Source organism: Pseudarthrobacter oxydans, assembly GCF_030812335.1.
Taxonomy (GTDB): Bacteria; Actinomycetota; Actinomycetes; order Actinomycetales; family Micrococcaceae; genus Arthrobacter; species Arthrobacter oxydans_B.
On record NZ_JAUSSN010000018.1, the window covers coordinates 1 to 53,315 of the forward strand.

50 protein-coding genes and 2 pseudogenes are annotated in these 53,315 nt (G+C 64.2%); 26 read left to right on the forward strand and 26 right to left on the reverse strand.

The features are described from left to right. Positions 1 to 1,470 precede the first annotated feature (1,470 nt). The 8 genes and pseudogenes from J2W14_RS20480 to J2W14_RS20515 form a co-directional block, all read right to left on the reverse strand. A pseudogene (locus J2W14_RS20480) lies at positions 1,471 to 1,659 on the reverse strand (IS3 family transposase); the annotation flags it as partial. Between the two features lie 1,019 nt (positions 1,660 to 2,678). Beyond that, entirely contained in the window at positions 2,679 to 4,235 is a 1,557-nt protein-coding gene (locus J2W14_RS20485; protein ID WP_307465977.1) for a glycoside hydrolase family 32 protein, read from the reverse strand. Further along, positions 4,232 to 5,329 (reverse strand): ATP-binding cassette domain-containing protein, encoded by a 1,098-nt coding sequence (locus tag J2W14_RS20490; protein ID WP_307465979.1) that lies wholly within the window; start codon positions 5,327 to 5,329, stop codon positions 4,232 to 4,234. The genes J2W14_RS20485 and J2W14_RS20490 overlap by 4 nt, the downstream gene beginning before the upstream one ends. After that, positions 5,326 to 6,288, reverse strand: coding sequence for an ABC transporter ATP-binding protein (locus J2W14_RS20495; protein WP_307465980.1), 963 nt, complete (start codon positions 6,286 to 6,288; stop codon positions 5,326 to 5,328). Before J2W14_RS20495 ends, J2W14_RS20490 begins: the two co-directional genes overlap by 4 nt. Beyond that, complete coding sequence (locus J2W14_RS20500; RefSeq protein WP_307465982.1) at positions 6,285 to 7,211, reverse strand: ABC transporter permease; 927 nt, start codon at positions 7,209 to 7,211, stop codon at positions 6,285 to 6,287. The genes J2W14_RS20495 and J2W14_RS20500 overlap by 4 nt, the downstream gene beginning before the upstream one ends. A gap of 10 nt (positions 7,212 to 7,221) precedes the next feature. Further along, positions 7,222 to 8,199: an ABC transporter permease gene (locus J2W14_RS20505; RefSeq protein ID WP_307465984.1), complete on the reverse strand. Its 978-nt coding sequence runs from the start codon at positions 8,197 to 8,199 to the stop codon at positions 7,222 to 7,224. Between the two features lie 95 nt (positions 8,200 to 8,294). After that, positions 8,295 to 9,971: an ABC transporter substrate-binding protein gene (locus J2W14_RS20510; RefSeq protein WP_307465986.1), complete on the reverse strand. Its 1,677-nt coding sequence runs from the start codon at positions 9,969 to 9,971 to the stop codon at positions 8,295 to 8,297. A 78-nt stretch (positions 9,972 to 10,049) separates the two neighbouring features. Continuing rightward, positions 10,050 to 11,120 (reverse strand): LacI family DNA-binding transcriptional regulator, encoded by a 1,071-nt coding sequence (locus J2W14_RS20515; RefSeq protein ID WP_307465988.1) that lies wholly within the window; start codon positions 11,118 to 11,120, stop codon positions 10,050 to 10,052. A gap of 203 nt (positions 11,121 to 11,323) precedes the next feature. Between J2W14_RS20515 and J2W14_RS20520 the strand changes: the two genes are divergently transcribed. The 6 genes and pseudogenes from J2W14_RS20520 to J2W14_RS20545 all read left to right on the forward strand — a co-directional run bounded on the left by J2W14_RS20520 (position 11,324) and on the right by J2W14_RS20545 (position 17,320). Further along, positions 11,324 to 12,211: a class I SAM-dependent methyltransferase gene (locus J2W14_RS20520; RefSeq protein ID WP_307465991.1), complete on the forward strand. Its 888-nt coding sequence runs from the start codon at positions 11,324 to 11,326 to the stop codon at positions 12,209 to 12,211. Positions 12,212 to 12,778: 567 nt separating this feature from the next. Further along, positions 12,779 to 13,087 carry a hypothetical protein gene (locus J2W14_RS20525; protein WP_307465993.1) on the forward strand — a complete coding sequence of 103 codons (309 nt, stop codon included), beginning with the start codon at positions 12,779 to 12,781 and terminating at the stop codon, positions 13,085 to 13,087. Positions 13,088 to 13,381: 294 nt separating this feature from the next. After that, positions 13,382 to 13,849, forward strand: a pseudogene (locus tag J2W14_RS20530) (hydantoinase/oxoprolinase N-terminal domain-containing protein); the annotation flags it as partial. A gap of 30 nt (positions 13,850 to 13,879) precedes the next feature. Further along, positions 13,880 to 14,701 (forward strand): hypothetical protein, encoded by an 822-nt coding sequence (locus J2W14_RS20535; protein WP_307466064.1) that lies wholly within the window; start codon positions 13,880 to 13,882, stop codon positions 14,699 to 14,701. Continuing rightward, positions 14,698 to 15,780 carry a DUF917 domain-containing protein gene (locus J2W14_RS20540; protein WP_307465995.1) on the forward strand — a complete coding sequence of 361 codons (1,083 nt, stop codon included), beginning with the start codon at positions 14,698 to 14,700 and terminating at the stop codon, positions 15,778 to 15,780. Before J2W14_RS20535 ends, J2W14_RS20540 begins: the two co-directional genes overlap by 4 nt. Beyond that, positions 15,773 to 17,320 (forward strand): PucR family transcriptional regulator, encoded by a 1,548-nt coding sequence (locus tag J2W14_RS20545; RefSeq protein ID WP_307465997.1) that lies wholly within the window; start codon positions 15,773 to 15,775, stop codon positions 17,318 to 17,320. Before J2W14_RS20540 ends, J2W14_RS20545 begins: the two co-directional genes overlap by 8 nt. Before the next feature lie 118 nt (positions 17,321 to 17,438). Here the strand turns inward: J2W14_RS20545 and J2W14_RS20550 are convergent, their stop codons facing one another. The 3 genes from J2W14_RS20550 to J2W14_RS20560 all read right to left on the reverse strand — a co-directional run bounded on the left by J2W14_RS20550 (position 17,439) and on the right by J2W14_RS20560 (position 20,978). Further along, complete coding sequence (locus tag J2W14_RS20550; protein WP_307465998.1) at positions 17,439 to 18,437, reverse strand: zinc-dependent alcohol dehydrogenase family protein; 999 nt, start codon at positions 18,435 to 18,437, stop codon at positions 17,439 to 17,441. 367 nt (positions 18,438 to 18,804) lie between these two features. After that, positions 18,805 to 19,629 (reverse strand): aspartate/glutamate racemase family protein, encoded by an 825-nt coding sequence (locus tag J2W14_RS20555; RefSeq protein WP_307466000.1) that lies wholly within the window; start codon positions 19,627 to 19,629, stop codon positions 18,805 to 18,807. Next, a complete protein-coding gene (locus J2W14_RS20560; protein ID WP_307466002.1) occupies positions 19,626 to 20,978 on the reverse strand; it encodes an MFS transporter in 1,353 nt (450 codons plus the stop codon). The genes J2W14_RS20555 and J2W14_RS20560 overlap by 4 nt, the downstream gene beginning before the upstream one ends. Before the next feature lie 692 nt (positions 20,979 to 21,670). Here J2W14_RS20560 and J2W14_RS20565 point away from each other — a divergent pair. The 9 genes from J2W14_RS20565 (at position 21,671) to J2W14_RS20605 (ending at position 31,973) form a co-directional block, all read left to right on the forward strand. Continuing rightward, on the forward strand, positions 21,671 to 23,722 hold the full coding sequence (locus J2W14_RS20565; RefSeq protein WP_307466004.1) for a hydantoinase/oxoprolinase family protein: 2,052 nt from the start codon (positions 21,671 to 21,673) through the stop codon (positions 23,720 to 23,722). Positions 23,723 to 23,732: 10 nt separating this feature from the next. Further along, on the forward strand, positions 23,733 to 25,406 hold the full coding sequence (locus J2W14_RS20570; RefSeq protein ID WP_307466006.1) for a hydantoinase B/oxoprolinase family protein: 1,674 nt from the start codon (positions 23,733 to 23,735) through the stop codon (positions 25,404 to 25,406). 44 nt (positions 25,407 to 25,450) lie between these two features. After that, complete coding sequence (locus tag J2W14_RS20575) at positions 25,451 to 25,906, forward strand: GAF domain-containing protein (RefSeq protein WP_307466008.1); 456 nt, start codon at positions 25,451 to 25,453, stop codon at positions 25,904 to 25,906. Between the two features lie 63 nt (positions 25,907 to 25,969). Continuing rightward, positions 25,970 to 27,223 carry a metal-dependent hydrolase family protein gene (locus J2W14_RS20580; protein ID WP_307466010.1) on the forward strand — a complete coding sequence of 418 codons (1,254 nt, stop codon included), beginning with the start codon at positions 25,970 to 25,972 and terminating at the stop codon, positions 27,221 to 27,223. Positions 27,224 to 27,429: 206 nt separating this feature from the next. Further along, positions 27,430 to 28,194 carry a lytic transglycosylase domain-containing protein gene (locus J2W14_RS20585; RefSeq protein WP_307466012.1) on the forward strand — a complete coding sequence of 255 codons (765 nt, stop codon included), beginning with the start codon at positions 27,430 to 27,432 and terminating at the stop codon, positions 28,192 to 28,194. A gap of 75 nt (positions 28,195 to 28,269) precedes the next feature. Continuing rightward, positions 28,270 to 28,527 carry a hypothetical protein gene (locus tag J2W14_RS20590; RefSeq protein ID WP_307466014.1) on the forward strand — a complete coding sequence of 86 codons (258 nt, stop codon included), beginning with the start codon at positions 28,270 to 28,272 and terminating at the stop codon, positions 28,525 to 28,527. Positions 28,528 to 28,721: 194 nt separating this feature from the next. Then, positions 28,722 to 29,501, forward strand: a complete 780-nt coding sequence (locus tag J2W14_RS20595; RefSeq protein WP_307466016.1) for a potassium channel family protein — start codon at positions 28,722 to 28,724, stop codon at positions 29,499 to 29,501. 301 nt (positions 29,502 to 29,802) lie between these two features. Beyond that, positions 29,803 to 31,314 (forward strand): CYTH and CHAD domain-containing protein, encoded by a 1,512-nt coding sequence (locus J2W14_RS20600; RefSeq protein WP_307466018.1) that lies wholly within the window; start codon positions 29,803 to 29,805, stop codon positions 31,312 to 31,314. Positions 31,315 to 31,775: 461 nt separating this feature from the next. After that, positions 31,776 to 31,973 carry a hypothetical protein gene (locus tag J2W14_RS20605; RefSeq protein WP_307466019.1) on the forward strand — a complete coding sequence of 66 codons (198 nt, stop codon included), beginning with the start codon at positions 31,776 to 31,778 and terminating at the stop codon, positions 31,971 to 31,973. Between the two features lie 346 nt (positions 31,974 to 32,319). Here the strand turns inward: J2W14_RS20605 and J2W14_RS20610 are convergent, their stop codons facing one another. After that, positions 32,320 to 32,454, reverse strand: a complete 135-nt coding sequence (locus J2W14_RS20610; RefSeq protein WP_307466020.1) for a hypothetical protein — start codon at positions 32,452 to 32,454, stop codon at positions 32,320 to 32,322. Between the two features lie 239 nt (positions 32,455 to 32,693). Between J2W14_RS20610 and J2W14_RS20615 the strand changes: the two genes are divergently transcribed. From J2W14_RS20615 to J2W14_RS20625, 3 genes are all read left to right on the forward strand, one after another. Beyond that, positions 32,694 to 33,104, forward strand: coding sequence for a hypothetical protein (locus J2W14_RS20615; RefSeq protein ID WP_307466021.1), 411 nt, complete (start codon positions 32,694 to 32,696; stop codon positions 33,102 to 33,104). A gap of 20 nt (positions 33,105 to 33,124) precedes the next feature. After that, a complete protein-coding gene (locus J2W14_RS20620) occupies positions 33,125 to 33,976 on the forward strand; it encodes a YhjD/YihY/BrkB family envelope integrity protein (RefSeq protein WP_307466022.1) in 852 nt (283 codons plus the stop codon). 186 nt (positions 33,977 to 34,162) lie between these two features. Beyond that, on the forward strand, positions 34,163 to 34,459 hold the full coding sequence (locus tag J2W14_RS20625; protein WP_307466024.1) for a DUF5956 family protein: 297 nt from the start codon (positions 34,163 to 34,165) through the stop codon (positions 34,457 to 34,459). Between the two features lie 749 nt (positions 34,460 to 35,208). On the opposite strand, the gene J2W14_RS20630 is transcribed toward J2W14_RS20625, so the two are convergent. The 4 genes from J2W14_RS20630 to J2W14_RS20645 form a co-directional block, all read right to left on the reverse strand. Then, positions 35,209 to 35,682: a MarR family winged helix-turn-helix transcriptional regulator gene (locus J2W14_RS20630; RefSeq protein WP_307466026.1), complete on the reverse strand. Its 474-nt coding sequence runs from the start codon at positions 35,680 to 35,682 to the stop codon at positions 35,209 to 35,211. 13 nt (positions 35,683 to 35,695) lie between these two features. After that, the gene (locus J2W14_RS20635) at positions 35,696 to 36,763 is read right to left on the reverse strand and encodes an alkene reductase (RefSeq protein ID WP_307466028.1); all 1,068 of its coding nucleotides are present in this window, start codon (positions 36,761 to 36,763) and stop codon (positions 35,696 to 35,698) included. Beyond that, positions 36,760 to 37,701, reverse strand: coding sequence for an NADP-dependent oxidoreductase (locus J2W14_RS20640; protein ID WP_307466029.1), 942 nt, complete (start codon positions 37,699 to 37,701; stop codon positions 36,760 to 36,762). The genes J2W14_RS20635 and J2W14_RS20640 overlap by 4 nt, the downstream gene beginning before the upstream one ends. 625 nt (positions 37,702 to 38,326) lie before the next feature. Next, positions 38,327 to 38,449, reverse strand: coding sequence for a hypothetical protein (locus J2W14_RS20645; protein WP_307466031.1), 123 nt, complete (start codon positions 38,447 to 38,449; stop codon positions 38,327 to 38,329). A 63-nt stretch (positions 38,450 to 38,512) separates the two neighbouring features. On the opposite strand from J2W14_RS20645, the gene J2W14_RS20650 reads away from it, so the two are divergent. After that, a complete protein-coding gene (locus J2W14_RS20650; RefSeq protein ID WP_307466032.1) occupies positions 38,513 to 38,776 on the forward strand; it encodes a hypothetical protein in 264 nt (87 codons plus the stop codon). A gap of 167 nt (positions 38,777 to 38,943) precedes the next feature. On the opposite strand, the gene J2W14_RS20655 is transcribed toward J2W14_RS20650, so the two are convergent. Further along, positions 38,944 to 39,078, reverse strand: coding sequence for a hypothetical protein (locus tag J2W14_RS20655; RefSeq protein WP_307466035.1), 135 nt, complete (start codon positions 39,076 to 39,078; stop codon positions 38,944 to 38,946). A gap of 393 nt (positions 39,079 to 39,471) precedes the next feature. On the opposite strand from J2W14_RS20655, the gene J2W14_RS21280 reads away from it, so the two are divergent. After that, positions 39,472 to 39,705 (forward strand): universal stress protein, encoded by a 234-nt coding sequence (locus J2W14_RS21280; RefSeq protein ID WP_370871365.1) that lies wholly within the window; start codon positions 39,472 to 39,474, stop codon positions 39,703 to 39,705. Here the strand turns inward: J2W14_RS21280 and J2W14_RS20660 are convergent. From J2W14_RS20660 to J2W14_RS20695, 8 genes are all read right to left on the reverse strand, one after another. Continuing rightward, positions 39,677 to 40,096: an SRPBCC family protein gene (locus J2W14_RS20660; protein ID WP_307466037.1), complete on the reverse strand. Its 420-nt coding sequence runs from the start codon at positions 40,094 to 40,096 to the stop codon at positions 39,677 to 39,679. The genes J2W14_RS21280 and J2W14_RS20660 overlap by 29 nt on opposite strands. After that, on the reverse strand, positions 40,069 to 40,272 hold the full coding sequence (locus J2W14_RS20665; RefSeq protein WP_307466039.1) for a hypothetical protein: 204 nt from the start codon (positions 40,270 to 40,272) through the stop codon (positions 40,069 to 40,071). Before J2W14_RS20665 ends, J2W14_RS20660 begins: the two co-directional genes overlap by 28 nt. 770 nt (positions 40,273 to 41,042) lie before the next feature. Beyond that, positions 41,043 to 41,582, reverse strand: a complete 540-nt coding sequence (locus tag J2W14_RS20670) for a hypothetical protein (RefSeq protein WP_307466040.1) — start codon at positions 41,580 to 41,582, stop codon at positions 41,043 to 41,045. After that, on the reverse strand, positions 41,579 to 43,126 hold the full coding sequence (mhpA, locus tag J2W14_RS20675) for a bifunctional 3-(3-hydroxy-phenyl)propionate/3-hydroxycinnamic acid hydroxylase MhpA (protein WP_307466042.1): 1,548 nt from the start codon (positions 43,124 to 43,126) through the stop codon (positions 41,579 to 41,581). Before mhpA ends, J2W14_RS20670 begins: the two co-directional genes overlap by 4 nt. Then, positions 43,123 to 43,470 (reverse strand): DoxX family protein, encoded by a 348-nt coding sequence (locus J2W14_RS20680; RefSeq protein WP_307466044.1) that lies wholly within the window; start codon positions 43,468 to 43,470, stop codon positions 43,123 to 43,125. Before J2W14_RS20680 ends, mhpA begins: the two co-directional genes overlap by 4 nt. Beyond that, complete coding sequence (locus J2W14_RS20685; RefSeq protein ID WP_307466046.1) at positions 43,467 to 45,365, reverse strand: acyl-CoA synthetase; 1,899 nt, start codon at positions 45,363 to 45,365, stop codon at positions 43,467 to 43,469. The genes J2W14_RS20680 and J2W14_RS20685 overlap by 4 nt, the downstream gene beginning before the upstream one ends. Then, positions 45,362 to 46,300 carry a fumarylacetoacetate hydrolase family protein gene (locus J2W14_RS20690; protein WP_307466048.1) on the reverse strand — a complete coding sequence of 313 codons (939 nt, stop codon included), beginning with the start codon at positions 46,298 to 46,300 and terminating at the stop codon, positions 45,362 to 45,364. Before J2W14_RS20690 ends, J2W14_RS20685 begins: the two co-directional genes overlap by 4 nt. Next, a complete protein-coding gene (locus J2W14_RS20695; RefSeq protein WP_307466050.1) occupies positions 46,297 to 47,439 on the reverse strand; it encodes a VOC family protein in 1,143 nt (380 codons plus the stop codon). The genes J2W14_RS20690 and J2W14_RS20695 overlap by 4 nt, the downstream gene beginning before the upstream one ends. A 129-nt stretch (positions 47,440 to 47,568) precedes the next feature. Between J2W14_RS20695 and J2W14_RS20700 the strand changes: the two genes are divergently transcribed. The 4 genes from J2W14_RS20700 (at position 47,569) to J2W14_RS20715 (ending at position 50,765) form a co-directional block, all read left to right on the forward strand. Further along, positions 47,569 to 48,285 carry a TetR/AcrR family transcriptional regulator gene (locus J2W14_RS20700; RefSeq protein ID WP_307466051.1) on the forward strand — a complete coding sequence of 239 codons (717 nt, stop codon included), beginning with the start codon at positions 47,569 to 47,571 and terminating at the stop codon, positions 48,283 to 48,285. A gap of 431 nt (positions 48,286 to 48,716) precedes the next feature. After that, positions 48,717 to 49,118 (forward strand): DUF1003 domain-containing protein, encoded by a 402-nt coding sequence (locus J2W14_RS20705; RefSeq protein WP_307466052.1) that lies wholly within the window; start codon positions 48,717 to 48,719, stop codon positions 49,116 to 49,118. Further along, positions 49,115 to 50,353, forward strand: coding sequence for a diacylglycerol/lipid kinase family protein (locus J2W14_RS20710; protein WP_307466054.1), 1,239 nt, complete (start codon positions 49,115 to 49,117; stop codon positions 50,351 to 50,353). The genes J2W14_RS20705 and J2W14_RS20710 overlap by 4 nt, the downstream gene beginning before the upstream one ends. Next, on the forward strand, positions 50,337 to 50,765 hold the full coding sequence (locus J2W14_RS20715; protein WP_307466056.1) for a hypothetical protein: 429 nt from the start codon (positions 50,337 to 50,339) through the stop codon (positions 50,763 to 50,765). Before J2W14_RS20710 ends, J2W14_RS20715 begins: the two co-directional genes overlap by 17 nt. A 111-nt stretch (positions 50,766 to 50,876) precedes the next feature. Here the strand turns inward: J2W14_RS20715 and J2W14_RS20720 are convergent, their stop codons facing one another. Then, a complete protein-coding gene (locus J2W14_RS20720; protein ID WP_307466058.1) occupies positions 50,877 to 51,083 on the reverse strand; it encodes a hypothetical protein in 207 nt (68 codons plus the stop codon). Between the two features lie 158 nt (positions 51,084 to 51,241). Between J2W14_RS20720 and J2W14_RS20725 the strand changes: the two genes are divergently transcribed. Together J2W14_RS20725 and J2W14_RS20730 are read left to right on the forward strand one after the other, a co-directional pair. After that, positions 51,242 to 51,901, forward strand: coding sequence for an SDR family oxidoreductase (locus J2W14_RS20725; protein WP_307466059.1), 660 nt, complete (start codon positions 51,242 to 51,244; stop codon positions 51,899 to 51,901). Positions 51,902 to 52,390: 489 nt separating this feature from the next. Next, a complete protein-coding gene (locus J2W14_RS20730) occupies positions 52,391 to 53,224 on the forward strand; it encodes an aldo/keto reductase (protein WP_307466062.1) in 834 nt (277 codons plus the stop codon). The last annotated feature ends 91 nt before the right edge of the window (positions 53,225 to 53,315 follow it).

A 53,315-nucleotide genomic window follows, 5' to 3' on the forward strand; every position in this document is an offset into this window, starting at 1 on the left:
CTCGTCGCGGCATTGAAACGGAAGATGTGAAAATCCGAGCTGGCAGTGTCCCACAGGTTCCCCCACCAAACCCCGTCATTGAACCACAACGCACTAATTGCCCGCTTCGTACCTGTCGGCGTCCCCGTCCCCGAATGCGACGGACCCTGAACCCCAACATCGCCCGCAGCAGCCGACGCTGCAACCGGCACCACAACAGCACTCAGCGCGAGCAGCAGCGCTGTCAGCAGTGCTGCCGGGAGTGCAGCGAGCCGCGGGTTCCGCGACGCGCGTGAACGCAGGCCAGCCGAGCGGCCACCTCCGCGGTGTAGGCCAAGCCAGGACCGTCCCACCGCATACGCATTATGGTTGCTCATGTTTCATCCTTCTGACATTCAATCTGTGAAATTTTGACGGTGCCGATCCACCGCCCCGCGGCCTGTCCAGCAAGTGACGGCTTTCCGTAGCCGGGACCAGCTCAGGTCCTGCGCGAGCCGCGGCCCGCGCAAGTCGCTGGCGGACGCGAAAGCCGAGATCGGATCCTGCACGGCCCAGCCCGAGGGGTTGCTCTTGCTGCTCTAGTCGCGCCCCCCGGTGGTCGGGTACGCGGCGCCAGAGCCGCTGGCTCCTGCATGCCGTGACCCGGGGCACCTATCTTGGAACTAATGCGGAATTCGGGCTCCTCGCAGCCCACAGATTTTAAGTATTTGGGGCCGAGCAATTGATTAAAGCCGCACCCGGCGGAGGACTTCACGCCGAAAGCACATGTTAGCGCCGATTACTTTCCTGGCTTCGGACGCCGCCTTGGGCAGACCGCTGCGGCTGCAGCCCACGATCCGGCCGAGCTCCCCACCGAATTGGGCCGGGCGGACATATTCCCGCGCCGGTTGAACGCGCCCGCCCACGGCCGTCACATCGTGGTCGTGAAGAAATCCCACCGGCCGTTCGAGCCATTCTGGTGCAGCTTCGGCGCCGTTCGGAACTTGTGTCGCCCGCCCCGGTGTTACGGGCTGCGGAAAGTCCTTTGGGGCCCCCAATCTTTCCCAGTGTCACGTTATCCACCGAGGGACGACGCGCATGCGGGACCTCACTATGGTCGTCACAACAATGACCTCTTGGGGGACCGGCCTTTGGGCTTGAACTGAGTGAATCTTACTGACGCTCTCGGCGACGAGAAGCGCCAGTTCGGAGAAGCAAATTGAAAGCTGGGTGAGATTAGACAAATGCATCACCACTTCATGACAATTACGGAATTTCAGACACTGCCCCGCTTACGGAAGCGAGTACTAGGGGTTGTGGGGCCATAGTCGGGTTTATGGCCCCTGCTCTCTAAGCCATCCCCGTGCCGTTGAGACTATGGTCGGCTCGAATTGGTGTCACGAGTAGGCCATACTTGCTTTTCCCACTAGGTCCACTCGGTAAGTACTGGGCTGCTGCGGTGATTTCGGACAGCGGAATTAGTGGATTCTTCTACGCTGCCAGGGCTGGCTGTTAATAACCATAGTGGACTTCGTTGGGCCGCCGGTAACCGAGCGCGGAGTGACGGCGCCGGTTGTTGTAAAACCCCTCGATGTAGCGAATGACGTCGCTCCGGGCTTGTGATTTGGTCGCGCAAACGGTCCGATACACACGTTCGTTTTTCAGGGCGGAGAAGAACGATTCGGCCATGCTGTTGTCCCAAGATTATCCGGCTAATGTGCCCGGATGTCGGCGATTAGCCGGTTAGGGATTTAGCCTTCTCGGGAGGCCAGCTTCCGGAGTTGCTCTTCGTTGATTCCTGGAAGCCAAGTTATCGAAGTGCGCGGCTATCGCTGATCAGATGGACTGCCCTAGGCATCTGCAAGAGCTGGAGAGCCGCGTTCTGAAGAACCTTAAGGCAGCTGGGACGGGTTTGCCCGTGGTGCCCAATACCGAAGGAGCAGAAAGCGTGAGATTCGTTCTATGCCTGGCCGATAAAAGCGAGTGGGAGGTCGAAGACTTCAATGCTCTTGGACAACTTGAAGTAAATCGCCGGCGGTCCCATCTCGTATGCATCGCCTGCGGAGGCAAAGCTTTCTTTCGCAAGTCCGGACGCAACGCACTTCCCAGCTTCGGAGCCCGCCACGTAGCAGGCTGTAAAGTCGTCATCCCGAAGTGGAGCGCTTTCAGGTACCTCCAATAACCAAACCAAAAGCCGAAGATCACGCCAAGGACCTGTGAAACGCCGGATCTGTCATGGGACGGGAGTTTTCGCAGCTACTTCTACTCCCGTAATTAAGTCACCGATAACGGATCTTCCGTCGTAATGGACACCCGATGTGTTAGGCCGTGCTCCCGCGCAGAGGGTTATGGTCATGCGAGGTTCTATTCTTTCCGCCATGAGACGTACGAGGGAGGTGCAACACCATGGGGCTCGTTGATTCCCAGTCTTAGCAGTCGCCGTTGTCGTCGCTGAACTTCGGGATCGCGGCGCCGTGGTCAGTGAACGCGACGTGATCCTTTTGAAATTGAGCTGCTTGATGCTGGATCTGGTGTCCTGGCCGGAGCGGCTGCGGCGGATTCGGCGAACGCCGCTGAAAGTGCGAGCGATCCGCAACCGCCCCGCTTCCGGTAAGGAGTGATCGACGAGAGACCGCGGGTGAATCTTGCATGAGGTCCTCCTTCTTTCTGGGCAGCTTCGATGCTGCTGTAAGAGTGGGAGATGGCGTACTGCCCCCGGTTCAGGGAAAGAGGCTCCGGGTACCGTCAGAGATTTCGGCCATGGTCCATGCGTCGAAGGAGAGTACCTGTGCCGTGCCCTCGGCGGCAAGACTGACCTGTTCCCCGCCCAGGGTGGGGTATACGCGGGCGGTGAGCGCTATCCCGTTGGCAAAAATTTCGACGGCGGATCGGTCCAGGATGACACGCAGGTGCACCCGTCCTTCGGGCATGGGGACGGGTCCTGACTTGTCTTCCGCATCAACGGTTGTATCAAGGCTGCTTCGAGTGCGGTCCAAGCGGAGCGTGCCATTATTGCCGCCGTCGCCCGCCCTGTACAGCTCGATGACCGTTTCCTCGGCGGGGCTGCCGGAGGTGCCCCCGCCAGTGGAGCCCAGGACACCGAGTCGCAGCAGTGCGCCCGGTGCCAGTTGGAGGTCCAGTTCGAGGTCGAGTTGCTTGCCGGACAGGCCGATTTCCAGGGGCACCAGGGCGCCGGTCAGCACCTGTCCGGGCAGGCCGGCGTGGTCACGGCGCAGCTTTTTGATTTCTGGTACGGGTGCGAATCGGAGGGTCCCGTCGTCCGCCGCCGTGACGATTCGCGGCAGGCTCATGACCCCTGACCAGCCGGCCTCCACCATCGCGGCATCACTTCGGCCTTCCTGCATCCAGCCGAACATGACACGCCGGCCGGACTCATCCTGGAACGATTGCGGTGCGTAGAAGAAGCGGCCGCCGTGGTCGAGCCGGTGCAGGGCTGCGGGCTCGAACCTGTCCCCGGCGTACCGGCCGGTCCAGTACAGCGGGTGGCGGGTGTCGCCGTCGTTCCAGGCGGAGAAGACCAGCACATCCGGCGAGCCGTCAGAAGGTGCAGATCCCAGCGAACCCTGTCCCGCCCGGAATAGGTCCACGCATTCCCACATGGTCCCCGTCCAATCGGTGTCCGCTGGATCGCCATGCGAGGCATCGCCGATGAACAACGGCCCGATGTATTCCCACGACCGTAGATCCGGCGATTCGTACAAGAACGCCGTACCGCCGCGCTGGCGAATGCCTGAACCCACCAACTGCCGCCATTTGGTTCCTTCACGCCAGACGCAGTGATCGCGGTACGCAGTGGTGTCTACACCATCTGGCGGTGCTGCGATTACGGGATTTCCGGGGTCCTTGGTCCAGTTCAGGAGGTCCGGGGATCCTACGGCGACGCAGGGCAGCTCTTTGCCCTCGAACCTCCCCGAGTACACCAAGGTGGGCGTGCCGCGGTCGTTCACCAAGACCCCCGACCAGCAGCCCTCGGCGTCCGGTCCTGCGGACGGTTCCAATGCAATGGGCTGGTCCGTCCATGTGACGAGGTCCGTGCTGGTGGCGTGACCCCACTGGATGCGGTGGTGGAACGCACCCTCCGGGTTGTACTGGTAGAAGAGGTGGTAAGTGCCGTCCCATTGGCTGACGCCGTTGGGATCGTTGAGCCAACCGGCCGGTGACACGAAATGGAAGCGTGGCCGGAGGGGGTCGGCTTCGGCCCGGGCAACCAACTCGTCCTGTGGAACGGTTGCGAGCGGGTGGGTCAGTTCAGTCATGCGGAAGCCTCTTCTTGAGCGTTCGACGCCGGGCGGTTGGGTTGGGTTGGTTCTCCCGCCAGGGCATGGCCGGCGGCGCCAGCCCACGGCTGGTAGAGGTGGCAGCGCACCCAATGCCGGTTTTCGGGGTCTCCAACCAGATGGCGCACGGGTTCTTCGGCCGAACAAGCCTGGCTCGGGTCGCCCTCGAATGCGCACTTCATCGAAGCCATGACCGCCTGCCGCAGTTCGGCCCGACGGACGGGATCGTACGAGCCTGCCCGTGCGGGGTCCGGGACGGCCGAGACCAGCAGCTGCGTGTACGGGTGGGCCGGGTTGGCCAGGAGATCCAAGGACTCGCCCTCTTCAACGAGCTCTCCCGCGAACATGACCGCCGTCCGGTCCGCCAGGTATCGGGCCGAGGCGAGGTCGTGTGTGATGTAGAGCATGGAGATTCCCTGCTCATCGCGGAGCTTTCGCATCAGGTTCAGCACGCCGATTCGGACCGAAACATCCAGCATGGAGGTCGGTTCGTCGGCGAGGATGACCCGTGGTTCCACGGCCAGGGCCCGGGCAATCGCGATTCGCTGGCGCTGCCCGCCGGAGAGCTCGTGCGGGTAGGAGTTCAGCATGTCGGCCTGCAGGCCCACGGTGGTCATGAGCTCCTCAAGTCGCTGTTGCGTCTCTGTCTCGGAGCTGCCTCCCTTCCGGTGGATCGCTAGCGACCTCCGCAGGAAGTGCTCCACTCTATGGGCAGGATTCAGCGAGCCGAAGGGATCTTGGAAGACCATCTGCAGATGGGAGCGGAAGGCTCGCGATGCTTGGAAGCGGTCGCGCTTGAGGACGTCGACGCCGTCGATCAGGATCTCGCCGGAGCTCGGCTTTTCCAGCCGGGCAACGCAGCGGGCCAGGGTGCTTTTACCCGACCCAGACTCTCCCACGAGGGCCACGATTTCGCCGCGGCCAATGGTCAGGTCCACGCCCTGCAGGGCCCGGACAGAGTCCCGGGAGAACAAACCACCTATAGGGAAAGACTTTCCTAGTCCTCGGACCTCGAGGGCTGGAGCTTCGGTGTCAGTGGAGAGGCGCTGGGATGACTGTACAGCGTGGCTCATCGTGCGGCTCCTGCCAGGATTGCGGTGTCAGCCGCTGAAGCGTCGGCACCAACTGGTGCAACGTGGTGGCCGGGTGCCGCCTCGGTGAGGTCCGGGATGTTCCGGAACTTCACGCCGTCGGGAAGTCCGGTCAGCGGAACGCGCGGGCCGCTGAGCGGCGGGAACGCCCCCATCAGTGCCTGCGTGTAGGGGTGGCGGGGGTTGGCGTAGACGTCCTGTGCCTTGGCGGTTTCCACGATTCGGCCACCGTACATCACGGCCATGCGGTGCGAGAGCTCCACCATGAGGGACATGTCGTGGGTGATGAACAGGACAGAGAACCCGAGTTCGCGTTGGAGTTCCTTGATTTGGGCCATGATTTCCTGCTGCACCACCACGTCCAGCGCGGTGGTGGGCTCATCGAGGATCAACAGGGACGGCTTGAGCGCCACGGCCATGGCGATCACGGCCCGCTGCCGCATGCCGCCCGAGAGCTGGTGTGGGTAGGACTTCAGGCGCGAGGGGTCAATCCTCACGAGCTCCAGCAGTTCACCAGCGCGCCGCAGGGATTCCTTGCGGGAGTAACCCGCGTGGGTAGTGAAGACGTCCACGATCTGCTCGCCGATGGTCAACACCGGGTTGAGCGAGTTCATGGCTGACTGGAACACCATGGCCACGTCCTGCCACCGGAAGCGCCGCAGCTCCTCCGGGCTCATGGCCAGGACGTCCTTGCCGCCAAAGGAAATGCTGCCGCCGGCGATCTTCGCGGGATCCTTCAGGAGCCGCATGATCGAGTTGGCGATGGTGGACTTCCCACAGCCGGACTCGCCCGCCAGTCCGAACACCTCGCCGGTGCCGATGCTGAAGGAAACACGGTCGACGGCGGTGGTGGAGCGGGTGTCGCCGACATACTTGACGGTGAGGTTCTGGACGTCCAGGACGGGCTCGTGGGAGCCGAAGGAAACTTGGGAGACTGTCACTTGGCGGCGCTCCTTTCGATGGTTTTGGGGGTCTTGATCTTCCGCAGGCGGGGATTGGTGACCTCGTCCACGGCGTAGTTGATGAGGGCCAGGGCAAAGGCCACCAGGGCGATGCACACGCCCGACGGGACGAAGACCCACCAACTGCCGGTGAGCAGTGCGCCCTCGTTGCCGGCCCAGAAGAGGTTGTTGCCCCAGGAGACGGTGCTGACGTCACCCAGTCCAAGGAACTCCAGGCCTGCCTGGGCGCCGATGCCGTAGATCACGCAGGCCAGCAGGGTACCCATGACGATCGAGGCCATGTTCGGCAGGATCTCGCGGAACATGATCCGGCCCGCCCGTTCGCCGGACACCACCGCCGCGGCCACAAAGTCCTTTGAGCGGATGGACAGCGCCTGAGAGCGCAATACACGTGCCGACCCAGCCCAGCCTGTGACCACGAGGACCAGGATCACGGTTCCCAAACCCGGCGGCAGGAACGCGGCCAGGATGACAAGGAGCGGCAGCCCGGGAAGGAGCAGGAAGACGTTGGTCACCAGGGACAGTGCTTCGTCAATGAACTTGCCAAAGTACGCCGAGGCCAGGCCCACCAAAATGCCGATGAACGTAGATGCGAAGCCCACAGTCAACCCGACGAACAGGGAACTGCGGGAGCCGTGGACAGTCAGGGCAAGCACGTCCTGACCTTTGGCCGTGGTGCCGAGCCAGTGCTCGGGAGACGGTTCCAGCGAGGCCATCGCGGTGATCCGCGACGGGTCTCCGGGGAACAGCACGGGGGCCAGCAACGCAAGCGCGATGAACACGAGCATCACGATCATGCCCACCAGGGCTTTCTTGTTGGTGATAAGTCCGTGGACGAAACTGCGGTTGGGCTTGCGGGCAGCTATGGGCTGAGTAGGCTGCTTCAGAATTGCGGTTGTCATGATGGGTCCCTCAGTTGCTGCGCACGCGCGGGTCGAGGCGGACGTAGAGGATGTCCACCAGAAAGTTCGCCAGCAGCACGGCGGCGGTGATGGTCAGGAACAGGCCTTGCATGAGCGGGTAGTCGAGGCCTTGGACGGCGTTGAGGAGTTGGTAGCCGACGCCGGGATACGCGAACACCACCTCAGTGAGGAGAGCCCCGCCCACCACGAAGCCCAGCCCCATGCCGAAGCTCGTGACCGACGGGAGCATGGCGTTCCGGGCGGCGTAGCGGAGCATGATGCGGCCCGGCCGGAGACCCTTGGCCTCGGCCATGGTGATGTAATCCTCCGAGTTCGTGGCGATCATGGTGTTCCGCATGCTCAACATCCAACCGCCAATGGATACCAGCACGATCGTCAACGCCGGCAGGACGAGGTGCGCCCCGACGTCGCCGATGAACTCCCACGTGAAGGCGGGCTCCAAACCGGCCGTGAACGCGTGGCGGATGGGGAACCAGCCCAGCACCACGCCGAACAGGTACAGCGCGCCCATCGCGAGCCAGAAGTACGGGAACGAGCCGATGAATACGAGCAGCGGCGGAAGCGCGGAGTCGATCGCGCCGCCGCGCCGCCAGGCGGCCAGGATGCCCAGCAGGTTACCCGCGACGGCGGCAATCACCAGTGCGGTTCCACCGAGCAGGAGGGTCCAGCCGATCTGGGACGCAATGACCTCGGTGACCGGAGTGGGGAAACGTGAGATGGAGACGCCCATTTGCCCGGTGAAGATGTTGTGGAGATAGCCGATGTATTGCTCCCAGAGAGGCCGGTCGTCAACGCCGAGCAGCTTGCGCAGGGCCTCGATCTGTTCAGGCTGCATTCTGTCCTGGGAGCGGGCGAACATGCGGGAGACGGGGTCCCCGGGCATGAAGCGCGGGAGCAGGAAATTTAGGGTGATGGATGCCCAGAAGGCGATCAGGTAGAAACCCAGGCGGCGCAGGATGAAGCGCACGGTTTCCCTCCATTTCGGGAATTGCAGAAAAGTTTGGGGACACGCCCGGCGGGGTTGGTTGCCCGCCGGGCGTGCAGTGTGGGTGACCCGCTACGCTACTTGCGCGGTTCCAGCGTGGTCAGCACCAGCACCGTCGTAGGTGCACGGACCGAAAGGGTGGCATAAGGGTTGCCCTCGGTGGGCCAGCCGGTGAAGCGGGTGTCGTTGAAGGCGCCCCATTCCGGGCCGGAGAACAGAGGCACCAGCGGTGCGACGTCGTCGTATTGTTCCTGCAGCTTGTTGGCGATGTCCTTCTGCTTGGACTCCTCGGCCTCTGCAGCGAATTCCGCCAGCAGTGCGTCGGCTTTGGTGTCGCCGAAGCGGTGGTAGTTGTCGAACGTCTTGGTGCCTACGGGCTTGACGGTGGCCGTGCCCATGGAGGTATTGAAGTACTTGTGCGGGCTGGGGTCGTTGGCGCTCCAGACGATGCCGGAGTCGAAGTCGCCCGTCTCGTAGCCGGCAACCACGGCAGCCCAGTCCGGGGACTCCACCTTTGCTGTGACGCCGACTTCTGCCAGGTTCTGCGCGATCACGTTGGCCACGGACAGCCAGTCAGAAGAAGACGCGCCCACGGAGATCTTGAATTCGAAAGGCTTGCCATCCTTGAGCGTGCGTTTGCCGTCAGCACCTTTCGGGTAGCCCGCCTTGTCCAGCAGCTCACTGGCCTTCTGGACATCCAGCTTGGTCCAGGTGCAGTTTTCCTTGACCTCGTTGTTCTTCCAGGTCTCGTAGTTACCGGAGAGTCCGGTGCAGTCCGCAGGCTCGGCGTAGCCGCTCATGCCGATCTTGGTGACCTGCCCCCGGTCAACGGCCATGCTCAGGGCCTTGCGGACATCAACATCGTTGAAGGGGGCCTTGGTGGTGTTGAGCTGCCAGTTGATCATGGCGCCCGTGGCCGGGAACCAGTAGTGGCGGTGTTCCTTGTCCTTGGAAACGAACGTCTTTTCGATGTTCGGGATGTACTGCGGAGCCCAGTCCACGTCGCCGTTCGCGGCGGCGAGGTTGGCGCCGTCGTTTCCTGCAAAGGCGAGCATCTTGATACCGGCGATCTTCTGCTTTTCCGGTTGCCAGTAGTTGGGGTTCCTCTTCAGCACAAACGACTGGGCCTGGAAACTGTCAACCTCGGTGTAAGGGCCTGTGCCGACGGGCTTGGCATTGGCGTCCTTCTCCGGATCGGCGAGGGCGGACCAGATGTGCTTGGGCAAGATGGTGAGTTGTCCGACGTCGTGGAGGGCCGGGGACCAGGGCTTGTTGAAGTTGAAGGTAACTTTGTTGGTGCCTTCCGCGGCAACGGTGTCCAGATAGTCGTAACCACCCTTGATCTTCTTCTGGAGCTCGAATGTGTAAGCGACGTCCTCGGCCACGAACGGTTGGCCGTCGGACCACTTAACGCCATCGCGCAGGGTGAAGGTGATGGACTTGCCGTCGTCGGCGGCCTCCCATTCAGTGGCCAGCCACGGCACGGTGTCACCCTTGGCCGGGTTGAAGATCAGCAGCGACTCGTAGATGGACTGCTGGACCATCGGGTTGACGGTGGGTGCGAACGGGTTGAAGTTCTGCACAAACGTGCCCATGTCCTCACGCGGAATGGTGAGAAAGGCGCTGGCGTTCGCTGCGACGTCGGTGCCGGCAGGCTTGTTCACGGTGGCCGCGCAGCCGGTCAGCAGCAGTGCGCCCACCGCCAGCCCGGCCGCCGTTGTGCGGGCAGCCCTCAGGAATCGGGGTTGTGTCATGATGGATATCTCTTTCCTATCTTCATCAGCAAGGTGAAGGGGTGGGGGAGGGGTTGCTCTTCGCTATTGATTTCGCGGTCAGACCGAAGAGCGTTCTAGCAGCGGACAGCCGACTAATTGCTGGTCGGCAATTATCGGCTGTCCTGCTGTAAGAGCTGCGAGCGTCTGGACTCCCAGGGCGCCCATTTTTTCAAACGGCAACGCAACCGTGGTCAGCTTGGGCCTAAGGTAGGCCGCAATCAGTTCCTGGTTGTCGAATCCGATCACGGCGATGTCTCCGGGGATGGCCAGGCCCCGTTCTTTGATGGCGTCGTAAGCGCCCATCGCCATGCGGTCATTGAGGCAGAACAGCGCCGTTGGCCTGTCCTTTTCCGTGTAGCGGTCCAGGATTTCACAGGCGGCCTCGTACCCGCCGTCAGCCGTCGCATGTCCGGGAACCACGAGCTGCGGGTCCAGCTCGAGGCCGGCGTCGACAAGTGCTTCGCGGGCACCTGCCAAACGTCCGACTGCTGCCGGAATATCCGGGTCCAGGTTGATCACTCCGATCCGCCGGTGGCCGGCTTGGAGCAAACGTTCGACGGCGACGCGGCCGCCCGCTCGCTCGTCGGGGACAATCGAGGGCAGCCTTCCGTCTGCATCGAAGCAGTTGATCAGGACGGTGGGTACCTCGTTGGCGCTTTCGGGAACGTGAACGCCCCGGTGGTAAGTGGCTGCATAGAGAAGGCCTTCCACGCGTTGTTCTAGCAGCTTTTCAATTGCGGCATCTTCCATGCCCTGGTTGGGTCCTACGGCATCGGCCTGGTCGGAGGGCGCGATGAGCAGGAACCGACGGTCAAGCCAGGCCTGGTCCTGTGCACCTTTGATGATGTCGACGGCGAACGGTGCCGTCACGATCTCGGTGACAATCCCGTACCAATCACTGCGCTGGGATGCCAGCGCACGTGCCCCGGCATTCGGGCGGTAGCCCAAGACCTGAACAGCTTCGTTGATCCGGGCGCGGGTCTCCTCGGAGATGCTGGCATTTTCGCGGTTGCTCAGCACGAACGAGACCGCGGTCCGGGAAACGCCGGCGTGCTTGGCAACATCATTCATGGTGACACCCCGCTGCCGCGCAGCCCCGGCATGGTTCGAGGTGGTGGTCTTCGCCATTGAATGCTCCGGTGGGGGTCGGTAATGCTGCCAGGTAGGTAACGCGCGTTACTAGCGCATGTGATAGAGGTTACGCGCGTTACTGGATCTGTGTCAAGGGTCACTTTTGGCATGGCCACGGCGGACCCTCCGTCACGGTGGAAGCGATGGAGTCGTGAGCTGAAACCTTACGGTGGCATGGATCGGCGTTGTAATGTGACGGCGTGATCGTCCCCAATATCTCCCCGAACGCCGTGTCGGTCGCGGATCACTACGACGAGCTCGATCCGATTTATCGTCGGGTGTGGGGCGAGCATGTCCATCACGGGCTATGGGCGACGGGTCGCGAGACACCCGCCGAGGCCGTCGAGGCGCTAGTCAACACGGTCGGCGACCGTCTGCGCCTGATGCCCGGTGAGGCGTGCGTCGACATCGGCTGCGGCTATGGCTCCACCGCAAGGCAGCTCGGTGTGGCACGCGGGGTCCGCGTTACCGGCTTCACGCTTTCCGCTGAGCAGGCCCACTACGCCGCCGCGCATCCCGTTCCCGACGTGGACATCCATCTCCGCGACTGGCTCGTCAACGGTCTGACCGATGCCTCGGCCAATGCCGCATGGGCGATCGAGTCGAGCGAGCACATGGTCGACAAGCCCAGGTTCTTCGCCGAGGCGCATCGCGTGCTGTCGCCCGGCGGCCGCTTCGTCGTCTGCGCGTGGCTCGCCGAGACTGATGCTAGCCGTTGGAAGGTTCGCCACCTGCTCGAGCCGATCTGCCGCGAAGGGCGCCTGCCCTCGATGGGCACGCGCGAGGAGTATGAGGCGATGGCAATGGCGGCGGGCTTTGCGATCACTGGCTATGAGGATGTCAGCCGCCGCGTCGCGCCCACATGGCCGATCTGCGCCCGCCGACTTGTGAAGGCCTTGCTCGTCGATCGCGAGACCCGTCGCCTCGCCCTTGGCGCACGCAATCGCATCTTCGTTCTGAGCTTCCCCCGCCTGATCCTGGCCTACCGCACCGGTGCGATGCACTATGGGATATTCACGCTGGCGAAGGCGAGGGAGAACGGGGCGCCACGCGAACCCGGCAAATCAACGCAGCAGGAGCCAGCCTGATCGCCAGCACCACCAAAGTCCGCCCTAATCACCCTGCGGAACGACGGTTTGTTTAGGATCGACTCGCTGCGGGCGTTGATCAGCCTTGCGCCGATTTGATGTCCCTGGCCCAGGACGGAACCAGACCCCAGCGGGCCATCAATTCCGGCGATCCACGGTGTCCTCCTACAGGCGCTCACCCGGGTGCGGCAAGATGCGCTGCGCTGCGGTTGGACGATCCGCGGATCAGCTATTACAGACTTGCGGTATCGAATGCAGGCAGACAGACACGACGTCCGGGCAGGGGGGTGCACATCACCGCTGACCACCACCACCACCACCACCACCACCCCACTGTTTCATCCGCGAAAGCCCCTCCGCTGAGGGGCTTTCCTATGTGCCGCGAGTCCCGCGGCGGGGCGGCGTCTACACCGCCTGATCATGGGTCCCGGCTCCCACCGGCGGCCCCGGAGCCCCTCATCGAGCCGCCTGCCGTCAGCTGGCAGCAGCGGTCGGCTCGACTTCGTTTCCCAGCGCCGGACCTATGCTTGGGCTAAGGCTTATCCGTTCCGCCGAAGGAGAAATCGAATGTCTCGCATCATTTCGACCGGCTTGGCCAAGACCGGTCTCCTGCTCGGCTACAAGGTCGCCCGCGATACAGGCAACAGGCAGGCAGGCGGCGCCATTTTGGCAGCCTGCGGCGTGGCCGCCTTCGCGGTTTGGAAAAACGACGCCGGCGCGGCCCGGGCTGCCGCCCTCACGGGCACGTATATTACGGCCTTCGGCGCGTCCCACCCCCTGGCGAAGAAGATCGGCGCGTGGCCGGCAGTATTCACCGTCACCGGGGTCATGGCGCTGGCCTCGATGATCTTTGGCGGGCGCCGCAAGGAGTCCTAGTACAACAGGCGCGCTAGCTGTACCCAGCCAGCAGGTTGGTTACATCCAGGGCGTCGGTCCGCCCTTTGAGGGTCCCACAGCACACCGGGTATTCGTGCCCGTGCTGTGGGACTTAGCCAGTGGGCCGCTGGGTATCTTCGTCAACGTCTCGATAGGCAGAGGAGCACGCAAAGACGCTCTCTCAGCGACTGGGGGAGCACGAGAGGACGACTAGTGGTGCACTCTATACACATGGAAGATATTCACCACTCGGCAGATACTCATCGTTGGTAGACGCCAGGCAGGAACCGAACAATGAGAGTGGGACTGCGGCTACAGGGAACCAGCTGCCGGACCGTTGTACTGGACAGGCGGACAGTAGTTTCCGCCGCTCGGGAGGTGCACGCGGGCAGCTTGTCGGAAGCATTGGACTCATCCCTGTCCGGGCTCCGTCGGGAGTTCGGGCCAGGCATCACGGAGATCACTGCCGACGTCGGACGGGTCTTGGTGGAGCGGAAACTGGCCGACGTCGTCGCCATCCGTATTTCGCCCCGTCCCCCCGCGGACGAATTTCACATGACCGTGCTGCCAGCCCTTGTTCAGCCGGCAGTGACCCGGACCGTGCATGTCCGTGGGGGTCACGACCTGCGGGGTCGGCCTCTGGCCCGGTTGGATTTGGAGGCGTTCCTGGCCGATCTACCCGGCATCCTTGCCGGCGACGTGCGGAACGTGGCGATCACTGCCGTCGGTTCGACAGCGTCAAAGGACCATGAAACGCGCATAGCCGATGCCATCCTAAGCAACGACAGAGATATGCGGATCAGTATTTCCAATGACTTCTATTCCAGCGTTTTCCGGGACCGCGACTACACGGCCATCCTTAACAGCGCCCTGATGGAGACGGGGGAAGAGCTGGCTGCCATGCTTGAGGATGCAGGCCGGCGCCAGCTCCCGGCCACCCTCTTGTCGTTTGCAAAGAACGACGGCGGCCGCGCACCTCTGTCACGGCTGGCCTTGGCGCCTGTGCACGGGTTGCGCGCCGAGCCCGCGATGGGAATCCTTGGCGCGGCCACGTTGGCGGGAATCCCCGAGGGGGAAGTCATTCTCTGCATGGAGGCCGGGATCAGCGTGGGCCACACCCGTGGAGGCCTGCCTGTCACCAGAAGCCTCATTCGCCAAGGATTTGACGCAAGCCTCGCCAGTAATGCCGCCATTCTGGAGCCGTACACCGTCCACCATCCGGTGCGCGCCGACGTCCCCTCCGTGATTGCAGACCTCCGCGAGTGGCAGGAGAGTGCGCTGCCCTTCGGGCTGGTCCCCACTCTGCCGGCACTGCAGGACGCCGCGCTGGTAGGATCTGCCGTGGCCCCGCTGACGGCGTGGATCGACAGGCTCGAGACCGTCAGCGGCCGGGTTGACCTGCAACGCGTGCAGAACCTCGCCGAAGAGGACGCCCACTCAGCGGCGGTTCAGTTGGGCGCCAGCCCCGGGCAGACCCACATCATTGAATCGAACGTCTTTGCTATGCCCTACGGCAACCCCGGAATCGTTCGAATCCGGGTCCAGGCGGCAGGAGAAACGTCCGCCGACGAGGAACACGTGCTGCCCGCAGCCGCGCGGGGAATCAACCCATGAGCACCGTACTCACCACCGAGGACGTCCGGAACCTCAGAACAGGTGCCCACTTCCTGGCTTGCACCATCGACCCGACGGCCATCTACGTCTACGCAGAGATGATCCAGCGGGCGATGGAGGACCGGTCGTTGGAACTCATCACCGTCGACGAGCTTGCTCCCGACGATCTGGTGGTGGCGGTCGGAATGGTAACGCAGGGCCTTTTCATCGCCGACATGCCTCCCGTGGGCGATGAGTTCCTCGGCTGCATCAGTGCCGTCGAGGGCAGTCTCGGCCGGAGGGTGAGGGCGATCTATTCGCTCGCCGCTGCCAACATCAACGGAATCGTCCCCCTCATGGTTGGGCTTCAGTCCTCGCTGCCCGTCATCGATTCCGACCCCATGGGCCGCGTTTTCCCCTTGATCAGCCAGACAACTCTGAACATTGGAAACGTGGCGATCGGCCCTATCGCGCTCATGGGGGTAACCGGGGAACGGGCGGTGGTTGAGGTCGAAAGCCCGCAGCGGGCCGAGACGCTGGTGCGTGCATTGGTGACCGAACTCGGCGGCTGGGCAGCCACCGCCATGTATCCGTGTTCCGCGCAACAGCTGAGGGAGCATGGAGTTCATGGCTCCATCAGCCGGATGATCCGGATCGGGCAAATCCTCGACGCGAGCACCTCGGTTGATAGAAAGCTGTTGTTGCTCGCTGATCTCCTCGGCGCCACGCGCATCGCCCGGGCCCGCGTGAGCCACATCGAAAGCCTTTCCCGGCCCACCGACCTCGGCTTGCCGGCGCAGCCGTCCAGTGTAACGCTCGAAGACGAATCCACCGGACGCATCGTCCGTCTTGAAATCCAGAATGAGATCCTACTGGTCCTCGTGGATGGCGCGGTGACAGCAGCCGTCCCGGACATGGTGACGCTACTTAATTCCGAGCAGGGCACGGTGGTCAACCTCGAGGACGTCCAGGTGGGCGACGTCATCGACGTCGTGAAGTTCTCGGCAGCGGCGCAGTGGTATTCGGAGGCGGGGCTTGATCTTACCGAGCCCAAGGCTTTCGGCATTCCGATTGTGCACCCAAGGCGGCGACATGCGTAGAGCGAAAAATGAAACCCGGCTCGATGTCGCCGCGCTATTGGCGCACGGTTCCCTCCGTGGTGCCACGCCGCTATATCTCACTCCATCCAGCGGGTTGATAGAAAGTGTTGTTCTCGTCTCCCAGCTTGAGGCAATCCGGCAGGTGAGGCCCAATACTGTGGTGGTCCTCTCCTCAGAGATGGGATCAGGGGGTTGGCTGGTGTCCGCGGCGCTGCGCCATGCGTGGGAGCGGCGGGCCAGCGCCGTCGTCGTGGCCGGCAGCGTCTATGCAAGCGCGGCGGTGGGACTGGCAGAGCGGTTGGGTATCACGCTGCTGGCCACTGACGGGGAGCCTGCAGCGCTTGCCTTGGCGCTGGCGGCCGAGATCGGCGCTGCCCTGTCGGTGGTCGATGCGGAACTGGCCAGGGTCGCCCGGACAGTCGCAAAGGACACCACACTCGGTGATGTCCTCAAGACGATTTCCAGGGAACTGGACGCGGTCGGAGTTTCGCTGGAGTACGACGGCGTGGTTCTGGCCTCCGCCGGGCTGCCTCCACGGGAGACCGACGAAGTCATCACCGTGGAAGTCGGCGGGGCCAATAGTGTCGTCCGCGGTACCCTCACGGCCCGCGTGCCCACTTCCGGCGTCCACAACCTGCGGCTGGTGCGCTCAATCCTTGAGGTGGTCACCCCCGCGGTGAAGGCTGCCTGGTTGGCGGAGGAGGTACTTAGTACTGCCCGGGCCGTTCCCACAGCGGCGATCGCCGGGTTGGATCAGGACCCTGCCGCGTCGGGCGCGGAGTTCGAGGAAAAACACCGGCATCTGCTGACCCAGTTGGGCTGGCGCGAAGGGGAGCCGTACATGGCCGTGTGGTTCAGCAGCGGGCAGGTGCAAGACCATCGGCCCGAGCTGACGGCCGTGTTGCGCCTGCTCTGGCGCAAGGCCACAGTACGCAGCCCCTTGGCTGAGGTTCAAGGCGGTTGGCTGACGCTCGTACCGGCCGGGGATCAGGACGCCTCGACCCAGCTCGAAAGCCGAATCAGGACACGTCTGGGGCCAGCTCTTGCCGAGCTTGGCCTGGTGGCGGGACTGTCCCGATGGCAGGAGGATGCCCCGGCGCTGGCGTTGATCGTGCGTGAGGCGCGGCTGGCTGCACAATCCGCCCGGTCAACGGGGCCCGGCACGGTTCTAGGCTTCGCCAGCCTCGGGGTGGTCGCGGCCACGACCTTCGTCGACATGGACGCCGTCGCGCTCGTGGCAGAACTATCACTGCCGCGACTGATGACCTCCCCTGACCGCGACGTGATCATTACCGCAGTGGCCGCCTTCCTGGATCACCGCGGCTCAGTCAGCCTCGCTGCGAAATCCCTCAACCTGCACCGGAACACCCTGCAGGCCCGGCTTAACCGGGCACGGGATCTCGGTGTCCCGCTTGATATCCCCTCTGAGCTGCTGTCCGTCCACCTCATCATCAAAGTGCTGCAGCGATCTATGACAGGCAAAACGACTTCCGAAGACCCCCTCGAAAACCAGAAAGGACTCCCTGAGTTCCCAGTCTGATTCCTTCAATGATTGCGCCGAGGATTTCTGGCTTCGAACGCCGGGCACCAGCTCGGCGCCCGACCCTGGTCCGTGCCCGCCGGACTGTTCCACGGACACGGATCCAGGCGCGGCAGGGCTAACTTATTTCGACGACAATCTTCCCTGACTGTTCGTTCGACTCCATGTAGCGGTAGGCATCAAGCACTTGGTCGAAAGCAAAGACCCTGTCGACTCTGGGCCGCAGGGCCCCGGAGCTAATCCGCTCGAGGATGAAGTCGACACCTCGCCGCCGTTCATCAGCCCGACCGACGTGGTTGAACATTGAGTACGGGTGGAAAACCGATTGAGTTCTGCACATTGCCGCCATGGGGATAACGGGCTGCAAATCGCTCAGCGTTCCGTAGCCGAAAATGACGGAGTTGGGTGCGAGGTGATCGACGTAGGTGCCGAGGGACTCTCCTCCGACAGGATCGAAAGCGACCCGTACGCCTTTGCCATCGGTGGTGCGGTCGATGACCTCGCCGAGGTCATCGACCCCCACCAGGGCTACTGCGTTTGCGCCGGTCTCGAGGTGGAGCGATCGCTTCTTCTCTGACCGTGTCGTCGCGATAACCTTCGCCCCAAGTGCGCGTGCGATCTCGATGGCGCCAAGCCCGGCCGAACTGGCGGCGGCAGTGACGAGCACTGTGTCTTCGCATCCGAGATTGGCTGCCTCCGCGAAGGCGAAGTATGAAGTGAGATATTGCATCCAAACAGAGCAGGCCTGGGCATCCGAAAGTTGCGGTGGAGCAAGGGTTACGTAGTCTGCCGGGAGGACGGCTGTTGTTCCCTGCACGCCGTCGGTGGCGGTGAAGAAGGGAATGCTCGTGACGCGGTCGCCGATGGTGAAGGCGGTGACGTTCTCGCCGATCTCGGTGACGGTCCCCACTGCCTCGGACCCAATGCGCGAGGGGAACACCGGGACGGTGTAATGCTCCCCGTGGATGAACATCAGATCTGCCCGGTTGAGTGCGAATGCTGCGACGTTGATGCGGACATCGTTTTCCCCGACTTGACGTGGAGAATCAGCTTCGACGGCCAGCACTTCGGGGCCACCCAATTTGCGGAAGACAACCGCGGATTCCGGCCTGCTCATCGCTGGACCAGCGAGAGGTTGGGCTTGAGGGGGGACAGCAGTCCGATAGGGACATGGTAAGCGTGGGTCATCATGGGGTTGATACATAGGGTTCGTCTGGACATCGCCTTACCTCCGTTTATGCGTGGTGCTAAATGCCACGTTGGATTTTGAGTGGGTTAGCCGGCGCGGATGCCGCCGGGGTCATGGGAAGGATGCGGTTACCCGTCCCCGCATTGCTGGTGACCCGCAGAGAGTTCCCTCGCCTGCCTCGATTACGGGATGTCAAGGCAAGCGAGGCTACCGGGGTAACCTTCGGCCAAAGATGCCCTAGGGGTGGCGGGGCTCTGTGACGCAAGCAGTCGGCGTGACGAGCGGTGCAATGTATTTAGGAGGACACCGTGGTCATTGACACAATGTGCTTTGGCTCGAGAGCCGGGAAGAACCGTTGGCGTTCTTGGGCCGTGGGCCCGTCGTAGCCCAGGCGCTTGCTGTGCGTCCAACCGAACCGACGGACCGAGTCGACGAGCTGCTCGGCGTGTTTGAGCGGGGCCACGGTCGCATCGATCACGGGTACGCCAATTTCCTCTTGAACCGTTCGGAAGAACCCGAATTCGGCCGTGCAGCCGAGGATGATGACGTCTGCGCCGTCCTGCTCCACGGCTTTGCGGGCTTCGGTCATGATCCGCTCTTCAGTGAGTGCCGGGTCCTGCTGGAAGTCATCGACGCCCATCTCGAGCACACGCCATGAGGCAAGACGGTCCGACGCGCCGCAACGATGGACGTTCTCGGCCATCTCCGGAATCCACTTTCTCCGTCCGACAAGGATGGAGAATCGCTCGCCCAGACTTCCGGCGATGCTCAGCGCCGAGTGCGCCGGGCCTACAACCACCATGCGGTCGGTGATTTCGCGTGCCGCCCGCAGCGCCGGGTCGTAAAAACAACCGATGACGGTGGCGTCGTAGCCTTCTTCTTCCGCCCACCGCACGGTGCGCAACAGCTGCGGAAGCATGAGAGCCTCGAAAGCGTTGTATTCAACGTGGGAGGGGCCCTCCCCGTCAAGGGAAACGACATCAACTTCGGTGCCGGGACGGACTATCTGGCGGAAGGAATCCGCCATCGCTCGGTTGTACACATCGGTGTAGAGCGGGTTGATCCACAGGATCCGGGCGTTCTCCGAGAGATCGTCGAGATTGTCGGTGGGGGTGTTCATTCCAATTCACTTCCTTCGGTTTCGGGCAAGAACAGGCCGAGGATGACCGTGACAAACAAGAACGCATTGATAAACAGAATTGTCGATGTTGCTCCCGTGGCGGAGGCGAGGAGGAAACCGACGAGGCTCGGCGCGATAGTGTTCGCAACCCGCTGGCCGAAGATCCCGAGGCCGAAGCCCGAGCCACGCATGGCGGAGGGGTACAGCTCGCCCATCCACGTGTCCCAAACGCCCCAGGCTCCCATAGCAAAGAAGGCCAGGGAGAACATGCCGATATGCATCTCGGTTTCAGTTGAGGCTGTCGCGAAGAAGAAGCCGCCGCCGGCTGCCGCGAGAACGTAGCCGGTAAAGATCCATTTGCGGCCGAAACGTCCGGTCAGGTAGGAGGCTGTCATATAGCCGGGGATCATGAGGATCGCGCTCAGGGCGATGAAGGAAAGGCTTGATGAGGCGCTCAGTCCTCGTCCTTCAAGCAACGTTGGCATCCACGACTGAAGTCCCCAGTAGCCCCAAGAGAAGGTGAAGTTGATGAGGACTTGAATGACAGTGATCCGACCCATCTTGCCCCTGAAGAGGCTCCAGATGGTCTGCCTCTTGTCCACCGAGACCGTGAGAATGGTGCTCCGGGAAATGTTTTGTGCGCCCAGACGTTCGAGGACATCGTGCGCGTCTTCAATCCGGCCCCGCCTCGCAAGCCAGTACGGGGATTCCGGAACGACCTTGTACACAACGATGCCCCAAAGGCTGGCGAGTGCGCTAAAAGCAACGACCCAACGCCAACCGTGCCCTCCGATCAGGGCGGTAGTTCCGAGGGCGGCAAGGATGCCAATAGGCCACCCCGCAGCGAGATAGACCGAGGCCTTTCCGCGGACCTTGACCGGGAGGAGTTCTTCAAAGTACGGGAAGGTCACAGTGAAGACGCCGGAGAACAAAAGCCCGGAGAGGAAGCGGGCTATCGCGAGGGTCTCGAAGTTCGGCGCGAAGCAACTCAGGAGTGTGATGACGCCGTAGCCGGCGAAACTCCACGCGCACGTCGCTTTCCGGCCGATCCGGTCGGAGATGGGGCCCCATAGGAGAGATCCGGGGATCATGCCGAGGAAGAGTGCCGAGATGGCGATCCCCACCTGGGTCGCACCGACCTGCAGGCTGGTCGCCAGATCACCGGCGACGTAGGTGAGGATGAGCATTTCCCACGCTTCGATTGCGAAAGCGAAGAAGAGGACGGCACCGATTTTGACGTGAATGGACCCGAACGGCATGTCGCGGAACGCGTGCCCGACGGCCATGGAGCGAGGGGGGCTCGCCGTCCCGGGCGCTTGCCCTGAAATGAGTGGGTCGATACTGGACATGTCTTGACCTCCGATATTTTGGACAGGATAAGAAGTACACGCAGCGTTTCTGTGCACGGAGAACAGTCCGGATATCAAGGAATTCAAGGAATTCACCTCGGAGCAGCTCACCCAAGCCTCCACTCGGAGTAGCTCGTCCTAGCCTCCCGCCGAGTGATTGCACTCACACTACAAACGGCGAGCCCTCAGATAGTGTTCACTTTGCACTTTTTTGACTCGACCGCTTGGGCGTAAAGCACTGCTCGTCTACACGCGCACCCCTCTGCGCAGGTCAAGAAGACTCTGTTTTTTAGGGACATTGGGCAGGCTCTATCCGCCTTAGCTGCGGCTAGGCCGTTAGGACTGGCGCCAGGCGTCCAAAAGAAATCGCCAAGGGGGGCACCAGCCGCGGTTCGTTCCAGCACCTGTACCCGCCCGGCCAGAATGGCCCGTGCCAGTACAACCCACCCGGAAGAGTCTTCGTTGTCCCTGGGGAGGGACAGGCGCCAAATCAGTAAATTCCAAATCAGTAAAGTCACGCCGATGGCGCCTAGCCCCCGCCTCGACAGTTCTGGTGCCCGCACACACTGTTATGCACTCTGCCCGTCCGGCTGTAGCCGAATCATGCAGTATGCCCACCAACTTGGCCGGCCCCGTATGTACCGTGATCTTTCACACACGAAGTTCCATTCCAAGACCATGAGGAGATACACATGCCGAACTACAGGGTGTCGATGGATATCGGCGGAACCTTTACTGACATTGTGGCGTACGACCAGGCCGCCGGAACGTACACGGCTACGAAGGCGTCCACCACGCCGGGGAACCTGAGCGCCGGAGTCATCGCAGGCCTCGAATCGATAGTTGATGATCTATCGGACATCGATTTCCTGGTCCACGGCACCACCCAGGGCCTGAATGCGTTCCTAGAACGTCGTGGGGTTCCCGTGCTACTGCTGGCAACGGCCGGCATCGAAGATACTTATCACATCGCCCGCGGCCCCCGGCTTGAGCTCTACAATGCTCAGTACCGCAAGCCTGCCCCGCTGATCGAGCGCAAGGACGTCATCGGCGTCGGCGGCAGACTGGACAGTCAGGGCCAGGAACTCGCGCCTTTGGACGAACTGGCAGTCCGCCAAGCAGCGCGCCGGGCAGTGGAGGAGGGCTACGGCGCCGTCGCAGTTGCTTTCCTGTTCAGCTACAAGAACCCCTCGCACGAACTTAGGGCCCGCGAAATCCTGCTCGACGAACTCGGGGAAGAGTTCACCGTCTCCCTTTCTCACGAAGCAGCCAAGGAATGGCGCGAATACGAGCGCACGTCCTCCGCCGTCGTCGAGGCCTACACGGGGCCGGTCGTACGCAACTACCTCCTGGACTTGGAAGAGAAACTCGATGACCGGGGAGTGGAAGCCCCGCTGCACATTATGCAGTCCTCCGGCGGCGTGCTTACCGCCGAGTCGGCCCGTAAGCGTCCGCTGCAGACACTTCTTTCCGGCCCGGTCGGCGGTGCTATGGGCGATGTCGAACTGGCCGGTGTCTCGGGAAACCGCAACCTCATCGGCGTGGACATGGGCGGCACATCCTTTGACGTGTCCCTGGTGGTCGACGGCAAGCCGGACGTCTCCATGGAGGCCCACCTTGAGGGTCTGCCGATGCTGATGAGTGTCGTGAACATCCACACTGTCGGCGCTGGCGGCGGCTCCGTCGCGTGGCTCGAAGCCGGCGGCCTCCGGGTCGGGCCGCGTTCCGCGGGAGCCACCCCCGGACCGGCTTGCTACGGCCGCGGCGGGACGGAACCCACAGTCACTGATGCCAACCTGGTGCTCGGCCGTGTCGACCCCGACTGGTTCGCCGGCGGACAGGTCGCCTTGGATCGTGAAGCCGCGATCACAGCCCTGAAAACAGTTGGTGATCAGCTCGGCCTGGACCCCATCGCCATGGCCGAAGGCATCTGCGACGTCGCCAACTCCCAGATGGCCCAGGCGATCCGGACCATCACCATCTCCCGCGGCATCGAACCCCGCGACTTCGCCCTCGTGGCCTTTGGCGGTGCCGGCCCCATGCACGCCGTGTTCCTGGCCAAGGAACTCGGGATCCCGGAAACGGTCGTTCCCCGCTTCCCCGGCGCTTTCTCCGCCTGGGGCATGCTGCAGACGAACATCCGCAAGGACTTTTCCGAACCGTACTTCTACCTCGATGAAGACATCGACGTGGCCGACATGGCCGGCATCCTGCGCTCCATGGAAGTCGAAGGCCTGTCGTCCCTGGTCTCGGAAGGGGTCCCGGAGGAAAGCCGCGCCACCACGGCGTCTGTGGACGTCCGCTACCAGTCGCAGGAGTTCTCCCTGAACGTTCCGCTGACGTCCGCTGACGAACCCGAGTCTCCGGACTTCGTCGCCAACCTTGCTGTCCGTTTCTCCGCGATGTACCACGAGCGCTACGGCCACTCCAATCTTGGCGCCCCGATCGAAATCGTCACGCTGCGCACGCAGGCCGTCGGCGACCTGGGACGGCTGGAAGCTCCGAGTTACATCACCGCACAGGGCCCGGAGTTCAAGCACGAAATCCGCCGGGTGGTCTTTGACCACGTCGAACACGACACCACCGTGGTCCGCCGTGACGACCTCGGCGCCGGCCACACATTCGAAGGACCCGCCATCATCGTGGAGCAGACTGCCACCACCGTGGTGCCCCCCGGGTTCAACGTCAAGGTCGACGAGTTCGGCTCCCTGGTCATCCGCTCTGAAGACGTAGAAGGAAACTGAGGTACAAGAAATGACAATTACAGCAATCAAAACCCTGGATCCCGTCACCGTGGAAATCATCCGCAATGCGCTCACCAGCGCCGCTGACGACATGAACGCCACCCTGATCCGCTCCGCTTACTCACCCATCCTCTACGAGGGCGGGGACTGCGTAGTGGCTCTCCTGGACACCGAGCACCGCGTGCTCGGACAGTCCGCCGGTCTGCCGCTATTCCTAGGCAACCTGGAAACCTGTTCCATCGCCGTGGAGGAGATGCATGGCCGCACGGTCTGGCAGGAAGGGGACATCTGGATTCTCAACGACTCATACCTGGGCGGCACCCACCTGAACGATGTGACCATTTTTGCTCCGATCTTCGACGATGGCGCGGTGGTCGGATTCGCGGCCACCCGTGCGCACTGGATGGACATGGGCTCCAAGGATGTCGGCGGTTCGATGGACTCGACGGACATTTTTCAAGAGGGCTTCAGGATGGGGCCGGTCAAGCTGGTCGAGGCCGGAGTTGAGACTTCTGTTGTGGACCTGATCCGGACCAACGTGCGCTTTCCCTACCAGACCATTGGTGACATGCACGCGATGATCGCAGCCCTCCGGATGGGGACCACCCGAATGAAGGAGCTCGTGGGTCGCTACGGGATGGACCAGCTCGATGCCGCCCGGGATGAGATATTCCGCCAAACGGAGGAAATCGAGCGTGCGACCGTACGCAACATCCCGGACGGCGTCTACGAATCCGAGGGCTTCCTGGACAACGACGGCATCAATCTGGACACTCCCATTGCGATCAAGCTGCGGATCACCGTAGCCGGCGACACGGTTGACTTCGACGTCACCGGATCGGCGGACCAGACCATGGGTCCGGTCAACTGCGGCGCCGCTCAGGCCGTCTCGGCACTGCGCGTGGGCTACAAGCTCCTCGTCAGCCCGGAGTCCAATTCCAACGGCGGATCCTTCCGGCCACTGACCACCCAGGTACGGTCCGGCTCAGTGCTGGGCGCCGTAACGCCAGCCCCGTGCCAGTGGTACTTCTCCCACCTTGGGCTGCTGATCGACCTCGTCTCCAAGGCAATGGCCCCGGCCATGCCCGAACGCGTCGCCAGCGCCAGCCACGGTGACTCAATGATCATCACCGCCGCCGGTTTCGACACCCGCTTCGGCCGGAACTTCGTCACCATGGAAGCAACTCTGGGCGGCTGGGGTGCCTGGCAGGGCACGGATGGCGAATCCGCCATGATCAACAACGTCAACGGCTCCCTCAAGGACCTGCCCATCGAGATGCTGGAGACCCGCTACCCGTTCCGGATCAACGAGTACTCCATCCGCCCCAACTCCGGCGGCCCCGGGCAGTACCGCGGTGGCAACGGCGTGGTCCGCGAATACGAATTCCTGGCCGACTGCGTCGTCGGGCTCTGGTTCGAACGGTCAAAGACCCCCGCCTGGGGGCTCTTCGGCGGATCAGACGCCCAGGGCCCCGAAGTTGTGATCAACCCCGGCCGCCGCGATGAGGTCCGCACCCTGAAGGCGAACGCCCACAAGGTCAAGGCCGGCGACGTCGTCCGCCTCGCCGTGGGAGGCGGCGGCGGCTTTGGAGAGGTCTCCAAGCGCTCCCGCGAGGACATCACCTACGACATCGTCAACGGTTTCATCACCGAGGACTTCGCCAAGACGCACTACGGCTACTAAGCATCACCAGCGGATAGGTTCCCATCAAGAAAAGAAAGGACTCTATGAGTTCCCAGTTTGAATCCTTCGATGACGTGTACGCCAACGCCCAGGATGTAGTCGGCGTCATGCTCTTTACCGCCTCCGTCATTGCCGATAATGGCGCCAGTATGGCCCGCGTCTACACCACCCATCCCGATGTCTATCCGGTGGGCGGGAAGAAGACTCTCGCCGGGGACACGAACCCCGTGTGGCTGGAGCAGGTGCTCAATGGCCAGCAGCCGTTCCTGGGGGCGGATAAGGAAGCGGTCCGCGCATTCTTCTTTGATTCGGCAACCATCGAGTCATTGGGCTGCGGGGCCATCGTCAACGTTCCGGTCGTGAGCAACGGCCAGACTATCGGATCCATGAACTTCCTCGGCCCTGAGGGCAGCTACGACCAGACGTCGGTGGACGCAGCCGTGGACGTCGCACGGCGGTCTGTCCATCTGCTCGAAGAAGCCCTTACCACCGCCCACTAAGTTCCTTCGCGGGCGGGCATCAATTGGGGGCCCGCCCGCGGGGGCAATAAGAAGGAACCGCACGTGACCACTTCGGGAACACTGACAATACGGAACGCCCTAATCTTTGACGGTGAATCGCCTGACCTGATTGAGGGCTCTATCAGCATCCGGGATGGCCGGATCACCGCCACGGGGCGGGAGGTGGAAGAGACCGGTGTCGTCCTTGACGCTGGCGGCCGAACTGTGATTCCAGGACTTATCGATGCGCATTTTCATGCTTATGCGCTCAGCCTGACGTCCGCCAGGAACGAGACGGGGCCACTGAGCTATTCCGCACTTGCCGGGGCGCGGCGCCTCGCGGCTGCACTGCTCCGCGGCTTCACGGCGGTTCGTGACGTTGCCGGTGGGGACGTTGGCCTTGCCAGCGCCATCGAAGAGGGTCTGTACCCCGGTCCGCGCTACTTCTTCACCGGCCCGGCGCTAAGCCAGACAGGCGGCCACGGCGATATCCGGGCCGCGAACAACGGAGGATGCTTCCACGGCGGGCACATGTGCGAAGTGGTGGACGGCGCCGATGACCTGCTGCGGGCCGTGCGTCACCGATTCCGCACGGGTGCCTCCGCTATCAAGCTAATGACCTCCGGCGGGGTCGTTTCACCGGTCGATCCGATTCGGGTTCCGCAGTACAGCGCGGCGGAAATCCGCGTCGTAACGGAGGAGGCTACCCGCCGAGGCAGCTACGCCACGGCTCACGCATATTCGCCCGAGGCCATTCGCCATTCAGTACTTAATGGGGTTCGCTGCATCGAACACGGCAACCTGCTGGATGCGGAAACCGCCCAGCTAATGGCTGACAATGACGTCTATCTAGTCCCCACCTTGGTGACTTACGAAGCCATGGAACGGCGCGGCAAGGAAGTCGGCCTCACCGAAGTGGGAGCGGCCAAGAACCGGGAAGTGCTAGAGGCAGGGAAGAAAGCCGTGGCCCTGGCCCGAGATGCTGGGGTCCGGATTGGGTTCGGAACAGACCTCATGGGGGAGCTGGAGGATGAGCAACTGGCCGGACTCCGCCTGCAGTGTGAAGTGCTTGGTGTGTACGGCGCCCTCCGGTCGGCAACATCAACCAACGCCGCCCTGCTTCGGCGCGGTGACCTTGGACGCATCACCCGAGGGTCCTGCGCGGACTTGGTGATGCTTGACGGGAATCCCTTCCATGAACCCTCGATCCTCTGGGACGAAAGCAAGACGCGTACCGTCATCAAGGACGGGCAGGTCATCTCCACCGGTGCCCTTTTGGGTGCCAGGGATTTGCCGTTAGACGTTCCGGTTGCGTAAGAAACAATATCCGCTGTCGGCCATCAACTCGGCGGTGCGTAACGCTTGCTGACGATGTTTTCCACCACAGGAAACCTGTGGGCATCAGCTGGCAGACGGGTCCGCGTGGCGGGCCACAGCACCCGCGACCGACCCGTTGGGCCTCCTTCTTCCGCTGAGAACCGTTTAGTCAACCGGTCATGGAGCGTGGATGGTTTGATTAGTCCGTGCTCCGTCTAAAACGCTTTATGGTCATCAGCCTGTTCGCGGTTTGTGCCATCACGGCATTTTCGTTCTGGGTTACCCGGCAGTCCGGCGCAGACGCCCGCGGGGCCCTTTCTGCACCTCCTCGAGCGGGGGCGGAGTTTGACACGCTCTCCACCGGCATCACCACCGCCGTGCACGTAACCCCGAACCCGGATGCCCGGTGGCTCCTCCGGGCTGCCGCGCAGACCGGGGTCCCTGCCCGCGCGCTCCGGGCCTACGTTGCTGCGGCAGCGACGGCCAACGATTCCGCTCCGACGTGCGGGATCGGCTGGAACACCGTGGCGGCCGTCGGCTTCGTCGAATCAGCGCACGGAACTTACGGCGGCGGCAGCCTCAACACCGCAGGGCAGGCGAGCGGCCCACTTGTGGGCCCGAGCCTCAATGGCAACGAGTTCGCCGCCATCGCCGACACGGACGCGGGTGCCCTGGACGGCGACGCCCGCTGGGACCACGCCGTCGGACCCATGCAGTTCATTCCCACCACCTGGCAGCTTGCAGGGCGGGATGGGAACGGGGACGGAGTAGCGGACCCGTTCAATATCGACGACGCCGCCCTCAGCGCGGCGACCTATCTGTGCGCCCACGGCCGTGACCTCTCCACCGCCCAGGGATGGACCGACGCCATCTACTCCTACAACCAATCCGATCCCTATATTCGCCAGGTGCGGGCCCAAGCGACCGCATACGCCGTGAAGACGGGCACGCCGAACGAGTCCACGGGCTGAAGGCCCAAGCGCTCCATATTTAGGTCGCTGGGTTCAATCACCAAAAGTGATTGCCAACGACAGGCACCTCGGGAGATGACATGCGCCGCTTCCGTTGACTGGCTGACGTTCAACGACGCCATCACCGAAACTGGCACCGATTGGTACCGCCCCGCCCTCTGGGCCGCCATCCTCGGCCCGATCGGCGCCATCCTGGCGATCCCGCTTACGCTGCTCGTACGTCTGATGCTCGTCGACAGGTACCCGCCGGCCAGCTTGGTGCGCCCGCTGCTCAGCTACCTCAGCGAGACCAAGAAACTCATCGCCGACGAGCACGCCCAGACAAGGGCGTAAAGAAGACTCGCTCGTGAGCGCTTCACGCCTTGGACGCGGCCCAAGGCCCGGCGTTTGTTGGCGGCTTGTCGATGGCCCGGCCTTTCCCGGGGAAAGGAGCTTTCGGTCCGGCGGAGGGCAGACTTGGCGCCCGTGAAAGGACAGCGCACCAATTTCGTGAGGACATCCGTGGAACAAAGTCCTACGATGCAGCCATGGCGCAAGAGACGTGGCAAAAGTATTCCGAGTGGCCCCTCGTCGGTGCGGCCTTCCTCTTCCTGGCGGCCTACTCCATCCTGATCATTGTCGAACCGCCGGACCCCTACGCCACCGTCCTGACAATTGTCATCTGGTCAACGTGGTCCGCTTTCGCCATCGACTACATCGTGAAATTGCGCCTGGCCCCCCAGCCAGGCCGGTGGTTCGTCCGGCACCCCGTAGATTTGCTGATGGTGCTGGTCCCGGTAGTGCGGCCATTGCGGCTCCTGCGTCCGTTCTCCGTGCGCCAAGTGATCGACCGGGCCCCGGGCACTGCCATCAGGACCCGCGTCATGGCCTACGTCGTTGCATCCGCTGTCCTTCTCGTCTACACCGTGGCCCTGAGCGTTCTCAGTTTCGAAAGGGGCGCTCCGAACGCGAACATCACCACGATGGGCGACTCATTATGGTGGGCGATGGTCACCGTCGCAACCGTTGGTTACGGCGACTTTTACCCCGTAACGGTTCCTGGCCGATGGGCTGCGGCCGCGCTGATGGTCGGCGGGTTTGCCGCCCTGGGAATGGTCACCGCGGCCTTATCTTCCTGGCTTGTTGAAAGCGTGAGCGCTGCGAAGGAGGCGCGGACTACAGAGGCCGAAACATCAAAGAACGAGGAGCTTGCCCGCCTCACAAACCAGATAGAGACGCTCCAGAACCAGTTGGCCCAAGTGCAGGGCGAAACCGACTCCAGCCACGCCAACGACAAGCCACACCAGGAACCACGCCAAGGGAACTAGCGCTATCGATAAACGCAGTCAAAGCCGCCGGGCCCCTCGGCTTCTGCCGAGGCCATCCGCGTCAGAGTGAGCGCTGCCAGGTCCGGGTTGTCGTAGATGAGTCCCATGGGCCAACGCTACGCAGCCAACTGCTTCGGGCCAGAGGCTGCCTACCGCCAGCGGAAGGCCGCCAGAGTGCGAAGCAGGGGAGAGGGTGAACTGCGGGCACCAGGCACCAGAACCGGGGTGAAGTTGCCGTGCGGCACACGGGCGGAATCGATTAGGTGCCGACGTGCTTTGGCGCGGGACGTACAATCCCCGTATGGCCGCAACACGCGTTGTTGAGATCGAACGGAAGTTTGATGTCGAGGAAGCCGTCCCCCTTCCTTCGCCACAGAACCTGCCCGGCGTTGCTCGGGTGGACCGGCCTGTGGCGCACCGGCTGGAGACCGAGTACTTCGACACCGAGGACCTGCGCCTCGCATCCGCGCGGATCACCCTGCGCCGCAGGACCGGCGGAGAGGACGCCGGATGGCACCTGAAGCTTCCCGCAGGAGTGGACGAACGGACGGAATTCCGCGAACCGCTCGGAGAGCAGGCCGACGGTGTCCCCGACTTCCTTCTCGGGCTGGTCCGTGTGCACACCAGAGACCGTGCGCTGTTACCGGTGGCCCGGCTGAAGACAAGGCGCGTCGTGTACCGGCTCAGAGACGAGAACAACGCCGTTCTCGCGGAGTTCTGTGATGACCGTGTGCAGTCTGAGACACTGGGGCAAAAACCAGGCACCCTGTGGTGGCGGGAGTGGGAGATCGAGCTCGTCTCCGGTTCCCGGACCCTTCTCGAGTCCTTGCAGGACCGGCTCGCCGGAACCGGCGTCCGGCCTTCGGCCTACCAGTCCAAACTCGCCCGTGCTTTGAAGCAGGACTCTGCACCGGTGGAACCGATACCGGCGCCGAAGCGTAAGGGCCCGGCGGGAGATGTCCTGCTCGCCTACCTCAGGCAACAGGTGAAGGAACTCAAGGAGCAGGACCCCCTCGTGCGGCAGGACGCCCCCGATGCGGTCCACAAGATGAGGGTTGCCACCAGACGGATGCGCTCGGCGCTGGCGACGTACCGGAAACTACTGGATAACGCCGAGTCGGTGGGTTCTCTGCGGGACGAATTGAAATGGCTTGCCGGCGTGCTCGGCGAGGCCCGCGATGCGGAGGTCATGCATGCACGCCTGAAAGACATGGTCGCCGAGGAACCTGGAGAGCTGGTCATGGGACCGGTCTCCCGCCGGGTCGATCTTGAACTTGGACGTGCCTACCAACAAGCCCATGCCACGGCGCTGGAAGCATTGGACGGAAAACGCTACTTCCGGCTGCTCGACGCTCTAGAGGCCATGATCGCCGCCCCGCCCCTCGCGCCCCTGGCATCCAAACCAGCAGCGAAGGTCATCCCCGACATGGTCCAACGCGACGTCAAGCGGCTGCGCATGGCGGTCGGGGAAGCCAAGCGTCATCCCGCCGGCACCGGTGACCACCCGGCCCTGCACGAGGCCCGGAAAGACGGGAAACGGCTGCGGTACGCGGCCGAAGCTGCTGCCCCGGTCAACCCCAAGCAGGCCGCTCGTCTGGCCGCCGCCGCCCAGGGCGTCCAGAAGGTCCTGGGGGACCATCAGGATAGCGTCGTGACCCGCGAGCTACTTCGCCGGCTCGGCGCTGAGGCCTTTGTTCTGGGCGAGAACGGGTTCAGCTACGGGCGGCTGCATGCGCTGGAACAAGCCGTTGCTCTCGAGGCAGAAGCCCGCTTCCACCGCGAGTGGAAGAAATTCCCGGCCGTCCCGCTCTAAGTATGTGGTGCGTAAGTTGGCCCGCCGGCGGTCCGAAGCTGGAGGTAAGTGATGCCCAGGCGACCGGTGATCTCCTGAGCCACTTCGAGGCTAAGGAAGTCGAGGGCAGCCCACCCCCGCCGAGCTGGAATGTGGCGCCGACCCAGGACGTCCCGATCATCGCCGAGCGGCTGGGATGAGGACGCCGTGGAGCGCCGGCTGATCGCCCGCTGGGGTCTCGTCGCGTCCTCGGGCTCGCGCCTGTATCAGCGCGTGGTGCTGGGATGACGTGACACTAGAGACGGAGAAACATCGTGCGAGATCGGCTCGAGGGGCCCCCTCGTCTACGGGTTGGTGGTGTCTTGCCTAACCCCGCCGCCGCCCGCCCGAGGCCGGTCTGTTACGGAGTTCGATGGCAGGCGATCGGTTCATCCCGGTCGGGTGATGTCTTCCTGGGTCGTATCGGCTTACCTTGCAGACGGGTGGAGTTCCCCGCTCGCATCGCTCCGCTCGGCATCACCCTGGAGGACGTCCAGGGCATCCTCATCGCCGTTGCTCCGGTCGTCGGGACTCCCCGGATCGTGGCGGCAGCCGGCAACCTCGCCAGCGCACCCGGTTTCGCCATCGCAGTGGCCGAGGCAGAGCTTGAAGCAGAGGCCGAGGCCGAGGCCGAGGACTGAGGCCGACCTCGCCGAAAAGACCTTGAGGTCCGCCGACTATTCACGCATTGCTGGCGTCATCCGAAATGCTCGGTGTGCAGTTGAGCGGACAGCGTGTGTCGCGGATCAGTGATGGGGAATCACGGTGAAAAACCAGCACTTCATCCGGGACTACGGAAACCTTGACCTGCGTCGTGTCGAATGGGAGTGAGATGCGTACACGCTCGCCGCCACGGCAAGACGCCCGATCCGGGCCTCCCACGGGTCGAGGTGGAACTCGAGTCCGACGAGCGTGGCCGACTACACGGGCACAGCCCGAACCTCGGTGGGCTTTAGCGCCAGGAGCTCCTTGGTGAGCTGGGCTATGTTAGAGCTCATCTTTGGAGCGATCGGTGGCTGCACCGGTGGTGGCGGGATACTGGGCTTCCTCGGGGGAGGCCTGGTCACCGGCGTCGTGTGGGGCGCCTTCGGCCTGCTCGCGGCGGACGGTTGTCCGATTCACCTCCACGTCAAAGGGCATCGTCTTGAGTGGTTAGGAGAATTCCCGGGTGTCCATGGTTGTGTGAGGCCAGGGACCTGTACACCGAGCACCGCATGCCTGTCGGACGAAACATCACGCGATTCGCAGGATGCGACGGCGTGGGCTGGTCCGGGATGCTGGGGGTCAGAGAACTAGGGTCTGGCATTGCCCGCTACGAATGGTGCGAGTGCTGTGTATCGACCGGAATTCGGAGGTGCCTGATGGTCATTGCGCTATTGGTCATCCTCGGCGTCGACCTCATCGTCCTCGTGGTTTTCCTCGCTTTCGGGCGGAAGTGGTGGGGCACGCGCCAGCCGGGCGTTTTCCCCGGTGCGTTCCGCGTCATCGCGGTCGACGGGATCCGGCCGAAGTGGACGCGAGGCTACGGTCGCTGGGTGCGCGACGTCCTGGTCTGGGCCAAGGCCCCATTCCTCTTCAGAAGCGAGCTCACCGCCATGGACAGCGTCGGCGAACATCGGCCAACCGCGCCCGGCTATGGAGAGCGACGCGGCTCTGATCCGATCATCGGCGTCCTGAAAGCCGGCACCGCCACCGTCGATATCCCCGCGCACAGCGTCGACCTGGATCGGGTGTCTGGACCATTCCGGCCTGCCGAAGCTGGGCATGTGTGATTCCTATGGTTCAGCCGCCGGTGAACCGATTGCTGCGGGCCACCGTGCGCTCGGCGGCCGGACGTTTTGTGCTGCGTGCTCTCCGTGACATGCGTGACCTCGAGCTGTTCGATCGAGCGATGACGCTCGCCGCACAGGCGTTCACCTCGATCCTGCCCGTCCTTATCGTTGCCAGTTCGTTGCGAGCGAGCCTGAACCCCGAGGCGGACGCGATGTTCGCTGAGAACCTCAGCCTCGATGATGAGACCGCTGAACTTGTGAAGCAGTCGATTCCCGAAGCGATCGAAGGGGTGACGTTCACGCAAGTTATCGGCGCGCTGCTGCTCATCCTCGCCGCGACCGCCTTCGCCCGCGCGCTCGAGCGGTGCTTCCGCAGGATCTGGAAGACCCCGAAGGCCCCCATCCGCTTCGCGTGGCGCTGGGTCGTCGCGATTGTTGCGATCCTCATCGGGTTTGTCCTCGTGGTCATGACCCGCTACGTCGTGCGCGGCACGGGTGCCTTGTCAGTGCTTGAGTTCGTCATCGAGGTGGCGGTCTGGTCCGCGCTGTGGTTGTTCGCGTCGTGGATCGTGATCAACCGGAGCGTCAGCCTGCGGGCACTCCTCCCGGGATCAGTGCTCGCCGGACTCGGATTCGCCGTGGCCACGGTGGTGGGGCGCGTGTATCTCCCGGGGGCGTTCGCCTCCTCCGCCGATCAATTCGGCGTCCTCGGGCTCGCCTTCTCGTACATCGGTTGGCTATTCGTGTTGATGTCCGTACTCCTCGTCGCAGTGACCACCGGCCGCGTCATCCACCTCACCGTGATCGGGCAGCTGTCGAGCCGCTCAGGCGGGACCGCCGCAGCTCCGACCCCACCGAGAAGCCTGGACTGAGTCGGCCGTCTGGGGATGGAAGACGGCAATCCGCTTTCCCAACCGGCTAGGTCGGCCCATGGACGAATCGGATTTACCCAAGCCTGTTTACTCAATTGCGAGTCGGCGTGCTGGAACCGTGGCCGGCGTGGCCCTGTCAGTGTGGAGTCAGGGCCACGCGCAAATGCGTTCCAATAAGGAGTATCGATGTGGAGTGACGTGCAGGAGCCTGAGCCTTCAGCAGCGTGGGTGGAGTTGCCCAAGAACGGCTGGGGAGCGCTCATACGATGGGCAGCCGGAACGGAGAACCTTCGCCGCCACTACTCTTCGGACGAAGGCCGGACCGTCACGGTCCATACCGAGCGCGCTGGTGTCCAGGAAACTTTCGAGGAGCCCTTCACCGCTGCGGACCGGCAGATGTTCGATGACGACATCAGCACCTACCTTCAGGACGCCGGGCTACAGCCGCGTCCCAGCAGATATGTCTGGATGATCCGGGCATAACGTGCTCTATCAGTTAGCTGCTGCCCAGCTAGTCGAGGACCACTTGGCGGGCGAAAAGTCGGATGCCGGGGTCGGCGCCGCTGCGCAGTTGGTGGTCCGTGTTCACTTCCTGGAGGCCAGCCGGTCGGTTGGTCATGCAGGTCGCTGTTCGCTTCTCCATCAGACGTTCGGAGAGGAGGGAACCGCCACCAGAATGTTCGTCGACTTCCAGTAGGAGGAGGGCCGCCCAGTAATGCGGTGCCTATTCGAGGCCCGTCCGGTTCCGGAGGCCTGCTCTTAACATGGGAGCGAAATCGCGCCCCGCCCGGGCGGCCGTTTAGGCAGCCCGGTTAGGGGCGCCGAAGTGGGCAAGAAAGAGGGTGTGCACAATGTGCACAACCTGGGCTTCGGATCGGGTCGCATATGGGCAGGACTGGGCCGGATTGCGGAGGTTTTCGGGGGAGCGGTGAAAATTCAAGTCGCGGAACCCGGTTCGAGTCCCACCTCGGGCACGCGTTTTTCCTGTTCAGGAGCTTGTGGGCCTCTGAGTGTGGACAAATTCGTGTTTGGGTGGCGTTGTCGCAGGGTATCTGTCGGTGGCGCTTCAGAAGAGTTACAGAGAGTCCGGAAGGTAACGGGCGCCCAGTAGGTCACTCTCTGGATTGGGAAGGCACGGCAAGGATTTGCACAGAACCAACCGGGTGGAATTGATTCAGCGAGCAGCTCTCGAGACCCAGCCCTGAACTTCGGGCGCTGAAATAAGGGGAGGCTCAGCGGTTCGAGACGGAGGCCCTGTCTTCCTGGCCCATGAGCTTGGCGGTGAGAGCGAGGAACTGTTCACGTTCGCTCGGGGAGAAGGGTGTCGTGGCGAGCGCCTCTAGCTCCGACCAGACGGCGAGGACGGGGGCCTCCAGTGCTAGCCCTGCTTCGGTGACGTGCACCAGTACGACGCGGCCATCGAGAGGCGAGCGGGAGCGTTTCACAAGACCTGAGCGTTCGAGTCGCTGGACCGATTTTGCGACGGTTGAGTGGTCAAGGCCCAGGAGGCCCCCGAGCTCCTTCTGCGAGCGTCCGTCCTCATGCCAGAGCTGCATGAGCATGAGCTCCTGCCCGGGGAAGAGCCCTAGTGGGGCGAGGCGGGAAGCTGCGCGTGCTCGTTGAGCGTGTGCGAGGGTCATGAGCGCCCAGCTCACGGGGCTGTCGTGCATCGCAGCGAGCGGGTGATCGGCGTGCGGGGCGCTCATGGTTCCTCATTGATCAGTCGTGGTCTGTCAGGCGTGGATAGTCAGTGTATCCGGCTGCCCCTCCACCGTAGAACGTCGCGGGATCCGCATCATTGAGCGACGCGCCTGTGCGAAGGCGCGTGACGACGTCCGGGTTGGCGAGGGCCCATCGCCCCAGCGGTACGACATCCGCGATCCCAGCGTCGATATCCTGCGCGAGCGTTTCCGGGGTGCGTCCGGCACGCAACACGAGCAGCGCGCCGGGCCAGAGTGCGCGGAGCTCGCGCAGTAGCTCTTCGTCGAAGAGCTGGAAGGTGTGGAGATAGGCCAGTCCGAGCGGCGCTAGCGCTCCGACGAGGTGTCGGTACTGGTCCCTGGTGCCGTCGCCTTCGTCGATGCCTCCGATGGCGAGACCGGGGGATACGCGGATGCCGACGCGTTCCGCGCCGATCTCCTCGGCGACCGCTGTGGCGACATCTATGGCGAAGCGCGATCGGTTCTCCACCGAGCCGCCGTGGTCGTCGGTCCGGGTGTTCGCGTTCGGGGAGAGGAACTGGTGCAGCAGGTAGCCGTTGGCGGCGTGGATCTCGACGCCGTCGGCGCCGGCTTGGATCGCAGAGGCGGCGGCATGGCGGAAGTCCGCGATAGTCTGCGCGATGTCGTCGATGGTCATCGCGCGTGGTACGGGCGCGGGCTGCATGCCTGATGCCGTGAACATGTCGATGCCCGGGGCGATCGCCGACGGCGCGAGCGGCTGTCGATGGTGCGGGGTGTTGTCGGGATGAGATGTTCGGCCCACATGCATGAGCTGCAGCACGAGACGCCCTCCTTCGGCGTGCACGGCATCAGCGACCGCAGCCCATCCGGAGATGTGCTCTTGGCGGTAGATGCCAGGAGTGCTGAGGTAGCCCTGCCCGTCGTCGGAGGGCTGCACGCCCTCGCTGATGAGCAGCCCGAGGGATGCGCGCTGTGCGTAGTAGTCGGCGGCGAGCGGGCCGGGTGTGCCGTCGTGCAGTGCGCGGCTGCGCGTCATCGGCGCCATCGCGAGGCGGTGCGGAAGCATCATTTTGCCGACTGTGGTGGGTTCCCAGATCGTGGTCATGCCTGCACCGCCTCTGCCTCGAGCTCAGCCACTCGCACGAGGAGTTTGCCCCTCAGGTGCCCTTCCTCGCTGCGCAGGTGCGCCCCCGCGAGCTCGGCCAGTGATACTACGGTGTCGATCTCGGTGGCGAACCTGCCCTCTGCGGCAAGCTGCAGCACAGGGCCGATCGCACCGGCAGTGAGGGCGAGCGGATCCCCACCTGCGACTTGCACTCCCTTGGCCCCTGCCGCGAAGTCGATGATCGTCACGATCCGCTGCGCTGGCACGAGTCCGAGGATCTGGTCGACGAAGCCGCGGCCACCGCCGTCGAATGCTGCGTCAACACCACCGGGCGCTGCCGCCGCGAGGTCCTCGGTGAGGTGCGGGCCGTATCGCACCGGCATCGCGCCGAGCGAGCGGAGGTACCCGTGATTTGCCTCGGATCCTGTGCCGATCACAGTCGCGCCGCGGGCGACGAGCAACTGCACGACCGCGCTACCGACGGACCCGGCCGCGGCGTTGACCACGACCGTCTCCCCGGCCTGAACGTCAATCAGTGCGAGCGCACGTAGCGCGGTCTCGGCGGCCGTTGGGAGGGCCGCCGCGCGTTCAAGGGAGAGTCTCTCCGGAACGACGGACAGGCGGTCCGAAGTGGTCACAACATACTCCGCGTACGAGCCGGACGGTGCGAAGCCCGCCACCCGGTCGCCCACCGCGAACTGAGCGACACCCGCGCCCACCTCGTCGACTATTCCGGAGAACTCGTTCCCCAGGATCGCCGGGAACTCAGTCTGGATCATGGGCGAGAGTGTGCCGCTGCGAATCTTCCACTCAAGCGGGTTCACGGCGGCATAAGCCACACGCACCCGAACCTCTCCCGCCCGCGCTGGAGGCGTCTCGACTTCGGTGAGTTCGAAGGCCTCGGGCCCTCCGAATCGGTTGATGATTTGTGCTTGCATTGGTTTCGTCCTCTATCTAGGTTGCCGACCACATAAATATAGGGTTAAAACATGTGGTCGGCAACCTATGTTCGATGCCAGCGAACATGCGCATCGACGGTTCGTTGCTTACGGAACTTCTTGACCAGCGGAAACGCCGAAAGGTGCTGGTCATGGGTGGCTCTATTCATTCCGCCATGAGATGTACGAAGGAGGTGCACTGTCGTACTGGTGTCGTACTGGGCCGGATTGCGGAAGGTTTTCGGGGGATTGGCGGGCAATGCCCGGGTAACTGCATGACCGCCAGGTCACATTGGCCCGACGTTCCGCTGACGGACCGCCACGGCCGTGACGTGCAAAGGCTGCACAACCCCATCCTCCGCGAACCCTTGTGGCGTCGACGGCCAGAGAGAAAACGTGGGAACTCACCAGAGCCGAACTTTGTCCCGCACTCTGACGCCGCCAGGGGCTGCGTACTCCCTCAAGCGACTCGCCGTCGGGCGTTCTGCGCCAGGTCGGGGGAGCTGCTCACGATGTACTCCAACGCGGCGGGAAGGGACATAGCGAGAGTGTTGTCGTCAGTCTTGATTCGGCGGCGTTTGAGGGCCGGGCAGTGACGCTCGGTGGACAATTGCAGGCACTCCAGTCAGTCGAGTGTCGTCTTAGTATCGAAGTCGTGGTGCAGTCGGGTCCTGACGGAGTTTTCGATCAGGGTCGGGATGTATATTTTGATCCGGCCCGTGTTCAGCGAGTCGTGTTCCTCCGCCACGATTCAACCGTTGCCGGACCATGGGACCTTGCCCCCGGCCGGGGCCCCTGCGAGCATGGCCTGGTGAACAGGCCGATAGGATACTGGGTCAAGCGGCTGGATGCGGCGCTGGAGGCACAACTCGATTCCACTCTCGCCCGTCTCCACCTCACCAGAAGACAGTGGCAGGTGCTCAGCGCGCTGAGCTCAGGCCCCATCACTCCCGGGGAGGTTGGGGAACTCCTGCGGCCCTTCAACGCACCGGACGGCGGTTCCGTGCGGGAGCGTGACATGGCCGCCCTGGTGCGACGGGGCTTGTTGTCCTGCTGGACGGGCGCCTCGCCCTGACCGAGGCGGCGCTGCTACTGCAGTCGGAGGCATCCGGCCTGCTAGAAGCCACCCGCCACGAGCTGACTGCAGGCATCGGAGCGGACGAATATGCCATGGCTGTGAGCGTCCTCGAACGCATGACCGTCAACGCGGACCGGCTCGCCAAGCGCTGAGAGGGTTTCCCTTCAGTTCCACTGCGGCTGCGCCGGTGGCACCATGGCCGTGCTGCGCGGACCGGGTTCGGACTCCAGCGCGGTGAATTCGATTGAACCGTGGTCGGTCGGCAGCGGCGCGGCGCGTTCCCAGGGAAAAAGATCCACACAGTGTCTCCACCCGAGGTAGCCCACGGCCGTGCACTGAGGCTGTCATCCCACGCCGGAACCGGACTGGAGTCCGCAGGTCCGGGCGGGAGGGCCCTGACATGTGGTCCGGGGGGCCGGTAGTGCTGGGAATGCCCTGGCAGCCTCGTGAAAAGTTGATCCGGACGGGCGCGGATCTGGCGGCGGTGCTGGGCGCGCATCTTCTGTGCGCCTTCGTGGATCCTGCAAGCTACCTCACGGAACGGGAGCCGGCGGGTTCGCGGACGGGGCTCTCCCTTGATCCGGCTCCCAACCGGGAAGCTGACTTTCCGAACGCGGACATTCTGGAGACACTCCGGTAGGTCCTGGGCCCCGCCAGGGGCGGAGTGGTCATTCAGGGTGCTCAACGGGGACGTGCCACGGGCACTTAGCCGCCTGGCTGAGAGCACGGATGCCTCGATGCTGATGGTAGGCGGCCAGCGTCCCGGCCGTGCTGCCGCGATGACGAGGATGCTGGAGGGCTCGGTGAGCGTTTCGTTGATGCGTTCGCAGACCCGGCCCGTCGTGGTCGTCCCGCACTCGGGGCGTGACGGGCCAGGCCTCGGACGGGCGGCTGTGCCTAGCCCAGGAGCTCCGCACGGTGTTTGACCGCGTCCACGAAACCGTTGAGGTCCTTTTCCGTGCTGTTGAAGGGGGACCGGATGATGCCGCGCAGCGGGCCCCTGATGTCTTCCCTGACAACCAGCAGGGTCATTCCGGCATGGTGGGTCAGCACAAAGGTGCGCACGGTGGTGCCCAGCCCCGGGTGCACGGACCGGGTCCAGGTCATGACCTCGCCCGGGATCTGTTCCACGGCCAGTCGGAAGTTCCTGCTGCCACCGTGTGGGGTGCGGACCCGGATGGTTCCTCCGTTGCGGATCTCGCCCGCCACCGCCGTGATGCCGGAGTCCCAGACAGCAAAATTCTTGGTGTCGGTAATGATGTCCCAGACGGTGGAGCCCCGGGCGTTGATCAGACGCTGCGCTTCGATGACTGCCATGCGCAACCAGCTACCCGGCTGCCGGCGAACACCGATACGCAGGGTGCGGAGGCCGGCAAATCCAGCTCCGTGACCGGGCCGCGGTGGCTGAGCCTGCCCCCGGACCAGGCCTCGATCTGGTCCCCGGCCGAGAGCTCGGTGCACACACTGATCCTGAGGCCCTCATCGAGATTCATAATCGACCTTTCCGAAGCAACTTCACTCACCTAGGTACAGGATGACCCGCCGCGGTTAAGCGCACCTGTCCAGCACGTGAAGACCGGGTGACGGGTATCCATGCGGCCTTGAAGGAAGAACTACAACGAAGTGCCGCTGCGCGGAGCACAGGCTCTCCGGCCCGGGTCAGTACTCTTCGGGGCCCGCCCGCAATCGGTTAGGCACTGTACGTTTCCCGCCGGGACCCAAGCCCAGTGCGCGCCCATGTCGTCATCGGCCCACGCGACGAAAACGTGGGATGGGTTGGAGGTCCACCGCGCGGCGACGGCGCGCACGTCCACCGTGCTGCCGTCAGCCAGGGGAAGGGTCGCCAGCACACGAAGCTGATCCCCATAATCCCTCGACCGCGCGTCCTCGGAATCAGGTCCCGGGTCCGCTCTGAGGTACTCGTACGTCTCGCCGTCGAGCGTAAACGATGGCATGCCTCCAGCGTAGCCAGAGGCGCTAAACGCAGAGAAAACGCAGGCGAAACGCGCGGAGAATCCAAGGTAAAGCGGATGGGAAGCCGACAGGCAAAGTGCCGCCTGAAGGCATGAGCGAGGTGGATCCTTCCCGGACCTCAGGTCAAGAACCGCACGGCGAATGGATCATCGCCTCAAATATCACCGATTGTTGAGACGGTCGTGCCGTTTTCGAGTCGGCATCGGGAGTGTCGATGACTGTGAATCGCAGCAGTAGGTGGCGGCGTTTCACAGCGCTAAATGGCGCCCTGGTGCCCGGAAGCCGATCGTCAGTGGATGGCGAGCTCGATCGCGAGCACTGCGAGTCCAAGCGCCGCCATGATGGCGAGTACAAGGATCTTAAGCCATGGCTTGACGGACAGTCGCCGCACAGCGAAGAGCGCGACGACTACCAGGGTGGCGACGAGAGTCGCCGCGATCATCCGGAGCGCTGGCGCCACGCCGATCACGCCAAGTGCGCTGAGCCCAAGGATCGCCATCGGCGCGACGATGACGCCTAACGACCCGAAGCTCACGTATATGAGGTGGGTGAGTTCGGTCCGGGATGGTAGCGAGCTGTCCCGGACCATATGTGCGATCACATCTGCAACAAAGACAGCCAGCAGCGTGCCCAGGACGGTGAGTAGGAGCGTGAGTGCAGCGCCGGCCACTGTCGCGTGCCCGGCGTCGCGTTCGGAAGCGATCGTCACGGCCAGGGCGGTGAAGGTGACATACACGCGCTCCTTAAGCGCCTCTGAGCGTTGCCGCGCGTCCGGGAACCGATGGGGAACCACCAGGGGGTGTTGGACGGTGCGCAGGGGACCTTTCATCGCTCTGTTCCCCCGGCGTCCGCGGGTGTCGAGTGGAAGGAAGGCAGGCGGGTGAGGCTCCCGGAGACCGAGTCGGAAGTGAACATCACGGTGCGATCCGGGCGGACGACCCCCGAAGCCACTCGATGTCGGACGAGCCACTGGTGGAGCTCAGATCCGGGGTCTGGAACGACCGGCGCAGCGCCCTTGTCAAGGATCAGTTCGCGTTCCTCGGGAGTGATCGCGAGAGCTAGCAGCGCGAATCCGTTGCCGGCGATGTCGTCGAATCGGCCGGCGTCCGGGGTGACCGAGGTCGGGGCGTTCGGGCAGACACGTCCGACGGCGGACGTGCGGGCGAGTCCACGGAGCCGAGTGCGAGAGCCAGAGGGTATAGCTGTCTCGGACTGTGCGGGAATGCCTGCCACGAGGTGCAGGCCCGGTGCGAAGAACCTCCGCAGGGCCGTACCGACGCGACCGCCCGCGGTCATGGTGAGGCCGAACAGCTTGGCGACGGTGATGGTTCTTTTTGCGTGCCGCTTGCGCTCGGTCTGGTAACTGACAAGTGTGGTTGCGGGGAGGTCGCCGGCAAGAACACCGGCGAGCTTCCAGGCCAGGTTCATCGCATCCCGGAGTCCCGCCCCCATGCCCTGACCGATGAAGGGAGGACTCAGGTGAGCGGCGTCGCCGAGGAGGAAGACCCGGCGGTCGCGCCACTTGTTGGCGACCTGGGCGCGGAAGGTGTAGTCGGCGACCCGGATCACGCGCAGATCCTCCACCGGGACGTCGCCGGTCCACGGCCGGATCAGCGGATGGAGCGTATCCATCGTCGCGAAGTCGGCTGCGGTCTCGTCGGGCAGCAGCCGGAACTCCCAGCGGTAGCGGACCTCTCCGACGCGCATGTAGGTCCCGGCGCGGCGGGAATCGCACAGCTGGTGGACGCCTTCCCACTGGTTCAGTCGCGCCGACGTGTCGATGTCGATAACAAGCCAGCGCTGTTCGAAGCCCAGATCCTCCATTTCCGCGCCGATGGCCTTCCTGACCACGCTCTTGGCCCCGTCGCAGCCGAGGACGTGGCTGGCACGGACCGACTCGCGTGCCCCCGTGACACGATCCGTAAAGTCCACCCGGGCAGCCGTGTTGCCTTGGGTCACGGCGAGCACCTCGACATTTCCGCGCAGGGTCACCGTAGGCATGGTCCGGAGGTTGCTGCGCAGGAGCTGCTCGAGGTCAGGCTGGTCAAACATGTTCGCTTGGGGATAGCCGTGGGCGCCGCCATCGGCTGATCGCTGGAACTCCGCGATCACCCGGTGGCCGGGTGTGAGCAGACGCAACCCGCGTGCAGGGCGGCTGAGCCCAGCGAATTGCGCCGCCACGCCTAGACTGTCGAGGATGCGGTAGACCTCGTCGTCGAGATGTACGGCTCGTGGTAACGGGTAGACACCCTCCCAGCGGTCCAGGACGAGGCACTCGACGCCGTACTGGCCGAGCAGGGTGGCGACAGCCAGCCCGGACGGACCAGCGCCGACCACGACCACCGGCCCCGCGCCGTCGTTGTGGGCGCTCATCCTATTGCCGCCGCAATGAGGCCAAGATAGCTGATGAGTGCCGCCGTCATGACCGCCGCCGGGGCGATCTCACGGGGACCGTCGCCGTTCCTGAGATGGGTGACGCAGGCCCCGGTCATCAGAAGCACGAGGCCGACAGCTGCCGCAAGGCCGATCCTCACCTCGACCAGCCCGAGCAGGAGGCCGACGGCGGCAAGCAGCTCCAGGGCGCCGATGCGCCTGTATGCGGCGGAGCTGAAGCCCACATGGGCCGCCCGGGCGGGCATTCCCGCCGCGCCGGCCACTTTTGCCAGGCCGAGCAGGGTGAAGCATCCGGCCAGCGCTATCGTGAGGACGATGATCATCGATCCGCCTTTCGTGCGGGCCGATGCGTGATCCGCCATCGGACGCCGAACTCGTCGAGGGCACGCTTGATGGCCGCGTGCGATGCCTGGTCAGCACTCACGGTGACGAGTATGGTGCCGTCCTCGATCTCGGCTTCCACGGCGTGCACGACGGCCATCTCCCGCAAGGCCTCGCTCAGCGCTACCCTGGCGGCGTCCGCCCGGAGCGCGAGCTTGTATGGTTTGCCCACGGCAGTGACCGGAAGCTGGTCGACGACGGTGACGGACTTCGGCGAGGACGCCCGTTCCGCGACCCTTTCGTCCGCCCAGCGGATCAGGTCCTCCGTCCTCGTGGTCGCCCCCGCAGCCAACGTTACGTAGGCGACCGGTACCTCCCCCGCATGCCGGTCGGGTCTGCCGACAGCCGCCGCACCCGTCACTTCCGGGTGGGTGAGGAGGGCGTCTTCGACAATTGCAGGGTCGATGTTGTGGCCGCCTCGGATGATCAGGTCTTTGGCGCGGCCGGTGAGCTTGACGAAGCCGTTCTCATCGACCTGTCCGAGGTCGCCGGTGTCGAGCCAGCCGTCCCGCAATTTGCCGAGGCCGTCGAGCAAGAGACCGTCGGGGCCGCTGCCGACGACGTAGCCGGGGAAGACCGTCGGGCTCTTGATCACCAGCAAGCCTCTTGTGCCTGGCCCGACATCATGCCAGTGTCCGGCGTCGTCGACGTGCACCGCTTTGATCTCCTGGTAGGGCAGTCGACAGCCGAGCGAGCCCTTGGTGGTGCCTGGGAAACTCCGAACGCTTGCGCACGTCGCCTCCGTCAGGCCGTACCCTTCGATGAGGGGGACGCAGGTGGCTGTCTCGAAGCCGGCACGTACGGCCGCGGGCAGCGGACTGGCTCCGACCATGGCGTAGCGCAGGCTGCTGATGTCGGCGTTAACGGGAGACGCGGCGAGCGTGGCGTAAACGGTAGGAACGGCGCTCATCGCCGTAAGCCGGTGGTGCTCGACGAGCTTCCAGAAGACGTCATAGAGGGCAGGGTCGCGATAGCCCAGCGGTCCGGACCACACGACGGTCTGGCCCTTGAAAAGGGGAGCGAGGACGGTCACCATGAGGGCGTTGACGTGGAACAACGGCAGGGCTGCGAAGTACACGGCGTCCTCGTCGAGGAGGTCGTAGGCCGCGATCATCCAAGAGTCGGCGATCTCATTGGCGTGGGTGTGTGCCGCCAGCTTCGGGGTGCCGGTCGTGCCGCCGGTGTGGAAGAGTGCCGCCAGATCGCGCGGTCCGGGCTGATCACCGTGGAACTGCTCGGACGACGCGTCGGCTGCCCGGCGTGCCAGACAGTCCACGCTTGCGGATCCGACGGTCGCGGCCGGGCCGGATGGTGCCTGCCCGGTCGGTGACATGAGGAGCACATAGTCCACCAGGCCCTTCTTCGCCAGGCTGAACGCGGCCTCGGTGACTCCGGGATCGAGATCGGACCCGGCGGCCACCAGCACACGAGCGCCCGAGCGCTGGAGCAGCTCGGCGATGTAATCCTCGGACAAGCCGGGGTTTATCGGGACGGCGATCCCGGCAGCCTGGGCCGCCAGGGTCGCGGAGATGAGCTCCTGGCAGTTGGGCGAGAGTAAGGCCACGGTGTCCTGGCGCCCGACCCCGATTTCTGCCAGTAGGTTCGCTATCCGGTTCACGTCGGCTAGAAGCTCAGCGAACGTCAGCTTGACGGGTTCCTGCCAGCGCTCGGTGTTCGGAAGTATTGCCACTGCCGTCCGATCCGGCCATAGCCGGGCGGCTCGGCACAACAGCTCATATGTCGATGCCGGAAGGCCGCGCTCGGAGAGGGGGGTCCTCTCGATATCGACGACGTCGTCCGGGCCTGAATACCAAGGCCAGAGGGGCGTGCCGTTCACCGGGCGTCCCTCACGGTCGTGCGTTGGCTCCCCAGGTCGATCTTCCCGTCGTCGGTGCTGATGGCGATCTCGATGACGTCACCGCTCTTGAGGTATTTCGGATTGCGGCCCTGGGCCTTGAAGAACAGGCGCCACTTAGCGGCGGCGGGCAGCAGATTGCTGATGATCTCGACCGGCTTCGGTGGTGCGCTCAGTGCGGTGCCGGCAGGGGTGCCCGTCAGGACCACGTCGCCGGGGGAGAGGTGCTGGAAGCGGGTGAGTGCCTGCAGCGCCTGGACGGGGAGGTAGATCATGTCGGCCACCGTCATGTCCTGACGGATTTCGCCGTTTACCCACAGCCTCAACCGCAGCTCACCGAAGCGGTTCCAGTCCTCGGCGTCGAAGAGCACGAGCGTCGGTCCGGTGGGGGTAAAGCTCGGGTAGGACTTGGACTCGTAGAACTGGGTCTTCGGGAGTTGCAGGTCGCGGGCCGAGATGTCGTTGGTGATCACGAGCCCAGCGACGTAGTCGGCGATCGTGTCCTCAGTGATGACAGAGTTGACCGGGGTCTCTTGGCCCATTACGAGGCCGATCTCAGCCTCGTAGTCGAGGAACCGCACGTGCGGGGGCCGGACGACGTCGTCATGGGGCCCGCTGATCGAGCCCGAGGACTTGCGGAAAAACGTCAACGGGATTTCTTTAGGATCCATGCCGGCGTCCCTCACGTGCGAGGCGTAGTTCGTCATCTGGGCCACCACGCGGCACGGCACTGTGATCGGCGAGACGAGGTCCAGGTTTTCCAGCGGCACAGTTTCGCTGTCGCCGATCGCGGCGTGGATGGCCGCCCGATCGGCGATCAGCTCGCCTGTGGTGGTCGCAGCAGTGGCGATGCGGACGGCACCGGTGGGCGTGTGAACCCACCAGTCGTCGGCGGTACGCAGGATGGAGACGGTCATGAGGTGGCTACTTTCATCAGGCCGCGCAGGCGCGTGAAATCGAACTCGTTGTCCTCGCGGAGGGCGGAGACCATCGAGGCAAGCTCGCGCAGCGACTCCCGGCCAGGGCTGATCCCGAGGAAGTCCTTGCTGGCCGGAGGGCCCCACTGGGCGAGATTGGTGGCGGACATTTGTGCCCAACCGGGCTCGAGCGTGCAGTCGAACATGTCCCCGTCGGTGAAGTGCTCGACCAGGAAGCCGTTGGGGTCGCGCCAGTAGTCGAAGATCTGGCTGCCCTGGATGTGGCGGCCGATCCCCCACGAACGGTGGTAACCAAGGTCGCGCAGGAACTCACCGCCGGCGGCCAGGGCATCCATGTCAGCGACCTGGTATGCCGAGTGCACGTAGCGATTAGACGGTCCCAGCGTCATCGCGATGGTGTGATGATCGGTTGGTGTCGAACCCCGGTCGCAGCGGATGAAACTCATGGTCGGACCGCGTTCGCGCTGGCCCGGGTAGTACAGGAAGTCACTGACGATCAGGCCGAGGTGCTCCAGGTACCAGTCGAGCGTTTCACGGTACTTTGTGCTCTGCAGCACGACGTGACCGAGGCGCTGAACCGTCGCTGGTTGACGCAGTGGCCGCTGGGTCTGGTTGGTCCGCGCCACCTCGTGGCCGGCGTTGAATACCAGGGGCGTCTGGGCCGGCAGCGAAGGGAGTTCGTGTGTGTCTGCGACGACGCGGATCGCGGCGCCGCTCGGATCCACGAGGTCGACCCCTATGCCGCCGATCGTCTCCGGTAGTTTTTTCGACGTCGTGCCTGTCGCGTCAGCCAGGCGAAGGACGTCCGAGGCCTCGGCCGCGGTGAACGCGGCGCCCACGTATTGCGATCTGGGTCCTCGCCGTACGATCACGCACGGCGCTCCGGTGTCGGTGCCCCGGAGGTGCAGCTCGTCCGGGGTGCGCAGGCTCGTAGCGAAGCCGAAGGCGTGCGCGAAGGTCTCTGCAGCGGGCAGGTCTGGCTTCTGGAACTCGAGCCATGCGATGTCATGCACCTTGATGATCGGGTTCGCAGCCCTTCCGCGGTGCTCGCCTCGCAGCGCCCCTTGCTCACTGTGCAGGTCGCTGTGGGTGCCAGGGTGGTCATGGTGGTTGTTCATGGTTGCCTCTCTTTCTGACTAAATATTCGCTTATGAAGATATCGTCAGTCAAGAGTAGATGAAGATTTATTCAGAAGTGACGGTGCGCTGGTAGGATTCACATGACCGGATGACTTCAAGGAGCCAGCGATGACCCAAGCCCCAGCCCCAGCCCCAGCCCCAGCCTCGTCGCCGGAACCCACCCGGTCGCATCGACGGAAGGCGCAGACCCGCGCCGCGCTGGTCCGCGCAGCACAGTCCTTCCTGGCTCAAGGACTGACCAACACGCCGGTGCTGGAGATCACCCAGGCCGCGGACGTTGGGATCGGCTCCTTCTATAACCACTTTGAGTCCAAGGACCAGCTGTTCGAGGCAGCGGTCGAGCACGTCATGGACCTCCTCGGCGCGGTACTCGACGAGCTCACCACCGACGCCGACGACCCCGCCGTCGCGTTTGCGACCAGCTTCCGGTTGACCGGTCGCTTCCACCGCCGTGAACCTCAGCTCAGCAAGGTCATGCTTCACAGCGCCCTTGACCTCCTAGGCGCGCAGAGAGGACTGGCACCACGTGTCCGGCGCGACATCCAGGCCGGCGTCGAGTCCGGTCGGTTCACCATGACAGACGTCGACGTCGCCGTAGCGTGCGTCCTCGGCGCGGCGACCTTCCTCGGACAGCTCATCCATGCTGAACCGGACCGCGACGACGCCGAGGCGACGGATCAGGCGGCCGAGGCACTCCTGCGAATGCTGGGTGTGTCTGCCGACGAAGCGAGCGCGATATGTCGCAGTCCCCTCCCTGAGCTCCAGACTGCACGGCTGCGCGGTGCTGCCGGCGAGGCGACAACGAACGGAGCCGCGGCCCGCTGAATTGCGCGGCCTGGGGTCGCTTGCTGCTACTCGATCATCGGGCAACTCCTCGATGGTGGACGGATCGCATTACTCTTGCCACCGACGGAGTGAGGTTCGCCCCTGGCATATGACCCTCGACAGGACAGCCTGTCCACCCGGGCGAGTCAGCGGCTTTCGTACCGACCGATGGGCGTCCCGGGACCTATGCCTCTGTCGTTTCTATTCCGGCAGCCAAAACTGGAAGTGAGAGACCGAGCCCCTCCAGGGTGCTCCAGTAGCCGGGGGCCCACTGAAGTCCTCAGCCGCGTCGAAGGTGTGACACGAAGCATCCGTCGCTGCCCCCGCCGAATCGTCGGCGGGGCAACGCGGGTGCCGGCCGTCGACGCCGGAGTGCAGTAACGGCCGCCGATCGCAGCGTGGCTCGTCCGCCGCAACTTTCGAGGAGAGCAATGACCCGACTCCACCCGCCGCCGCCACTGCCCGAACACCCAGTCGTAATCAGGTTCCGGGAGAGGCGCGCCCAGCACCCGCAATTGAGGATCGCCGACGTAATTACCGGCTTTGCCGGATCGATGCCTTTCGTTTACGTCCATGTGGTCGTCTTCGCCTGCTGGATGCTCTTTGTCGAGGAGAGCCCGTGGCCGACGCTGACCCTCGTCGTTTCGCTGGAGGCGATCTTCCTGTCGACCTTCGTCCTGATCGGGCAGAACCGGGCATCAGCCTTTCAGCAGGAGAAGGCTGATCACGACTTCCGCGAGCAGGAAACCGAACTGAAGACCAACACCGAGCTCACCCGCGAGATCCACAAGCTCACCACGGAGCTGCATCGACGTGTGATCGGTCAGGGATGACCGTCGCCTATGGCCCGGATGGTGCCACCCCGATTGCCAAGGTTCCCCTGGCAGCCGGCGGTGTGCCCCGGCGGCGGGTCGGGGTGGCTCCTTCGACCACAGCCGACACCCGTGGGGTCCGGACGTTCGGCGCCGGAGTGGTGCTCGCCGTGGTGGGCGTCGCCGTCGTCCGCGGTATCCGGGCCCGGCGACGGTCGGAACTTCGGGGCCGCGCCGTTCCGCCCGCGGGCAATGGCGCCTTGATCCTGAACCCCCGTAGCGGCGGCGGTACGGCCGACCGCCTCGGCCTGGCCACAGAATGCCGGGCCCGGGGCATTGAGGTGCTCATCCTGGAACCGGGGCAGGACCTGGCCGGGCTGGCCGAGGCCGCGGTGGCCCGCGGCGCGGATGTGCTCGGCATGGCTGGCGGGGACGGCTCGATGGGGCTGGTCGCGGGCGTGGCCGCCCGGCACGGTGTGCCCATGGTCGTGGTGCCCGCCGGCACCCGCAACCACCTGGCCATGGACTTGGGCCTGGACCGCGGCAATGTGCTGGCGGCCCTTGACGCATTCGGGGCGGCGGTGGAACGTCGCATCGACCTCGGGCAGGTCAATGGCCGGGTGTTCGTCAACAACGTCTCGCTCGGGTTGTATGCGCAGATCGTCCGCTCACCCGAGTACCGGGACGCCAAGGCGGACACCACCCTAAGAATGCTGCCGGACATGCTGGGGCCCGCGAGCCAACCCTTCGACCTGCGCTTCACCGGTCCTGCGGGGGAGCGGTATACCCGCGCCCACGTCGTCCAGGTCTCGAACAACCCGTACGGGCGCACGCCCGCCACCCTCGCCAACCGGCCGCGGCTTGACGGCGGCCACCTCGGGGTGATCGCCGTCAAGCTCCCGGACGATCCCGCGGAGGCACGGCGCCAGCTGGCCGCGGCCCGCGGGCATCCGGAGCGGTTTCCTGGCTCCGTCACCTGGGAGCCCTCGACGTTTGAGGTGGATTCGGGTGGGCCGATCGACGTCGGCATGGACGGTGAGGCGCTCCGCCTGGCGGCCCCACTGCGGTTCACCATTCGGCCGGGCGCGCTGCGGATCCGCGTTCCCCGGGCAGAGACGCCGCCCTCACCGCAGACCCGTCAGCGCCGGGTCCTTTCGACCCTGCGGGACTTGCCGCGCCGCGCGCGACCGTTAATGGGAACTCCTGCTGCCGCGGGTGAGCGAGCAGGCAGGAATTCTCATGACCCTCTCCGATGATCTGAGCAAGCTCGCGGCCCGCGCCAAAGGTGCAGAGGATCGATTTGCCGCCGCACAGCAGGATGCGCACGCGAAGTTGCAGCAGGACGTCCAAAACGCGCGTGAATCGCTGCATAAGAACACGGATCAGCTGCGCGAGGCAGCCGAAGCGAACCAGGGAAAGGTCGCCGCGTGGTGGAGCGGCGTGCAGAAGAGCTGGGACGACGATATCGCGTCGATCCGTGAGGATATGGAGTCCAAGAAGGCAAAGCTCGACGTCAAGGCCGCGAAGCTGAAGGCGGACGACACCGAGGCGGAAGCCAAATTCGCGATCAAGTACGCCTATTGGGCGGTAGAGGAAGCCGAGTACAGGGTGCTCGACGCCGCGTTGGCTCGAATGGACGCCGAGATTATGGCAGCGGACGGCAGTTGATGCCGGCGTCCACGGCTTGAAATTTTCGGGGGACCTGCGGCGGGCCTGGGAAGTCCGGTGAGTCTGCGTGTCTATGTGCGTGCTAATTTGGCCTGTTCATACCATCCGCTGCTACCGAGGCTGTCGTGCCGGGAAAGATCGCTCGCTCGAGGTGGCGACCTTGAGCAGTCCCAGCGGCAGGCTGCCGCTCCACGTCATGAGCTGGCCGGGGGTCTGGCGGACCTGCCGCCGGAAGGCCCTCTTGCCGGCGTCGGTGATGATGTCCCACACAGTGCCGGCGCCGGCAAGAATGAGCGTTTCCGCCTCGGACGATTTCATGTCTGCAACGTTGTCGGGCGGCTTGGAGGCAAGAGCAGAAGGCACCTATTGTGACACGTGAGCTGCCTGACAGGTCCGGGACGCCAGCCGGGGCAACGCCGCCGAATCTGATGGCGCAAAGGGTGTCGGGATGCCGGGACGTGGGACAGAATGGGTCTATGACCCGAATCGCAATCATCGGCGGCCACGGAAAAGTGGCTAGGGAACTCTCCAAAGTCCTGGCTACGGACGGGCAGGAGGTCACCGCCATCTTCCGCAACCCCGAACACGCGTCCGACGTCGCGGCAACCGGCGCCACCCCAGTCGTCCTGGACGTGGAGAATGCGACGACGGCGGAAATCGCCGAGGCGCTCTCGGGTCACGACGCCGTCGTATGGTCGGCCGGTGCCGGCGGCGGAAACCCCGGGAGGACCTACGCCGTGGACCGTGACGCCGCGATCCGCTCGATGGACGCCGCTGCCCAGTCCGGCGTCAACCGCTACGTCATGGTGTCCTATCTTGGAGCCGGACCGGACCATGGAGTGCCCCGGGACAACCCCTTCTTCCACTACGCGGAGGCCAAAGCCGCCGCTGACTCGCACCTGCGCGGCACCAGCCTGGACTGGACCATCCTCGGCCCCGGCGCGCTCACGGACAATCCGGGCAGCGGCCTGATAGACGTCCACGTCAACGAGCCCTGGCAGGCTGCCGAAACCGCCCGCGCCAACGTCGCCCTCGTCGCTGCGGCCGTCCTGGAGCTGCCCGCCGCAATCGGCCGGACTATCGGGTTCCGCGACGGCAGCCAGCCCATCGCTGCAGCCCTGGCGGCGGAGGCCTAGCCCGTTCGGGGAAAGTGGCACAAGGAGCAGCTGGCACTCATTATGGACTGCTGCTCGCCGCGGTGGTCGCTGACGTGTCACCATCATCTACCACAAGCTCATGGAGTCCGCGGAGAACGGCGGCTCGGGCGGTAGCGTACGGTTCAAGGGTGGATTGGCTGCAGTTCACGGCTGAAGTCCACCGTGACCCCTCAGAAGCCGCGCGGCGTCGAACTCGGACTTAGGCCACCTATCGTGTCCTGTTCCGGCGGAGTACATTGAACAAACACGCTCCTGCCGGACAGGCTCACCGTCCGTGTAGCGAGCAGCATAACCCGACCATCCCGCAACCGGTGGGCCGCCTGGGCCTGTGGCGGAAGTGAGCCGTGGCCGGGTGGCCGGCACTGTGCTTCGTCTGTTCCCGGCGCAACCGGGGGGCGCGGTCCGCCGTGAGAAACGGGACGCGGTGCATCCCACCACGGGAACGGGCATTTTCTGACGGGAGTTACGATGCGCGAGATACTTCTTCCGTCCGGTGAAGCTGTCCCGGTGCTCGGGATCGGGACGTGGGGAATGGGTGAGTACCCCGGCAACGCCGCACGCGAGACGGCGGCGATCCAGATGGCCCTGGACCTGGGGATGTGCGTGGTCGATACCGCCGAGATGTATGGAAACGGCGCCGCCGAGGAACTCGTCGGAAGGGCGCTGGCAGCCCGCCGCAACGAAGCGTTCCTGGTCACAAAGGTCCTGCCGCATCACGCCACGCTGCGCGGAACCGTCGCCGCTTGCGAGGGCAGCCTGCGTCGCCTTGGAACGGACGGCATCGACCTATATCTGCTGCATTGGCGGGGCGTTACTCCCTTGGCCGAAACGCTCGAAGCCTTCGAATACCTGCAGCGTGCCGGAAAAATCCGGCACTGGGGCGTTAGCAACCTCGACGTGGCGGACCTGGAAGAACTTATGCGCCTGCCCGGCGGACAGAAGGTCGCGACCGACCAGGTGCTGTACAACCTGACCCGCCGGGGCATCGAGTTCGATCTTCTGCCCCGCTGCGTCGGGAGGAGCATCCCGGTGATGGCGTACTCGCCCCTGGAGCAGGGGCGAATGCTGGACGATCCCGTGCTGGTCCGCATCGCAACCGAACACGGCGCTAACCCCGCGCAGATCGCCCTCGCCTGGGTGCTCAGGCAGCCGCTCGTCCTGGCGATTCCAAAAGCCTCAAGTCCGCACCATGTCCAGGAATGCCACCGAGCCCTCGACGTTCGGCTCACGCCCAGCGACCTGGCTGACCTGGATCGCGCCCATCCCCCGCCCACCCACAAACGCGTGCTCGAGGTGATCTAGGTGTATTGCCCACGGACGTTGGTGACAGGCGGCGTGGTTCGGTGACAAAAAGAAGACCTCCGGGTGGAGTGGGGCTTGTCTAGAGTCCAGT

Coding starts and splice junctions, on each gene's coding strand:
- J2W14_RS20535 (WP_307466064.1), top strand. CDS start 13,880: ATGCGGATCAGTATTTCCAATGACTTCTATTCCAGCGTTTTCCGGGAC.
- J2W14_RS20565 (WP_307466004.1), top strand. CDS start 21,671: ATGCCGAACTACAGGGTGTCGATGGATATCGGCGGAACCTTTACTGAC.
- J2W14_RS20730 (WP_307466062.1), top strand. CDS start 52,391: ATGCGCGAGATACTTCTTCCGTCCGGTGAAGCTGTCCCGGTGCTCGGG.
- J2W14_RS20680 (WP_307466044.1), bottom strand. CDS start 43,470: ATGATCATCGTCCTCACGATAGCGCTGGCCGGATGCTTCACCCTGCTC.
- J2W14_RS20570 (WP_307466006.1), top strand. CDS start 23,733: ATGACAATTACAGCAATCAAAACCCTGGATCCCGTCACCGTGGAAATC.
- J2W14_RS20550 (WP_307465998.1), bottom strand. CDS start 18,437: ATGAGCAGGCCGGAATCCGCGGTTGTCTTCCGCAAATTGGGTGGCCCC.
- J2W14_RS20635 (WP_307466028.1), bottom strand. CDS start 36,763: ATGACCACGATCTGGGAACCCACCACAGTCGGCAAAATGATGCTTCCG.
- J2W14_RS20540 (WP_307465995.1), top strand. CDS start 14,698: ATGAGCACCGTACTCACCACCGAGGACGTCCGGAACCTCAGAACAGGT.
- J2W14_RS20555 (WP_307466000.1), bottom strand. CDS start 19,629: ATGAACACCCCCACCGACAATCTCGACGATCTCTCGGAGAACGCCCGG.
- J2W14_RS20710 (WP_307466054.1), top strand. CDS start 49,115: ATGACCGTCGCCTATGGCCCGGATGGTGCCACCCCGATTGCCAAGGTT.
- J2W14_RS20615 (WP_307466021.1), top strand. CDS start 32,694: ATGGTCATTGCGCTATTGGTCATCCTCGGCGTCGACCTCATCGTCCTC.
- J2W14_RS20720 (WP_307466058.1), bottom strand. CDS start 51,083: ATGAAATCGTCCGAGGCGGAAACGCTCATTCTTGCCGGCGCCGGCACT.
- J2W14_RS20515 (WP_307465988.1), bottom strand. CDS start 11,120: ATGGCGAAGACCACCACCTCGAACCATGCCGGGGCTGCGCGGCAGCGG.
- J2W14_RS20485 (WP_307465977.1), bottom strand. CDS start 4,235: ATGACTGAACTGACCCACCCGCTCGCAACCGTTCCACAGGACGAGTTG.
- J2W14_RS20500 (WP_307465982.1), bottom strand. CDS start 7,211: ATGACAACCGCAATTCTGAAGCAGCCTACTCAGCCCATAGCTGCCCGC.
- J2W14_RS20660 (WP_307466037.1), bottom strand. CDS start 40,096: ATGGCAGTCATCGAAGCGCAGCGTCTGATCAACGCCCGGGGCTCCACC.
- J2W14_RS20525 (WP_307465993.1), top strand. CDS start 12,779: ATGTCTCGCATCATTTCGACCGGCTTGGCCAAGACCGGTCTCCTGCTC.
- J2W14_RS20545 (WP_307465997.1), top strand. CDS start 15,773: ATGCGTAGAGCGAAAAATGAAACCCGGCTCGATGTCGCCGCGCTATTG.
- J2W14_RS20725 (WP_307466059.1), top strand. CDS start 51,242: ATGACCCGAATCGCAATCATCGGCGGCCACGGAAAAGTGGCTAGGGAA.
- J2W14_RS20490 (WP_307465979.1), bottom strand. CDS start 5,329: ATGAGCCACGCTGTACAGTCATCCCAGCGCCTCTCCACTGACACCGAA.
- J2W14_RS20510 (WP_307465986.1), bottom strand. CDS start 9,971: ATGACACAACCCCGATTCCTGAGGGCTGCCCGCACAACGGCGGCCGGG.
- J2W14_RS20600 (WP_307466018.1), top strand. CDS start 29,803: ATGGCCGCAACACGCGTTGTTGAGATCGAACGGAAGTTTGATGTCGAG.
- J2W14_RS20665 (WP_307466039.1), bottom strand. CDS start 40,272: ATGAATCTCGATGAGGGCCTCAGGATCAGTGTGTGCACCGAGCTCTCG.
- J2W14_RS20630 (WP_307466026.1), bottom strand. CDS start 35,682: ATGAGCGCCCCGCACGCCGATCACCCGCTCGCTGCGATGCACGACAGC.
- J2W14_RS20715 (WP_307466056.1), top strand. CDS start 50,337: ATGACCCTCTCCGATGATCTGAGCAAGCTCGCGGCCCGCGCCAAAGGT.
- J2W14_RS20625 (WP_307466024.1), top strand. CDS start 34,163: ATGTGGAGTGACGTGCAGGAGCCTGAGCCTTCAGCAGCGTGGGTGGAG.
- J2W14_RS20670 (WP_307466040.1), bottom strand. CDS start 41,582: ATGAAAGGTCCCCTGCGCACCGTCCAACACCCCCTGGTGGTTCCCCAT.
- J2W14_RS20560 (WP_307466002.1), bottom strand. CDS start 20,978: ATGTCCAGTATCGACCCACTCATTTCAGGGCAAGCGCCCGGGACGGCG.
- J2W14_RS20575 (WP_307466008.1), top strand. CDS start 25,451: ATGAGTTCCCAGTTTGAATCCTTCGATGACGTGTACGCCAACGCCCAG.
- J2W14_RS20695 (WP_307466050.1), bottom strand. CDS start 47,439: ATGAACAACCACCATGACCACCCTGGCACCCACAGCGACCTGCACAGT.
- J2W14_RS20700 (WP_307466051.1), top strand. CDS start 47,569: ATGACCCAAGCCCCAGCCCCAGCCCCAGCCCCAGCCTCGTCGCCGGAA.
- mhpA (WP_307466042.1), bottom strand. CDS start 43,126: ATGAGCGCCCACAACGACGGCGCGGGGCCGGTGGTCGTGGTCGGCGCT.
- J2W14_RS20590 (WP_307466014.1), top strand. CDS start 28,270: ATGACATGCGCCGCTTCCGTTGACTGGCTGACGTTCAACGACGCCATC.
- J2W14_RS20690 (WP_307466048.1), bottom strand. CDS start 46,300: ATGACCGTCTCCATCCTGCGTACCGCCGACGACTGGTGGGTTCACACG.
- J2W14_RS20595 (WP_307466016.1), top strand. CDS start 28,722: ATGGCGCAAGAGACGTGGCAAAAGTATTCCGAGTGGCCCCTCGTCGGT.
- J2W14_RS20640 (WP_307466029.1), bottom strand. CDS start 37,701: ATGCAAGCACAAATCATCAACCGATTCGGAGGGCCCGAGGCCTTCGAA.
- J2W14_RS20705 (WP_307466052.1), top strand. CDS start 48,717: ATGACCCGACTCCACCCGCCGCCGCCACTGCCCGAACACCCAGTCGTA.